This is a genomic window from Streptomyces sp. NPDC088246, from assembly GCF_044741025.1.
GTDB lineage: Bacteria > Actinomycetota > Actinomycetes > Streptomycetales > Streptomycetaceae > Streptomyces.
Window position 1 is genome coordinate 56,681 of the sequence record NZ_JBIURV010000018.1, and the last position, 55,422, is coordinate 112,102.

At 69.7% G+C, this 55,422-nt stretch carries 51 protein-coding genes and 6 pseudogenes (2 of these 57 only partly in view); 29 read left to right on the top strand and 28 right to left on the bottom strand.

Annotated features, from left to right (window positions below):
* Positions 1-437 carry the 3' portion of a M64 family metallopeptidase gene (locus ACIPEK_RS24315; protein WP_401999632.1) on the top strand. It extends 979 nt beyond the left edge of the window, so 437 of the gene's 1,416 nt are visible here — the last part of the coding sequence; its start codon lies off the left edge, out of view; its stop codon occupies positions 435-437.
* Positions 438-444: 7 nt separating this feature from the next.
* Here ACIPEK_RS24315 and ACIPEK_RS24320 read toward each other — a convergent pair whose 3' ends face one another.
* Together ACIPEK_RS24320 and ACIPEK_RS24325 are read right to left on the bottom strand one after the other, a co-directional pair.
* Entirely contained in the window at positions 445-1,242 is a 798-nt protein-coding gene (locus ACIPEK_RS24320) for a family 1 encapsulin nanocompartment shell protein (RefSeq protein WP_383077206.1), read from the bottom strand.
* Complete coding sequence (locus tag ACIPEK_RS24325) at positions 1,242-2,315, bottom strand: Dyp-type peroxidase (protein WP_401999635.1); 1,074 nt, start codon at positions 2,313-2,315, stop codon at positions 1,242-1,244. Before ACIPEK_RS24325 ends, ACIPEK_RS24320 begins: the two co-directional genes overlap by 1 nt.
* Positions 2,316-2,644: 329 nt before the next feature.
* Here ACIPEK_RS24325 and ACIPEK_RS24330 point away from each other — a divergent pair.
* Positions 2,645-2,859, top strand: a pseudogene (locus ACIPEK_RS24330) (type 1 glutamine amidotransferase domain-containing protein); the annotation flags it as partial.
* A gap of 136 nt (positions 2,860-2,995) precedes the next feature.
* On the opposite strand, the gene gndA reads toward ACIPEK_RS24330, so the two are convergent.
* A complete protein-coding gene (gndA, locus tag ACIPEK_RS24335) occupies positions 2,996-4,438 on the bottom strand; it encodes an NADP-dependent phosphogluconate dehydrogenase (protein WP_401999638.1) in 1,443 nt (480 codons plus the stop codon).
* 143 nt (positions 4,439-4,581) lie between these two features.
* Complete coding sequence (locus tag ACIPEK_RS24340) at positions 4,582-4,899, bottom strand: hypothetical protein (RefSeq protein WP_401999641.1); 318 nt, start codon at positions 4,897-4,899, stop codon at positions 4,582-4,584.
* Positions 4,900-4,934: 35 nt separating this feature from the next.
* On the opposite strand from ACIPEK_RS24340, the gene ACIPEK_RS24345 reads away from it, so the two are divergent.
* The 5 genes from ACIPEK_RS24345 to ACIPEK_RS24365 all read left to right on the top strand — a co-directional run bounded on the left by ACIPEK_RS24345 (position 4,935) and on the right by ACIPEK_RS24365 (position 9,784).
* Positions 4,935-5,816 (top strand): sigma-70 family RNA polymerase sigma factor, encoded by an 882-nt coding sequence (locus ACIPEK_RS24345; protein ID WP_401999644.1) that lies wholly within the window; start codon positions 4,935-4,937, stop codon positions 5,814-5,816.
* 186 nt (positions 5,817-6,002) lie between these two features.
* The gene (locus ACIPEK_RS24350) at positions 6,003-6,614 is read left to right on the top strand and encodes a TetR/AcrR family transcriptional regulator (protein WP_401999647.1); all 612 of its coding nucleotides are present in this window, start codon (positions 6,003-6,005) and stop codon (positions 6,612-6,614) included.
* Positions 6,611-7,477 carry an alpha/beta fold hydrolase gene (locus ACIPEK_RS24355; RefSeq protein ID WP_401999650.1) on the top strand — a complete coding sequence of 289 codons (867 nt, stop codon included), beginning with the start codon at positions 6,611-6,613 and terminating at the stop codon, positions 7,475-7,477. The genes ACIPEK_RS24350 and ACIPEK_RS24355 overlap by 4 nt, the downstream gene beginning before the upstream one ends.
* A 219-nt stretch (positions 7,478-7,696) precedes the next feature.
* The gene (locus tag ACIPEK_RS24360) at positions 7,697-8,149 is read left to right on the top strand and encodes an ABC transporter permease (protein WP_401999653.1); all 453 of its coding nucleotides are present in this window, start codon (positions 7,697-7,699) and stop codon (positions 8,147-8,149) included.
* Between the two features lie 339 nt (positions 8,150-8,488).
* Complete coding sequence (locus tag ACIPEK_RS24365) at positions 8,489-9,784, top strand: transglycosylase family protein (RefSeq protein WP_401999656.1); 1,296 nt, start codon at positions 8,489-8,491, stop codon at positions 9,782-9,784.
* Here the strand turns inward: ACIPEK_RS24365 and ACIPEK_RS24370 are convergent.
* The gene (locus ACIPEK_RS24370; RefSeq protein WP_401999659.1) at positions 9,754-10,983 is read right to left on the bottom strand and encodes a DMT family transporter; all 1,230 of its coding nucleotides are present in this window, start codon (positions 10,981-10,983) and stop codon (positions 9,754-9,756) included. The genes ACIPEK_RS24365 and ACIPEK_RS24370 overlap by 31 nt on opposite strands.
* Positions 10,984-11,207: 224 nt before the next feature.
* Between ACIPEK_RS24370 and ACIPEK_RS24375 the strand changes: the two genes are divergently transcribed.
* Complete coding sequence (locus ACIPEK_RS24375; RefSeq protein WP_401999662.1) at positions 11,208-11,888, top strand: (2Fe-2S)-binding protein; 681 nt, start codon at positions 11,208-11,210, stop codon at positions 11,886-11,888.
* Positions 11,889-11,922: 34 nt separating this feature from the next.
* Here ACIPEK_RS24375 and ACIPEK_RS24380 read toward each other — a convergent pair whose 3' ends face one another.
* Positions 11,923-13,569, bottom strand: a complete 1,647-nt coding sequence (locus ACIPEK_RS24380) for an APC family permease (protein ID WP_401999665.1) — start codon at positions 13,567-13,569, stop codon at positions 11,923-11,925.
* Positions 13,570-13,752: 183 nt separating this feature from the next.
* Positions 13,753-14,145, bottom strand: a complete 393-nt coding sequence (locus ACIPEK_RS24385) for a hypothetical protein (protein ID WP_401999668.1) — start codon at positions 14,143-14,145, stop codon at positions 13,753-13,755.
* Here ACIPEK_RS24385 and ACIPEK_RS24390 point away from each other — a divergent pair.
* Both ACIPEK_RS24390 and ACIPEK_RS24395 read left to right on the top strand, forming a co-directional pair.
* Positions 14,078-14,696, top strand: a pseudogene (locus ACIPEK_RS24390) (glycoside hydrolase family 2 TIM barrel-domain containing protein); the annotation flags it as partial. The gene ACIPEK_RS24385 and the pseudogene ACIPEK_RS24390 overlap by 68 nt on opposite strands.
* Positions 14,697-14,906: 210 nt before the next feature.
* A pseudogene (locus ACIPEK_RS24395) lies at positions 14,907-15,116 on the top strand (hypothetical protein); the annotation flags it as partial.
* Between the two features lie 41 nt (positions 15,117-15,157).
* Here the strand turns inward: ACIPEK_RS24395 and ACIPEK_RS24400 are convergent.
* The 3 genes from ACIPEK_RS24400 to ACIPEK_RS24410 form a co-directional block, all read right to left on the bottom strand.
* Positions 15,158-15,613, bottom strand: a complete 456-nt coding sequence (locus tag ACIPEK_RS24400) for an ATP-binding protein (protein ID WP_383077184.1) — start codon at positions 15,611-15,613, stop codon at positions 15,158-15,160.
* A 99-nt stretch (positions 15,614-15,712) separates the two neighbouring features.
* Positions 15,713-17,338: an ATP-binding protein gene (locus ACIPEK_RS24405; protein WP_401999671.1), complete on the bottom strand. Its 1,626-nt coding sequence runs from the start codon at positions 17,336-17,338 to the stop codon at positions 15,713-15,715.
* The gene (locus ACIPEK_RS24410; RefSeq protein ID WP_401999674.1) at positions 17,335-18,615 is read right to left on the bottom strand and encodes a PP2C family protein-serine/threonine phosphatase; all 1,281 of its coding nucleotides are present in this window, start codon (positions 18,613-18,615) and stop codon (positions 17,335-17,337) included. The genes ACIPEK_RS24405 and ACIPEK_RS24410 overlap by 4 nt, the downstream gene beginning before the upstream one ends.
* A 258-nt stretch (positions 18,616-18,873) precedes the next feature.
* Between ACIPEK_RS24410 and ACIPEK_RS24415 the strand changes: the two genes are divergently transcribed.
* A complete protein-coding gene (locus tag ACIPEK_RS24415; RefSeq protein ID WP_401999677.1) occupies positions 18,874-20,358 on the top strand; it encodes an SDR family NAD(P)-dependent oxidoreductase in 1,485 nt (494 codons plus the stop codon).
* A gap of 349 nt (positions 20,359-20,707) precedes the next feature.
* Complete coding sequence (locus ACIPEK_RS24420; protein WP_383077176.1) at positions 20,708-20,884, top strand: hypothetical protein; 177 nt, start codon at positions 20,708-20,710, stop codon at positions 20,882-20,884.
* A gap of 82 nt (positions 20,885-20,966) precedes the next feature.
* Here ACIPEK_RS24420 and ACIPEK_RS24425 read toward each other — a convergent pair whose 3' ends face one another.
* Both ACIPEK_RS24425 and ACIPEK_RS24430 read right to left on the bottom strand, forming a co-directional pair.
* Complete coding sequence (locus ACIPEK_RS24425) at positions 20,967-21,485, bottom strand: CrcB family protein (protein ID WP_401999680.1); 519 nt, start codon at positions 21,483-21,485, stop codon at positions 20,967-20,969.
* A gap of 9 nt (positions 21,486-21,494) precedes the next feature.
* On the bottom strand, positions 21,495-22,241 hold the full coding sequence (locus ACIPEK_RS24430) for a nucleotidyltransferase domain-containing protein (protein WP_401999683.1): 747 nt from the start codon (positions 22,239-22,241) through the stop codon (positions 21,495-21,497).
* A 44-nt stretch (positions 22,242-22,285) separates the two neighbouring features.
* Here ACIPEK_RS24430 and ACIPEK_RS24435 point away from each other — a divergent pair.
* Positions 22,286-22,505, top strand: a pseudogene (locus tag ACIPEK_RS24435) (alpha-L-fucosidase); the annotation flags it as partial.
* A gap of 284 nt (positions 22,506-22,789) precedes the next feature.
* On the opposite strand, the gene ACIPEK_RS24440 reads toward ACIPEK_RS24435, so the two are convergent.
* The 7 genes from ACIPEK_RS24440 to ACIPEK_RS24470 form a co-directional block, all read right to left on the bottom strand.
* Positions 22,790-24,226, bottom strand: a complete 1,437-nt coding sequence (locus tag ACIPEK_RS24440) for a lipase maturation factor family protein (RefSeq protein ID WP_401999686.1) — start codon at positions 24,224-24,226, stop codon at positions 22,790-22,792.
* Between the two features lie 37 nt (positions 24,227-24,263).
* Positions 24,264-24,788 (bottom strand): DUF1990 family protein, encoded by a 525-nt coding sequence (locus ACIPEK_RS24445; RefSeq protein WP_401999689.1) that lies wholly within the window; start codon positions 24,786-24,788, stop codon positions 24,264-24,266.
* A complete protein-coding gene (locus ACIPEK_RS24450) occupies positions 24,785-25,639 on the bottom strand; it encodes a YndJ family protein (protein WP_401999692.1) in 855 nt (284 codons plus the stop codon). Before ACIPEK_RS24450 ends, ACIPEK_RS24445 begins: the two co-directional genes overlap by 4 nt.
* A gap of 279 nt (positions 25,640-25,918) precedes the next feature.
* The gene (locus ACIPEK_RS24455) at positions 25,919-26,983 is read right to left on the bottom strand and encodes a FecCD family ABC transporter permease (RefSeq protein ID WP_401999695.1); all 1,065 of its coding nucleotides are present in this window, start codon (positions 26,981-26,983) and stop codon (positions 25,919-25,921) included.
* The gene (locus tag ACIPEK_RS24460; RefSeq protein WP_401999698.1) at positions 26,980-28,017 is read right to left on the bottom strand and encodes a FecCD family ABC transporter permease; all 1,038 of its coding nucleotides are present in this window, start codon (positions 28,015-28,017) and stop codon (positions 26,980-26,982) included. Before ACIPEK_RS24460 ends, ACIPEK_RS24455 begins: the two co-directional genes overlap by 4 nt.
* A gap of 17 nt (positions 28,018-28,034) precedes the next feature.
* The gene (locus tag ACIPEK_RS24465; protein ID WP_401999701.1) at positions 28,035-29,084 is read right to left on the bottom strand and encodes an iron-siderophore ABC transporter substrate-binding protein; all 1,050 of its coding nucleotides are present in this window, start codon (positions 29,082-29,084) and stop codon (positions 28,035-28,037) included.
* A 326-nt stretch (positions 29,085-29,410) separates the two neighbouring features.
* The gene (locus ACIPEK_RS24470; protein WP_401999704.1) at positions 29,411-30,778 is read right to left on the bottom strand and encodes an FAD-dependent oxidoreductase; all 1,368 of its coding nucleotides are present in this window, start codon (positions 30,776-30,778) and stop codon (positions 29,411-29,413) included.
* Between the two features lie 259 nt (positions 30,779-31,037).
* Between ACIPEK_RS24470 and ACIPEK_RS24475 the strand changes: the two genes are divergently transcribed.
* The 6 genes from ACIPEK_RS24475 to ACIPEK_RS24500 all read left to right on the top strand — a co-directional run bounded on the left by ACIPEK_RS24475 (position 31,038) and on the right by ACIPEK_RS24500 (position 37,825).
* Positions 31,038-33,104, top strand: a complete 2,067-nt coding sequence (locus ACIPEK_RS24475; protein ID WP_401999707.1) for a SpoIIE family protein phosphatase — start codon at positions 31,038-31,040, stop codon at positions 33,102-33,104.
* A gap of 121 nt (positions 33,105-33,225) precedes the next feature.
* Positions 33,226-34,617, top strand: coding sequence for a wax ester/triacylglycerol synthase family O-acyltransferase (locus tag ACIPEK_RS24480; RefSeq protein WP_401999710.1), 1,392 nt, complete (start codon positions 33,226-33,228; stop codon positions 34,615-34,617).
* A gap of 146 nt (positions 34,618-34,763) precedes the next feature.
* Positions 34,764-35,759 carry an aldo/keto reductase gene (locus ACIPEK_RS24485; RefSeq protein ID WP_401999713.1) on the top strand — a complete coding sequence of 332 codons (996 nt, stop codon included), beginning with the start codon at positions 34,764-34,766 and terminating at the stop codon, positions 35,757-35,759.
* Between the two features lies 1 nt (position 35,760).
* Positions 35,761-36,072 carry an L-rhamnose mutarotase gene (locus ACIPEK_RS24490; protein WP_401999716.1) on the top strand — a complete coding sequence of 104 codons (312 nt, stop codon included), beginning with the start codon at positions 35,761-35,763 and terminating at the stop codon, positions 36,070-36,072.
* Position 36,073: 1 nt separating this feature from the next.
* On the top strand, positions 36,074-36,928 hold the full coding sequence (locus ACIPEK_RS24495; RefSeq protein WP_401999719.1) for an amidohydrolase family protein: 855 nt from the start codon (positions 36,074-36,076) through the stop codon (positions 36,926-36,928).
* Between the two features lie 36 nt (positions 36,929-36,964).
* Complete coding sequence (locus ACIPEK_RS24500) at positions 36,965-37,825, top strand: Fpg/Nei family DNA glycosylase (protein ID WP_401999722.1); 861 nt, start codon at positions 36,965-36,967, stop codon at positions 37,823-37,825.
* Positions 37,826-37,901: 76 nt separating this feature from the next.
* Here the strand turns inward: ACIPEK_RS24500 and ACIPEK_RS24505 are convergent.
* Positions 37,902-38,009: pseudogene (locus ACIPEK_RS24505) on the bottom strand (zf-HC2 domain-containing protein); the annotation flags it as partial.
* A gap of 71 nt (positions 38,010-38,080) precedes the next feature.
* Here ACIPEK_RS24505 and ACIPEK_RS24510 point away from each other — a divergent pair.
* The 4 genes from ACIPEK_RS24510 (at position 38,081) to ACIPEK_RS24525 (ending at position 42,167) form a co-directional block, all read left to right on the top strand.
* On the top strand, positions 38,081-38,833 hold the full coding sequence (locus tag ACIPEK_RS24510; RefSeq protein WP_383077142.1) for a LytR/AlgR family response regulator transcription factor: 753 nt from the start codon (positions 38,081-38,083) through the stop codon (positions 38,831-38,833).
* Between the two features lie 64 nt (positions 38,834-38,897).
* Positions 38,898-39,260: a hypothetical protein gene (locus ACIPEK_RS24515; RefSeq protein WP_401999725.1), complete on the top strand. Its 363-nt coding sequence runs from the start codon at positions 38,898-38,900 to the stop codon at positions 39,258-39,260.
* Positions 39,257-40,720 (top strand): cation acetate symporter, encoded by a 1,464-nt coding sequence (locus tag ACIPEK_RS24520; RefSeq protein ID WP_383077140.1) that lies wholly within the window; start codon positions 39,257-39,259, stop codon positions 40,718-40,720. Before ACIPEK_RS24515 ends, ACIPEK_RS24520 begins: the two co-directional genes overlap by 4 nt.
* A gap of 217 nt (positions 40,721-40,937) precedes the next feature.
* On the top strand, positions 40,938-42,167 hold the full coding sequence (locus ACIPEK_RS24525) for a sensor histidine kinase (RefSeq protein ID WP_401999728.1): 1,230 nt from the start codon (positions 40,938-40,940) through the stop codon (positions 42,165-42,167).
* Between the two features lie 19 nt (positions 42,168-42,186).
* On the opposite strand, the gene ACIPEK_RS24530 is transcribed toward ACIPEK_RS24525, so the two are convergent.
* Positions 42,187-42,705, bottom strand: coding sequence for a hypothetical protein (locus ACIPEK_RS24530; RefSeq protein WP_401999731.1), 519 nt, complete (start codon positions 42,703-42,705; stop codon positions 42,187-42,189).
* Between the two features lie 125 nt (positions 42,706-42,830).
* Here ACIPEK_RS24530 and ACIPEK_RS24535 point away from each other — a divergent pair, with 125 nt between their 5' ends.
* The gene (locus tag ACIPEK_RS24535) at positions 42,831-43,028 is read left to right on the top strand and encodes a zf-HC2 domain-containing protein (RefSeq protein WP_093894392.1); all 198 of its coding nucleotides are present in this window, start codon (positions 42,831-42,833) and stop codon (positions 43,026-43,028) included.
* Here the strand turns inward: ACIPEK_RS24535 and ACIPEK_RS24540 are convergent.
* From ACIPEK_RS24540 to ACIPEK_RS24565, 6 genes are all read right to left on the bottom strand, one after another.
* A complete protein-coding gene (locus tag ACIPEK_RS24540) occupies positions 42,962-43,531 on the bottom strand; it encodes a sigma-70 family RNA polymerase sigma factor (protein WP_383077134.1) in 570 nt (189 codons plus the stop codon). The two genes, ACIPEK_RS24535 and ACIPEK_RS24540, sit on opposite strands and share 67 nt — an antisense overlap.
* Positions 43,532-43,712: 181 nt before the next feature.
* Positions 43,713-45,167 (bottom strand): amino acid permease, encoded by a 1,455-nt coding sequence (locus tag ACIPEK_RS24545; RefSeq protein WP_401999735.1) that lies wholly within the window; start codon positions 45,165-45,167, stop codon positions 43,713-43,715.
* A gap of 109 nt (positions 45,168-45,276) precedes the next feature.
* Positions 45,277-45,738, bottom strand: coding sequence for a universal stress protein (locus ACIPEK_RS24550; protein ID WP_401999738.1), 462 nt, complete (start codon positions 45,736-45,738; stop codon positions 45,277-45,279).
* A 409-nt stretch (positions 45,739-46,147) separates the two neighbouring features.
* The gene (locus tag ACIPEK_RS24555; RefSeq protein WP_401999741.1) at positions 46,148-46,681 is read right to left on the bottom strand and encodes a hypothetical protein; all 534 of its coding nucleotides are present in this window, start codon (positions 46,679-46,681) and stop codon (positions 46,148-46,150) included.
* A gap of 175 nt (positions 46,682-46,856) precedes the next feature.
* Positions 46,857-47,624: a hypothetical protein gene (locus tag ACIPEK_RS24560; protein WP_401999744.1), complete on the bottom strand. Its 768-nt coding sequence runs from the start codon at positions 47,622-47,624 to the stop codon at positions 46,857-46,859.
* Between the two features lie 15 nt (positions 47,625-47,639).
* Positions 47,640-47,771, bottom strand: a complete 132-nt coding sequence (locus tag ACIPEK_RS24565) for a hypothetical protein (protein ID WP_376036430.1) — start codon at positions 47,769-47,771, stop codon at positions 47,640-47,642.
* Positions 47,772-48,367: 596 nt separating this feature from the next.
* On the opposite strand from ACIPEK_RS24565, the pseudogene ACIPEK_RS24570 reads away from it, so the two are divergent.
* The 3 genes and pseudogenes from ACIPEK_RS24570 to ACIPEK_RS24580 all read left to right on the top strand — a co-directional run bounded on the left by ACIPEK_RS24570 (position 48,368) and on the right by ACIPEK_RS24580 (position 52,489).
* Positions 48,368-49,253 (top strand): annotated as a pseudogene (locus ACIPEK_RS24570) (SCO0930 family lipoprotein).
* Between the two features lie 246 nt (positions 49,254-49,499).
* A complete protein-coding gene (locus ACIPEK_RS24575) occupies positions 49,500-50,318 on the top strand; it encodes an SAM-dependent methyltransferase (RefSeq protein ID WP_401999747.1) in 819 nt (272 codons plus the stop codon).
* On the top strand, positions 50,315-52,489 hold the full coding sequence (locus tag ACIPEK_RS24580; protein ID WP_401999750.1) for a putative bifunctional diguanylate cyclase/phosphodiesterase: 2,175 nt from the start codon (positions 50,315-50,317) through the stop codon (positions 52,487-52,489). Before ACIPEK_RS24575 ends, ACIPEK_RS24580 begins: the two co-directional genes overlap by 4 nt.
* Positions 52,490-52,618: 129 nt before the next feature.
* Here the strand turns inward: ACIPEK_RS24580 and ACIPEK_RS24585 are convergent, their stop codons facing one another.
* Positions 52,619-53,509, bottom strand: coding sequence for a LysR family transcriptional regulator (locus ACIPEK_RS24585; RefSeq protein ID WP_401999753.1), 891 nt, complete (start codon positions 53,507-53,509; stop codon positions 52,619-52,621).
* Positions 53,510-53,604: 95 nt separating this feature from the next.
* Here ACIPEK_RS24585 and ACIPEK_RS24590 point away from each other — a divergent pair, with 95 nt between their 5' ends.
* Positions 53,605-54,312, top strand: a complete 708-nt coding sequence (locus ACIPEK_RS24590) for a succinate dehydrogenase (RefSeq protein ID WP_401999756.1) — start codon at positions 53,605-53,607, stop codon at positions 54,310-54,312.
* A gap of 1 nt (position 54,313) precedes the next feature.
* Positions 54,314-55,422 carry the 5' portion of a fumarate reductase/succinate dehydrogenase flavoprotein subunit gene (locus ACIPEK_RS24595; RefSeq protein ID WP_401999759.1) on the top strand. The gene runs 841 nt beyond the window's last position, so the window shows 1,109 of its 1,950 coding nt (coding positions 1-1,109); the start codon lies at positions 54,314-54,316; its stop codon lies off the right edge, out of view.

Below are 55,422 nucleotides of genomic sequence, written 5' to 3' on the forward strand. Positions count from 1 at the left end.
CGATCATGCGCGAGCTGAGCAACACCGAGTTCAACCTGCCGGGACGCGAGGCGATGATCGCCGGGTTCTACCGTGGGGGCAACGCACTGAGCAGCACCGTCGACACGGACGACACCGTCGGACCCGGCCGCCGTATCGCGGTGACTTTGGCGGACCTCACCACCGTCGGCGCCGAGCCCCACACGCACGGGCGGCCCGGTGCCACCACCGGTCTCGCCAGGACCGATCTGCGCTGGTACGTCGACGGCGTCGAGAAAGCCGCAGCCCGGGGACGTACTTCTGTCACCCCGGCCTCGCTCGGAGTCCACGCGGACGGTCGCAGCCACAAGGTGACCGCCGAGGCCGTGGACCGTACGGACGCCATCCGCGACCCCGCCGTCCGTGCCCTGGCCACCGACACCCTCACCTGGAGCGTCAGGCCGACCGGACACCGGTAGCGGTTCCTCAGGCGATGATCGGGACGACGGCCTCGGGCGTCAGCATCCGGAACGTGAACGCCTGGTGGAAGTAGAGCCGGATGCTGGTCGCGTCGTGGTCCTGATAGCCGATCGACAGATCCTGGCCCAGGCACAGTTCGAAGTCGCCGCCACGGGTGGACAGAAGTACACCACCCGCGACGGCGGGCGCCCAGAGGATCTGGTCGTCGAGCAGCCGGGCCAGATGGGTGGCCACCGGATATCCGTGGTCGGAGGTCTCGGTCGCCTCGGTGAAGGCGTCGGCACCGAGCAGCAGCCGGTACGGCCCGTCGACACCGGCCAGCCGCAGTCGGGTCAGTGCCTGGCTGACGGTGGCCGGGTAGTCGCGGGCGTCGGCCGGCAGCGGCAGCGGGGAGTGCGAGGAGCCGTCCCGAAGTCCGGTGATGCCGGCCGACGCGTACCCGTCGATGATCGCCATGTCCTCGGCGAACGCACAGGTGCGGGCCGCTTCCTTGACGGGCTGCCAGTCGCTGTCGTCGGAACCGCGCTCGACGTCGTCCACGGCCGACCGGGTCACCGTGAACGGCACCCGCCAGTCGATGACGGGCACCGAGGTGCGGGCCCGGGCGATCACGTCCGGCGTGGGGGGATCGATGTCGCGCAGATGACCGTCGCCGATGGCCGCCAGCTCGGGGCCGTCCGGGCCGGTCACATCGACGACACGGCGGCCCGCCACATGGCGGCTGAAGGTGCGCCGGGCCTCTTCTTCGATCTGGTCCCAGGCGGCTTCCGTGACAGGGGCGAGTTCGCGGTGGAGGTTGTTCATCACTGGGCGCTTTCTTGCAGGCTGCCGATGTGCAGCGAACCGTCGTCCGAACGGACCGGGGCCGGGGCGTGCGCCACTGCCGGCGCGGACGCCGGCTCCGGCAGGGCCTCGGTCGCGGTCATCGCGGGCGACGGCGGCGGGGCGTCGAAGAAGTCGGCGCTGGGGACGTAGAAGAGCGTGCCGGTGACCGCCGTCGAGAAGTCGAGGATGCGGTCGTACGTGCCGGTCGGATTGCCGAGGAACATATTGCGGAGCATCTGCTCGGTCACGCCCGGGTCGGCGGCGTATCCGATGAAGTACGTGCCGAACTCGCCCTGTTCGAAGCTGCCGAACGGCATGTTGGCCCGCAGAATCTCGCGTTCCGTGCCGTCCGGGTCGGTGATCGTATTGAGGGCGACATGCGAGTCGGCGGGCTTGACGTCATCGGGGAGCTCGATGTCGGCGAACTTCGTACGGCCGATGACCCGCTCCTGCGCCTCGGTGCTCAGCGTGTTCCAGGACGCGAGGTCATGCAGATACTTCTGCACGATGACATAACTGCCACCCGCGAACTCCGGATCCTCGGCGCCGACCAGGGCCGCCGACCGTGCACCCGCCCCCACCGGGTTCTCGGTGCCGTCCACGAAGCCGAGCAGATCCCGGTGGTCGAAGTAGCGGAACCCCTGTGTCTCGTCGACGACCTTCACCGCGCCGCCGAGCCGGTCGAGGAACTGGGCCGCCCACTCGTAACACACGTCCATCCGCTCGGCCCGGATGTGGAGCAGCAGGTCCCCCGGAGTGGCGGGGGCATGGTGTCGGGCACCGTGCAGTTCCTGGAACGGGTGGAGCCCCGCAGGGCGCGGCCCCGCGAACAGCCGGTCCCAGGCGTTGGAACCGAAGCCGGTCACGGAGACCAGGCCGGTGCCCGGGAACCGGAATCCGATGGAGCGGGCGATCGCCGCGAGATCGGGCAGCACCTCGCGTACGACGGGCTCGCCCCCGGGCTCGATCGTGGCGACCAGGATCAGGGCGGCGCTGGTCAGCGGCGCGACGACGGGCTGTGCCGCGACAGGTTCCGGCGTGGCGTCGGGCATACGTGGGGCTCCATGGGTCGGCAGCGGTACGGAACGGCAACGGGCTCGCGGGTGCGGGGGACAAGTGGGCCCGCTGCTACTTACGCATACCTACGACGACGCCGCACCCCGGGTCACCTGACCGGGCGACCGTGCGCGGAGACCTGAGATCCCCCTGGCCTCCGCCGCGCTTCTGGCCGTCACACAGGCGGCTGTCAGGTGCGACCGGCGTGCAGGAGGTGATCGTGGACCAGATCGACATGGGGATGGGGAGCGGAGCCCGGTCGGCGTACGAGACAGGCCGTGTTGATCGACGGGTCGTCCGGGGCCTGCAGGAGGGTCAGGGGTGCCGCCCGCCCGGCTCCACCAACGCCGAGGAGCGCCGGGCCCGTTTCGCCGACAAGGCGAAGTGGCTGCTCCAGGACCGTCTGTGGAGATCGGCACAGATTTTCAGGAGGGCGAGCCATGGGCCCCGCACGTGGTCCTCGACCGCAACCCGGTCACCGGCCGGAACCCGTCCTCCTCGGCTCCGCTCGCGGCGGAACTGCTGAAGGAGTCGGCCTGACGAGGGGCGCCTGCACCCTCGGGGTGGACGGCGGTGCAGCCGGGGCACGGGGGCCGGCCAACCCGGACCTGGGCGAGGCCATCTCGAAGGCCGTCCGCGAGCCGAGGTCGTGGAGCGCGCACCGGCGCCCCTCGCGTCAGCCTGCTTCGACCTCGGAGCGGTCGCCGCCCCAGAGTGTGTGGAAGGAGCCCTCGCGGTCGGTCCGCCGATAGGTGTGCGCGCCGAAGAAGTCGCGCTGCCCCTGGGTGAGCGCCGCGGGCAGCCGGTCCGCGCGCAGCCCGTCGTAGTACGAGAGCGCGGCCGCGAACCCGGGCGTCGGCACCCCCTGCCGCACCGCCTCGGCGACGACCGTGCGCCAGTCGTCCTGCGCCGCACCGATCTCCTCGGCGAACTGCTCGTCCGAGAGCAGGCTCAGCAGGTCGGGGCGGGTGTCGTAGGCCGCCCGGATCCGGTCCAGGAACGCGGCCCGGATGATGCACCCGGCCCGCCAGATCGCCGCCACCGCGCCGAGGTCGATGTTCCAGTCGTACGCCTCGCTGCCCGCCCGGATCTGGTGGAACCCCTGCGTGTACGAGACGATCTTGGACGCGTACAGCGCCTGCTCCACCTGGTCGGCGAAGGCAGCGGCCTCCGTCTTGCCGAGCGCCGTGGCCGACGGGCCCGCCAGACCCTTCGCCGCCTGGCGCAGATCCGCGTGGCCGGACAGCGAGCGGGCGAAGACGGCCTCCGCGATACCGGAGACGGGCACCCCCAGATCCAGCGCGATCTGCACCGTCCAGCGGCCCGTGCCCTTCTGCTCCGCCCGGTCCTGCACGATGTCGACGAAGGGCTTTGAGGTGGCCGCGTCGGTATGGGCGAGGACCTCCGCCGTGATCTCGATCAGATACGAGTCGAGACGGCCGGTGTTCCAGCTGCGGAAGGTCTCGGCGATCTTCGCGGGGGAGTAGCCCGCCACGGTACGCAGCAGGTCGTACGCCTCCGCGATCAGCTGCATGTCCGCGTACTCGATGCCGTTGTGGACCATCTTCACGAAGTGCCCGGCACCGTCGGGACCGATGTGGGTGGTGCACGGGGTGCCGTCCTTCGCCTTGGCAGCGATCTTCTCCAGCAGCGGCCCCAGCGATTCGTACGACTGGGTCGAGCCGCCCGGCATGATGCTCGGCCCGTTCAGCGCGCCCTCCTCGCCGCCCGAGATGCCGACGCCCACGAAGTGAAGCCCGCGCTCGCGCAGTTCCTTCTCGCGGCGACGGGTGTCCTCGAAGTGTGCGTTGCCGCCGTCGATGATGACGTCGCCCTGTTCCAGGAGCGGGGCGAACTCCTGGATCACGGCGTCCGTCGGATCGCCCGCCTTCACCATGATGACCAGCCGGCGCGGACGTTCCAACGCCGCGACGAACTCCTCCGGCGTGTGCGCGGCAACGAAGGAACCCTCGTCGCCGAACCCCTTGACCAGGGCGTCCGTCTTCGCGGTCGTGCGGTTGTGCAGGGCGACCGTGAAGCCGTTGCGGGCGAAGTTACGAGCGAGATTGCGGCCCATGACCGCGAGTCCTGTGACGCCGATCTGCGCAGTGCCGCTCATCTGTGTGCTCTGCAATCTGTGTGGGGGATGCCGGGTTCTTCAGTATGGATACGGGGCGCGGGGACGGCCTGTTCGAGATGGGCCGTATGGGCGCCAGGCGGGGCTCGCGGGGTGACGGTTGCCCGTCGCCCCGCGAGCCCGCGTCACCGGGTGGAACGGGGAACCACGTTGATGTTGAACACGTGGGTGCCGAGGGCGCCGGCCACGCCGAGGAAGAGCGGGGCGAAGTGCACCTGCCCGCGCGCGGTGGCGATACCGCCCAGATACATCCGCGACGACGCCGGCCAGCCGAGGTCATCCGGCAGCCGGCCGATGGTGCGCTCGGCCTCGGCGTCGTCGCCGGACAGGAACACCGTGCTCGGCCCGTCCGGCCCGTCCGGCCCGTCCGGCCCGTCCGGCCCGTCCGGCCCGTCCGGCCCGTCCAGACCGACCGTCCAGACCGACCGGGTTGCGTTCGTCATGAGAGCTGACGGGGCGGGACGGAGAAAGGTGACCGGTGGACGAGCGCGATGGACTGGCGGAACGATTCGAGACGCAGCGCGGCCGACTGCGGGCCGTCGCCTACCGGGTGCTTGGCTCACTCGACGAGGCCGATGACGCCGTGCAGGAGGCATGGCTCCGCCTCGGCCGGGTCGATGCCGACGATGTGGACAACCTGGCCGGCTGGCTTCGCACCGTGGTGACCCGTACCTGCCTCGACATGCTGCGCTCCCGCAGAACGCGGCGGGAGGACCTGACCGAGCAGGAAGTGCTCGACCAGCTCTCGAACCCTTCGCAGGGGAGCCCCCCGGAGGACGAGGCGCTGCTGGCCGAATCGGTGGGCCGCGCCCTGCTCGTGGTGCTGGATACGCTGAGCCCCGCCGAACGGGTCGCGTTCGTTCTCCACGATATGTACGCCGTGCCGTTCGACCGGATCGCGCCCATCGTGGAGCGCACGCCCGTCGCCACGAAGAAGCTCGCCAGCCGCGCGCGCCACAAGGTACAGGGCAGCCCGGTGGTCTCGGCGGCCGAGCTCGCCCGGCACCGGCAGGTCGTCTCGGCGTTCCTGGCCGCCGCGCGGGTCGGCGACTTCACTGCGATCCTTGCCGTGCTGGCCCCCGATGTGATGCGCCGCGCCGACCCTGCGGCCCTGCCGCCGGGCGGAGCGACCGAGGTCCGCGGCGCGCGGGCCGTGGCGGAGGGGACAGCTGCCCTTGCCCGCCGGTCGCGGCTCGCCGAACTGGCCCTGGTCGACGGCGCGGTGGGAGTCGTCGTGGCCCCGTACGGCCGGCTGCTGTTCGCGCTCACCTTCTCCATCGAGGACGACAGGATCGCCGAGTACGACGTGATCGCCGACCCCGCACGCCTCCGGCGACTTCACCTCGCCGTCCTCGACTGACAAGGGGAGCCTTGGCTGCCGAGACCTCGGCTGCGCCCTGTTCAGCTTCGGGTCCGGCTCCGGGTCCGCGTTCGTCGACGCGCCGATCGATCACACGGCTGTCCCCGGCGGGCCGGTCCCGCGCGTGCCTATGTATATTAAGAAAATGCCTAGGAGGTCTAGGTATCGCTCCGGTGGAGGTGGCGGATGGTCCGCGCGGGTCTCACGGCCGAACGTGTGGTGGAAGCGGCGGCCGATCTGGCCGATTCCATCGGCTTCGACAAGGTCACGATCTCCGCACTGGCCCGCGGCTTCGGGGTCAAGGACGCCAGCCTGTACTCCCACGTCAGGAATCTGAACGATCTGCGGACCCGGGTCGCGCTGCTGGCCGCGGGTGAGTTCATCGACCGGATCGGCGCCGCGGTGGCGGGCCGGGCCGGGAAGGACGCCCTGGTCGCGTTCGCCGGCGCCTACCGGAGCTTCGTTCTGGAGCGGCCCGGACGGTACGAGGCGACGCAGATGCGGATGGACCCCGCCGTCGCCGCCCGGTCGTCCGCGTATCACCGCACCATCGAGACCACGGGCGCGATGCTGCGCGCCTACGGCCTGGCCGAGCCCGATCTCACGGACGCGGTACGGCTGCTGCGCAGCACCTTCCACGGCTATTGCGCCCTGGAGGCGAGCGGAGGCTTCGGCGCACCCCGCGATGTACAGACGTCCTGGGAGCGGTCCGTCGAGGCCCTGCACTTCCTGCTGGAGCACTGGCCAACTGCGACTGACAAGAACAAGGACGAACAACAACAAGGGGGAGAACGATGACTGACCGCATGGCGCCGGCCCGCACCGGCCGACTGAAGGTGCCCGGGGCGACGCTGTACTACGAGGTGCGCGGCGAAGGGCCGCTGCTGCTGATGATGTCCGGCGGGAGCGCCGACGCGGGGATCTACGACCGGTTGGCGGTGCGGCTGGCCGACCGGTGGACCGTCGTCGCCTTCGACCCGCGCGGATACTCGCGCAGCCTGCTCGACGGCGAGACCGGCGACCAGCGGGTGGAGGCGCAGAGCGAGGACGCCCTTCGGCTGATCGAGCTGCTGTCGCCGGACGGCGGCCCCGTGGCCGTCTTCGGTTCCAGTTCGAGTGCCGTCGTCGCCCTGGACCTGCTCAGCCGCCACCCGGAGCGGCTGGACCGGGTCATCGCGCACGAGCCGCCGATGGTGGAGCTGCTGCCCGATCCGGAACAGGGGCGGAAGCTCTTCGCCGCCGTACGCGACTCCAACCGCAGGGACGGGGTGGAAGCGGCTCTGGCCACCATGACCGAGGGCCTCATGGGTCCGGAGGCGGACCGTCCGGCCGAGGGTGGGCCTCGGGCGGTTGCGGCCGAGCCGTCCCCGCGGGAAGCCGAGGCGTTCCGGCGGATGCGCGCCAACCTCCCGGTCTTCCTGGAACACGTGCTGTGCCCGTTCAGCAGTTACGTACCGGACTTGGAGGCCCTTGGGCGCGGCGCCCAGAAGCTGACCATCGGGGTCGGGCAGGACTCCCGCAGCCTGCTCACGGCGATTCCGGGTGCCCGGCTGGTGGACCAGGTCGGCGGCAGGCTCGTGGAGTTCCCCGGTGGACACACCGGTTCCACCGAGGATCCTGATGCGTTCGCTGCGCGGTTGCGGGAGGCGCTGCTCGACTGAAGCGGGCAGGTCGGTGGTGGTGACGGGCTCGTTCCAGGTCTCGTTCCGAGCCCCGGAGCAACCGCCTGAGCCATCGCGGCGCCAAAATGGCGCCGCGATGGACTTCACGCCGTATGTCGACAACCTCCGGTACGAGCTGGCCGCGGACGCGGACGCGGCCGCGGACGCGGGCGGGGGCGAAGCCCGTGCCCTGGCCGAGCGACTCACCGCGCCCCTGGAATGGCCGCCCGCCTCGGCGCCCTGTCCACCGCGACCGGCGTCTGTATCGACATGACCGAGGGCATCGTCAACCCGTTCCGTACGATGGCGATCTCCCGCGCCTCGTTCCTGACCGGACATGTCGTCGGCAGCGTGATCCAGTCCCGGGTCAGCACCACGCTCGTCATGGGTGCCGCGCTGCTCATGGGCTTCAGGCCCGACGCCACGCCCGTCGAGTGGCTCCTGGCCGTCGCCGTCCTCGCTCTGCTCGCACGGGCGCTCACCTGGCCGGCCGCAGCGATCGGGCTGGTGGCCAAGAACCCCGAGACCGCCGGCAACATCCCCATGCCGCTGACGTTCCTCCCCTTCCTCGGCGGCGCCATCGTCCCACCGGAGTTCATGCCACCGGGCTGCGCTGGTTCGCCGAGCACCAGCCCTTCACAGCGGTCACCGAGACGCTGCGCGGCCTGCTGATGGGCACCGAGACCGGCAACAGCGCGATCATCGCGCTCGCCTGGTGCGTCGGGATGAGCCCGGTCGGCTGTCCGTGGGCGCGATCGGTCTTCAGCCGCGATGCCACACGCCAGGCAACTCTCTTCCGGAGAAGGCCGGATGACCGGCGCAGTCGTCAACCCTCGTACCCGGCAGCACGGTACGAGGGCTGACGAGTGCACCGGCCACAAACCTCGGGCGGCGGTGTCCCCTGGGCCGCCCGTGACGGATGAGTCGCTATCGCTCCCTTGTCATCGGCCTTTGTCTGCCCATAAGTTGGGCGCTTGCGACGTGTCCTACTGTCAGTGGGGGAGCCAAGTCATGGCCGCAAACGGACGGCACCGCAGATATCAGCCCAGCCGGCTCAACCGTGCCTCGCTCACGGTCACCGCCGGCGGTGCGGGCATCGCGCTTCCGCTCATCGCAGCCGCCTCGGCAGGCGCCGCCTCGACGGATGTCTGGGAGAAGGTAGCCACCTGCGAGTCCACCGGCAGCTGGCACATCAACAGTGGCAACGGCTACTTCGGTGGCCTTCAGTTCACCCGGTCGACGTGGGCGGCCTACGGCGGCACGGTCTACGCCCCGCGCGCCGATCTGGCCACCAAGGACCAGCAGATAGCCATCGCCGAGAAGGTGCTCGAAGGGCAGGGACCCGGCGCCTGGCCGGGCTGCTCGACACGGGCGGGGCTGACCAGTGGCGGGGAAGCCCCCGGCATCAACCCGCAGTCGGAGCGGACCGGCCACTTACAGGCGCCCGGGAAGGCTGCCGCCGGGAAGCCGGAGACGAAGCGGACGACCACGCCCGCCAAGCCGACCACGGTGCCCGGCAAGCGCGAGTCGTACACCGTGGCCGGCGGCGACTCGCTCTCCGCGATCGCGGCGGGTGAGCATGTCCGTGGCGGCTGGCAGCACCTGTACGCGGCGAACCGCACGGTCGTGGGGGACGATCCGGATCTCATCTTTCCCGGACAGCGCCTGAGCCTGGATGTGGCCCAGGCACCGAAGGCGGGTTCCAGGACGGACTCGACACCGGCCGGGGAGCCGAAGACCGCACCGCACCAGAGGGCGAAGCCGCAGCACCGGACCACCGAGCCGAAGCAACAACCAGCCACGTCGCAACACCAGGCCGCGAAGCCGCAGCACCGGACCACCAAGCCGAAGCAACACCCGAAGCAGGCCGAGAGCCACAAGCCGCAGCGGGCGGAGAAGCACTCCGATGGTCTCGTCGCGCCCGTTGCGGCGGGTATCGGAACCCCGTACCAGCAGGCCGGTTCCTGGGCCAGTGGCTATCACACCGGTGTCGACTTTCCCGTCCCGACCGGCACTTCGGTGAAGGCGGTCGGCTCCGGCACGGTCGTCTCGGCGGGCTGGGCGGGGGCGTACGGATACCAGATCGTCATCCGGCACGGCGACGGAAAGTACAGCCAGTACGCGCATCTGTCCGCGCTTCATGTGCGTGAGGGCCGGCATGTCTCCGCAGGCCAGCGGATTGCGCGCTCGGGCTCCACCGGAAACGTCACCGGTCCGCACCTGCACTTCGAGATCCGTACCGGCCCCGGTTACGGCTCGGACGTCGACCCGCTGGCCTACCTGAGGGCGGGCGGCGTCAGCGTCTGAACGACCCCCTGGGTCCCGGCTGTGTCAGCCGGCGCGGCAGGCTTCCCGGACACGCCGCCCCGCCGTGCTGCGGTGCCGGTGTGCGACGATCGCCCGGGCTCGAACTCCACCTGCCCGAGGCGATGCTCCAGCGGCGCCATCAGAGGCATCACAGGGGCTGCCGAGAACGTTTCCGCGATCGTCTCGACGGCCGCGGCGGGCGTCGGCGGTACGGGCTCGGGAAGAATGACGACCTTCTGCGTCGCAGCCGGCCGGGCCGGATCCACCGCCGGTTCCGCAATACCCCCGGCGCCGGGCTCCGCGTCCGCCCCGTCCCCCAGAGCGTCCGGGTACTCGCTCGCGGCCGGCTGCCCGGCGCGGTGCTCCGCGCCCAGCCGCTCCGTCGTGAGAAGTATCAGCCCGCCCGCGGCGACCACCCCGCAGGTCAGCGCGAGCATGGTGCCCGCCGTACCGTGCCGGAACTGCTCATCGAACATGGTGATGCCGACAGCCGCTGCTATCACCGGGTTCACCACGGTCACCGTGGCCAGCGGCACGGTCAGCCCGGCTCCCCGGTACGCGGCCTGGGAGAGCAGCAGCCCGGCGGCCGCGAACGTGCCTATCGCCAGCAGCGCCGGCACTCCGGCCCCTGCCGCACCGGAGGTCCACTGCACGGCCACGGTCTTCGTGAACACCGAGGCGATACCGAAAGCGACGCCCGCGGCCCCGGCCAGGATCACACTCCGTACCACCGGCCGGTGCAAGCCCTTGGAGATCAGGAAGAGCGCTGCGACCGCACCGAGCGTCACGCCGGCGAGCGTCAGCTGATCCGGGCCGCTCAGGGTGTGCGACTCGGCGTTCCCGGTGAGCGCGAGCAGGCCCGCCAGACCGACGGTCGCCATGATCGCGCCGCGCCATGCGATGGCACCCGCCCGGCGGCGTACGAAGAGTGCCGCCATCGGCAGGGCGAAGACGATGGTCAGCGCACCGAGCGGCTGGACGAGACTGAGCGGACCGTAGGCCAGCGCCATGACATGCAGCACCGCGCCCACGCCGTTCATTGTCACGGCGGCCCACCAGACACGGTTGCGCAAGGGTGCGAGCGAGCGGCCGTCTCCAGCCGTGGCCACGTGCTCCTGGACGATCGCCCCGGCCGCGTAGGCGACCGCGGAGACCAGTGACAGAAGCACGGACAGCGCAAGGGAACTCATGTACACCACGATGTCCCTTCAAAGCCGCTGCGTCGTCGTCCTTGAGGCGGCAATCCTGCGTACTGCCTTGGTAGTACGTGACTACTCCCAGTGTCCTCCTCCCGACGGTAGTCCTCCCCCCGGAGGGCCCCGGAGCGATCACCCCGAGGGGTTACGGTGAACGGCGGGTCGCGGTGCTCCAGGTGCCCGCGATGTCACCAGTGGCGGCCGCGGAGCCGAGAAGGAGCAGCACGATGGACGAGCCGGCAGCGGCCTCGGTGGGCGGTTTCTTCACACTGCGTACCGCTTCACCGTCCGACGGGGCGCATCGCCCGCTGGCATTGCTGTACGCGGGGGAGGTCGCACCACTCACGGCCCGTATCGACACGGTCGCCACCCGGCTCCGTACCCCTGAGCGCAGGGTCGCCGCCTCCGTCGCACACCTGGGGCTGGCCTCCCGCCTCTGGTCGATCGCACTCGGCCCGGCGGCCCTGACCGGCCGTTTCCCCGATCTCTCGCCCGGTGCCCTGCACTGGGACCCACAGCACACCGCCCCCGACGACCTGTGGCTGAGCACCGCCGAATCGCTGCCCGCTACCGCCGCCCGGATTCGGGAAGCCGTGCAGTACGCCCATCTCGTGCCCCTCGCCGAGGCGATCCACCGCGACGGCCCCCTGTCGAACGGGCTGCTGTGGGGCAACGTGGGGTCGGCGCTGGCGGGAGCCCTGCGCGAACTGGTCACCTGGGCCCGCGTCCACCGCCGCCCCGACATGTCAGGCCGGGCCCGCGCCCTGGCCGCCGAACTCCTCGACCACCCGGACCTCCGGAACACCGGCGCCCCGCACGACCCGGCGTTCCGCCGTCGCAGTTGTTGCCTGTACTACCGCTGCCCGGGCGGCGGTCTGTGCGGAGACTGCGTCTTCGACAACGTCTGACACCCGGACGCGCCGGAACCGGGCGGGAGGCCGGTCACCCGCCGGGCACCACCTCGACGGAGCCGATGTACTCCTGGGTCTCCTCGTCGGGGAGCCGCACGGCCTGGGCCCAGAAGTAGATCACCAGGCTGAACGCGGCGATGAGCACGATGTCCCACCACAGCGGCACGGCATCGGTCGCACCGCAGGACGCCGACGACGCCGGGCCGGTGCTGCAGAAGCCGCCCTGCCAGGAGATCAGCCCCATGCCCACGAGGTACACCGGCAGCCACTGCGCGGACCGCCAGTCCATGTGCGGAACCTTTGGGTTGAGCTTGAGCAGCGCGGAGCCGCCCAGCAGTAGATAGCCGAGCACGATGGCCACGCCGAGCCGCCACAGGGTGTCCCATCCCGCCCAGTAGATGATCAGGTTCGAGACGATGAAGGCCACGGGCGCCCAGAACATCCCGCCGGGCAGCCGGTACGGGCGAGGCCGGTCCGGGTCCTGCTTGCGCAGGCATCCGAAGGCGAGCGGCGCCCCCGCGTACATCAGCACACTCGCGGACGTGACGAAGCCGACCAGCTTCTGCCACGTGGGGAACGGCAGGAACACGATGAGGCCGGTCACGAACGCGAAGAGCAGGCTGAACCACGGGACGCCGCGCTTGGTGGTGCGCTCGAAGACCGCGGGGACGTAGCCGTTGCGGGACAGGCCGTAGGAGACCCGAGAGGTGGCGGTGGTGTAGATCAGGCCCGTACCGGACGGTGACACGACCGCGTCGATGTACAACAGCGTGGCGAGCCAGCCGAGTCCGACGGAGGTGGCGAGCCCGGCGAACGGGCCCGCCTTTCCGCTGAAGGAGAGATTGGCCCAGCCGTGGGCGAACGCGCTGTGCGGCAGGGCGGCGATGAAGACGACCTGAAGCGCCACATAGACGAGGACGCCGATGAGGATGGAGCCGATCACCGCCCGCGGGATGTCCCTGGCCGGGTCACGGCTCTCGCCCGCGAGCTGGTCGGCCTGCTCGAAGCCGAGGAGCGCGAAGATGATGCCGCTGGTGCTGATGGCGGAGAGCACGCCCCTGGCGCCGAAGGGGGCGAAGCCCTGGTAGCCGAAGTTGCCGCTGTGAAAGGTGGTGGCGGCCAGCACGATGATGGTGAAGACGGGGACGGCCACTTTCCACCACGTCGCCACGCTGTTGGTGTGGGCGAGCCATTTGACGCCGAGGAAGTTGACGACGACGAAGAACGCCATGAACGCGACAGCCAGCCCGTACCCCGCGGGTGTCAGGTGATTCTTGCCGGTCTGCACCCAGGTGGCGTGGACGCTGAGATAGTTCAGCGACGCCATGACCTCGATCGGCGCCACGGTGACAGCCTGCAGCCACGAGAACCATCCGAAGGACGCACCGGCGGCACTGCCGAAGGCATAGTGCGGGAATCGGGCGGTGCCGCCCGCCACCGGGTACATGGCCCCCAGTTCGGCGTGGACGAACGCCAGCACAATGATGGCGAGTGCCCCGATTCCCCAGGAAATGAGCGCCGCCGTGCCGGCTGCCTGCGCGGCGAACAGGGCGCCGAACAGCCAGCCGGACCCGATGATGGACCCCTCCGAGGCCCAGATGAGACCGATCAGCCCGATTTCCCGCTTGAGGCCCGGATTCGTGGGAGCCGCGGGTACGACCGGCTTGGACATCCGCATGCTGCATGCACCCCTTGTTCCGGTGGGGATGAGGCGTGGGGTGTAGGTCTGCGTCCAGGGGGACCTCAATAGGATGCCCCGATCTTCGTGAATCGTTCCCGGAGCGCGCGGAAGTTGCGCCAGTCGGTTCGCACCTGAGGTCGTCGCCCGATGGTGGATCCGAACGACCCGGAGGGGGATGTGTCAGTCGTTGTGCGGCGTGGACAGCACCGATCCGTCGATGCGGCCGGTCTGGATGACCGGCCCGTGCTGGACGCCACCGCTGATCGCGTTGTGCACGGCGGGTGACGCCTGGTTCCGGGGCGGTTCAGCGAGTGAGTCGAGCAGTGAGAGGAGTTCCGCGCGCGCCGATGGATCGGCGCGCAGGAGGGTGTGGAGCCTGTCCCGCCACTCAGCGGCGACGGCGTGCGTCTCCGACTCGTCCTGGGTCTCACGGCCTCTGAGGAGCCTTCCGTGGTGCGGGTGACCGGGGCCGTGTTCGAGGAGGTGTGCCGCTGCCCGCGCCGCCCGCGCCGAGTACGAGCGCGAGATGAAGGAGATGATCGACGAACACTCCAGCCACCCGTCCGTCGTCATGTGGGTCACCTTCAACGAGGGCTGGGGCCAGTACGACCAGGCCCGCATCGGCGACCAGGCCAAGTCCTGGGACCCGGCCCGGCCGGTCAACAACATGAGCGGCCTCAACTGCTGCGGCGCGGTGGACGGCGGTAACGGTGGCATCGCCGACGCGCACGGCTACCCGAGCCCCGGGCTTCCGCAGCCCGACGGGAAACGCGCCCTGGTCAGCGGGGAGTACGGGGGGCTCGGACTGGCCGTGCCGGGACACGCCTGGGCCGTACAGCAGTCGTACATCGCGGTCGACCCGGCCACGTACACCGACGATTGTCTGGCCCGGCTCGACGAGGTGCGCAAGCTTGCCCGCAAGGGCGGCAACGGCGCCGTCTACCCCCAGATCTCGGACGTCGAGGGGGAGTTGAACGGGCTCCTCACGTACGACCGCCGGATCGTGAAGCCCGACGTCGAACGGATCAAGGTGGCGCAGGACGCGCTCGTCCGATGCGTCGAACCCGGTTGTGGCGGGGTGTCCCACCGCCTGGACGGCCCCAAGCCCCTGCACATCCGCGTAGGGACCTGCGGGGCCTGCGGGACTGTCCTCGACCGGGACATCAACGCGGCGGTCAACGTCGCCAAGGCCGCCGGACTGGCGGTGTCAGCCTGTGGAGCGAAGGTAAGACCGGTGCTCGTACCGGCACAGCGCGGTGAAGCAGGAACCCACCGAGACGGTCGGACGACCGTGGTGGGAATCCCCGCCCCCCAGGGCGGGGAGCGGAAGTCAATACCCGCGCGGATCGCTCACGGTCAGCGCACCCGGCACCTCCGACACCGACCGCTACATCCAGTCGGCCCGGCTCGACGGGACGGTGCAGTCCCGCACCTACCTCACCACCGACGACATCCGCTCGACCCGTTCGCTCTCCTTCACGGTGGGCAGCGAGCCGTCGGCCTGGGGCACTTCGGCCGTGGACGCCCCGCCCGCACCGGGCTGACCGTGGTCGTGGGGCGGGCGGCGTCCCGCCCGCCCCACAGCTCAGCTGCTCAGCTCGAACTCGGCCCGGATGCGCTTGCCCACGGGCACGCGCTCGGCGGTCAGCCGGTCGCACAGCGCCACCACGATCTCCATGCCGTGGCCGCCGGGGCGCGTCGGGTCGGGTGAGTAGAACAGTGGCAAGGCCGTGCTGCTGTCGTACACCGTGACGCTGACGCGCTCCGCGGTGCCCTCCAGCTCCAGCAGATACGGGCCCTGGCTGTAGCGGTCCGCGTTGGTGACCAGCTCGCTCACGGCCAGCATGAGATCGCTGCGGGTGTGCTCGCCGAACACCGCGAGCCACTCCGCGGCCAGCCGGACCAGAAAGCGGTCGGCCAGTGCCCGGGCCTGCGCGATGCAGCCGGGCTCGCCGTCGAACACCTCGGCGCTGTGCAGAACGTCCGTGAGCGGGTCTCCGCCGGGGCGGCCGTCCGGTCGCGAGGTGACCTGTTCGTTCATGTGCTCCAGCCAGGGCGACGCAGGGGTGTTCGATGACAGCTGTTCGACGTTCGCCTACCCGCGACGAACGGTCCCACTCCGCGGAGAACCCGGCAGATCTCAGCCATGGCCGGGCCGCCCGACGAGGGATTCCGCGACGAGCGGCTCAGCAGTGGTGCGCGCGGGTACGGCGGGAGTGACCGGCAGCGTGAAGCGGATACAGGCGCCTTCGGCGGCCTCCGGCTCCAGCCAGATCCTGCCTCCGTGGAACTCCACGATCTTCCGGCACAGGGCCAGACCGATGCCCGTTCCCTCGTACTGCTCCCTGCCGTGCAGACGCTGGAAGATGACGAACACCTTCTGCGAGAACTCCGGCGGGATACCGATGCCGTTGTCCGCGACGGAGAAGTGCCAGTCGTCGCCGTCCCGTACACAGCCGACCGTGATCCGGCACGGTACGTCGGGACGGCGGAACTTCACCGCGTTGCCGATCAGGTTCTGCCAGACCATGGAGAGCGCCGTCGCGTCACCGGTCGGTTCGGGCAGCGGGCCCTCCCGTACGACCGTGGTACCGGACTCCTCGACGACCAGCGCGAGATTGGCCAGCGCACGGTCGAGGGAGCGGTCGAGGTCGACCGGCTTCCACCTGTCGTGCACCCGCCCCATACGGGAGAAGGTGAGCAGATCGTTGATCAGCACCTGCATCCGCTTGGCGCCGTCGACCGCGTAGTCGATGTACTGCCGCGCCCGGTCGTCGAGCTCCGCGGCATACCGCTTCTCCAGAAGCCGGCAGAACGAGGCGACCTTGCGCAGCGGTTCCTGCAGATCGTGCGAGGCGACATAGGCGAACTGCTCCAGTTCGGCATTGGACCGGCGCAGCTCCTGTGCCTGTTCCGCCAGCAGCGTCCCGCGCTCCTGGGATTCGGCGAGCTCCTCGACGATGCGGCGGCGCATGTCCTCCACGGCCGCCGCCACCGCCCGCACATCGGACGGTCCGTCGACCTCGATCCGGTTATGGAACGCCCCCGAGCTGACTGTGTCCGAGGCGGCGGTCAGCCGGCGCAGCGGCCGGCCCACCATCCGGTTCAGCAGCAGACTCAGCGAGACAACCGCGAGCAGAAAGCCCACGATCAGCGAGATGAGCACCTGGTCACGGGTGGTGCGGGCGGTGCTCAGATCGGCGCGGGCCCGGTCACGCGCCACGTCGAGATGCGCCTGCTGTGTCGCGTACAGCCGCCGCAGAGTGTCGAATTCGCCCTTGCTCCGCCGGATCGGGGCCGAGGACTCGGACGCCGGGCCGTCCCGGCGGACCGCGTCGACCAGCGGCTCGGCATGCCGGCTGCGCCACTCCCGCGCGGCTGCGGCGATCCGGTCGAGATCGCGGGCGAAGGGCTGCTCGTCCCCGACGAGGGCACGCACCTTGGCAAGCCGCAGCCTCTCGTCCCGCATCCCCGCCTCGTACGGCCGCAGGAAGGTCGAGTCACCGGTGAGCGCGTATCCGCGGACCCCGGTCTCCTGGTCCAGCAGGGCGTTCTGCAACTGGAAGGACGACGAGCGGGCGGGCTGGATGCGGTCCACCAGCTCGGTGGTGCGGTCGGATATCCGGGACAGCACCAGGCCACCGACGGTCAGCCCGGCGCAGACGACCAGTACGAAGACGGCGAGAATCAGATGAACCCGGTTCTGGACCGACAGGCGTGAGGCGAAGCCGCGCCGGCGGGCCGGCGATGTGTCCCGGCCGCTCATCGCGGCTCCCCCCGTCCCCAGCCCAGATGGAGCACGGCCACGTCGTCGGCGAGACCGCCGTACGGGGACGCGGCCCCGGCGGCCTCGTCGACCAGAGTGTCCACAAAGGCGCGGGCCGCCAGCGCCCCGTGTCTGCGGGCTACGGCGAGCAGTCCGTCCTCGCCCAGCCGGGAACCGGGCCCCGTGCGCCCCTCGAAGAGGCCGTCCGTGAAGAGGACGATCCGGCCGCCCCCGGGCAGGGACAGCTCCGAGACGCTCCACCGTCCCGCACCCGGGAGCAGCCCCAGGGCCATCCCGGGCTCGGGCTCGACCCAGCTCACCCGTGCACCGCTGCGCAGCAGCAGCCCGGGGTGACCGGCCCGCACCACGCGCACCCGACGGCGGTCCGGCGCGAAGGACAGTGAGGTGACGGTGGCGAAGACATGTGGGTCGGAGCGTTCGGCGACCAGGATCTCCTCCAGCAGCCGGACCTGTTCGAGCTGGCCGGTGGCGCACAGCACCGCGGTTCGCCAGGCCACCCTCAGACAGACACCCAGCGCCGCCTCCGCCGCCCCGTGCCCCGACACATCGCCGATCACTGCGTGCACTGTGCCGTCGGACGTCTGCACCACGTCGTAGAAGTCACCACTGAGCAGGGCGTGCGCCCGGCCCGGTGCGTACCGCGCCACCGCTTCGAAGGAGTCCTCGCGCAGCAGGGGCACGGGCAGCAGCCCGCGTTCGAGGCGGGCGTTCTCCTGCGCCATCAGCCGGTTGGCACGCAGCGCCGCGGCGGCCCGCTCGACCTGCTTGCGCTGGAGGGCGTACCGGACCGAGCGGCCCAGCGCCTCCGGATCGAGTCGCCCCTTGACGAGGTAGTCCTGGGCGCCGGTCGCAACGGCCGACAGGCCCGTATCGGCCTCGGCCCTGCCGGTCAGCACCACAATGGCCGCATCGGGCGCCGACTCGACGATCTGGGTGACGGCGTCCAGGCCGTACACATCGGACAGGTGCAGATCGAGCAGTACGCAGCACGGGGTCCGGCAGCCGGCCAGGAACCGGCGCGCCTCCGCGAGCGTCCGGCACCAGGTCAGCGCGGAGCCCAGCTCGCTGTCCGCGAGCATCTCCTCGACGAGGAGCGCATCACCGGCGTCGTCCTCGACCAGCAGGATCACGGCATCGACGTCCCACACCGAACCGTTGCCGAGACTGTTGCCGACCGGCACAAGTCCGTTCTGTACGGGGATGGCGGCCGGGCGCACCGGCTGCGCGGGAGAGCCGCCCGCGGGGAGTTCGGTCACTCTCCACCCCCTTGTACGGACGGCACAGCTCAACCCTGGCCGTATCGCAGGGAAGCATATGTGACCGAGCCGTGGAGGAGCCGTCGGGGCGCAGGGGCGCAGCCATGCACACGCGCGCCCGCGAACTGAGGGGAACCCCTGTGCAGTCACGCGAACGGAGCAGCATCCGGTGCATGGCAGACTTGATCGGGGCGTTCGGCCCGGCAGGACCATGTATGACGGTCGGCGCCACGAGTGACAAACGACAGAGGAACGGCAATGACGGTGACACAGGACAGCCCGGAGCTCGCTCCCGGTACTGAGGAGTTCGGTCCCGGTATCGACCCGGAGCGGTTGGCCGTCTGCCTGAGCGTGATCGACGAACTCGACAACATCGAGGTCGACCACCCCGACGCCATCGCCGTGCGCCGCGCCACGGCCGGGATCTACCGGACCGTGAAGCAGCGCCGTCGTCAGGAGCGCCGCGCCGCCAAGACCGCGCACGACAAGGCCGTCACCGAGGCCACCGCGACCGGCTCGGCCGACCGCATCGACGACGAGACCCAGGGGGTCCTGCCGTCGTCCTCGGCCCGTGCCGAGATCGCGGGCGTCCTCCAGCGGCCCCGGTCCTGCTACATCTGCAAGACCAGGTATGTCGAGGTGGACGCGTTCTACCACCAGCTCTGCCAGCAGTGCGCCAAGGAGAACCGCTCGCGCCGCGACGCACGGACCGACCTCACCGGCCGGCGCGCGCTCCTCACCGGCGGCCGCGCGAAGATCGGCATGTACATCGCGCTGCGGCTGCTGCGCGACGGTGCGCACACCACCATCACCACCCGTTTCCCCAACGACGCGATCCGCCGCTTCAAGGCGATGCCGGACAGCGACGAGTGGATCCACCGGCTGAAGATCGTCGGCATCGATCTGCGCGACCCCGCCCAGGTCGTCGCGCTCGCCGACTCGGTCGCGGCCGAGGGCCCGCTGGACATTCTGATCAACAACGCGGCGCAGACCGTGCGCCGCTCCGCGAACGCGTACAGCGAACTGGTCAACGCCGAGTCCGCCCCGCTCCCGGCGGGCGAGCTGCCCGCCGCCGAGGTCATCGGCACCTTCGGCAGCGGCACCGTCGACCGTGTCGCGGCCCTCCCGGCCGCCCGCAAGGAAGGCCTGAGCGCGCAGGACGTCACCGAGCTCGCCCTGGTCACCGGGTCCGCCTCCCTGGAGCGGATCGCCGCCGGAACGGCGATCGACGCGGGCGGTCTCGTACCCGACCTGCATGACACCAACAGCTGGATCCAGACCGTCGAAGAGGTCGAACCGATCGAGCTGCTGGAAGTCCAGCTCTGCAACTCCACCGCGCCCTTCATCCTGATCAGCCGGCTCCGCCCGGCGATGGCGGCGACCGCCGCCAAGCGCGCCTATGTGGTCAACGTCTCCGCGATGGAGGGCGTGTTCAGCCGTGGCTACAAGGGCGCAGGTCACCCGCACACCAACATGGCCAAGGCCGCGCTGAACATGCTCACCCGCACCAGTGCCCAGGAGATGTTCGAGAAGGACGGCATCCTGATGACCGCCGTCGACACCGGCTGGATCACCGACGAGCGCCCGCACCCCGACAAGATCCGCCTTGCCGAAGAGGGCTTCCACGCCCCGCTCGACCTGGTCGACGGCGCCGCCCGTGTCTACGACCCGATCGTGCGCGGCGAGGAGGGCGAGGACCTGTACGGCTGCTTCCTCAAGGACTACGCGCCCGCCAACTGGTAGTCGATCGATCACGCGGCGTTTGCGCGGAGCAGTGGACCCGGCCCCGGACTCGTTCCCGGCCGGGTCTTTTCCGTGCTCGATGGCCGAAAGTGAGCCAGTGCGCACATTCCATCGAGCGTGAACGCGCTCATTTGGTTACTCTGATGCGAACGGACGTCATCGAGGAGTCCACAAAACCTCCTCGACCGTCCTGGGACAGGCTTGTCAACCAAGTCGCCGTCCCGCCCCGTACCCGGCGCCACCGCGACCGAATTGTTCTTGCCCCTGCCCCTCGCGGGTGGTCGACCCCCGGATATGAGGCCGGAGCGTCGGCGACGCCCCGGGGTTACGCGACACGAAGGAGTGCGCGGTGACGACACCAGAACTGGCGAAGCGCGAGAAGCGACCGACCGAACGGCACGGAGAGCGGACCCGCAAGACCGAGAAGCTCCTGAACATCGAGGTCTGGGCGAGGTCCGCGCCGATCCGGCTGGCCGGCTACGAGGACGACCTCGCCGAGCCGCACATCCTGCCCAGCGTCGACTGACCGCTTCATAGCTGCACACCCGAGCTCCGGCCCGAACCCCGCGAGGGGGGCCGGAGTTCGGCCGCTTCGGGGCATCCGCCGGTCAGTGGACCGCGCCCGCCACAGCGGCCCCGGCGAACGAGAGCCCGACCCCCGCGCCGATACTGAGCAGCAGATAGCCGGCCACGATGCCCAGGTGGCGGGCCGACGTCAGGGTCAGCAACTCGTACGAGAACGTCGACCACGTCGACAGGGCGCCGCAGAAGCCGGTGGCGAGCAGAAGCTGGAACAGGGGCCCGAAGTCCCCGTCGGTCACCGCCTCGGAGAGGAAGCCGAGGAGCAGCGCCGCACCGGCATCGGCCGCGAAGGTGCCCCACGGAAAGACGCTGCGGAGGCGGAACTTGGCATCCACCCCATGTGCACCCTGCTGATGGCGGCACTGACCACCCTGCTCGCCCCTTATGCACCTGGCACGCGGATAAGTACGCCACCCGGCGCCCGGCACAGGCATTCCTGCGATGGTGCATGGATAGCCGCCGGATGCGGCGGCTGACCATTCCGAACCGTCCGGGTGACGGGCTGGGCGAACAGCAGGACCATGCAGGCGGCGACTCGCGGTCATGAACTTCCGTCAACGCCCGGATGTCGCAGCGACCGATTCAATGACACCGCGCCAAGTCCTGCGATAGCCCTCGCGAAGAGGCCCGCCGACAAGGTCGAGGATCTGTGATGCAGCGTCGATCACGGGTATGGGGTCTCCCGACGTGCACAGCCGCAGGTGTCCTTCGAGCAGGGCGGCTCCACGTTCTCCGTCCGCCTCCAGAAGGCGCCGCGGCAGCCACTTCCCGCCACCGATCCACGCGTGGTGGTAGTCGCAGAGCAGGTCGGCCGCTGTGTTGAGAACGAACCCGGCCACCGCCAGACGCTCGATGGGGTCGCTCGCGTCGGTGAGATCGTCCAGTGCGTCCGTCAGCCCGTACCTCTTCGTCTCGACCGTCGCCGGTTCCAGCGCCGGCGGACCCTTTCGGAGGTCGGCTTCGGCCAGGGCACAGGCACGTCCGGCCTCACCATTCGTATCGACCAGGACGAGACCGGCGGCATACATGCTCTGAAGGACTGCACGACGTGCAGCAACGTCCGCAGCGAAGAGCTCCACGCGACCGGCACGGGTGTGGACGAAGAGCTCCACGACACGTCCCTCGAACCGGATCGTCTCCCGGCCGGTCTCGCCGCCGTCCCTGATGAGCACTGCGATGTCCAAGTCGCTGCGGGCAGTTGCCCGCCCGGCAGCCGTCGACCCGGCAAGGATCACCGCGAGCGCATCGGGGAATCGGTCACAAGCGAGACGTCGCGCCTGGTCGACGAGATCCGTGTTCATGCCGGAATGGTTCCAGGAACCTTGATCAACGGCGACTGGGTTTCAAGAACGGCAACTTCCTGCTCGACATCGGGCCGAAGGCCGACGGCACGATCCCCGACATCATGCAGCGCAGACTGCGCGAGACGGGGGAGCGCCTGAAGACCAACGGGGAGGCGATCTGCTTCACTCCCTGGCGCAGCCGGGCGCGAGCCTCACCGTCGAGGCCCCGTGCCGGTCCGCAGCGGTGACCGGGTCACCCTGCTCGGCCACGACCGGCCGCTCAGAGCCTGTCGGATGACCTCTGACCGGGCAGCCACGCCCTGGCACGCACGCTTCCCGCGTTGCCGAAATGCCCTAGTAGCTCCTTCCCCAAGCTCTCAACTTCGTTCGAGCAGGGGAGGCCCCATCCGAGGACATCCCGGCGCCTTGGAATCGCACGCACCAGACCGCGTCCGCTATCCGATCGAAGGTCACCCGACAGGCTCTCAGCCGGCGCAGCACGGGCGGCTCGCTGGTGATCGACGTACCGGCGGCGGCCCTCAGGGCCGGGAAGCGCCCCTGGGTGTTCAAGATCGCCTGGTCGGGCTGAGCCAGGAGGGAGCGAGCGAGACGGGGGGCATGAAGTCCCGCACATAGGTGCGGTGCCACCAGCGTCCCGTGGCCCGCAGTTCGCGCCAGGTCGTGTACCGGTAGTGGTACAGCCTGGCGCGGACGTGCGTGGGCGGGGCCTGAGGGAACGGGTTGTGACGCAGCAGCCGCAGTGTGTCCCGGTCGTTCTCCAGCAGCCGCTCCACGAACTGGCCGAACCAGGGGCCCGCGTACGCGGGGGAGAGTGCCGCGAACCACATCAGCCAGTCGAGCCGCAGATGGTACGGGGCGAACTGGCGGGGCAGCCGGCGCGGATCGCCCGGCTTGCCGCGGAAGCCGTACTCCTGCCAGACCGTTCCGTCGTGGAGCTCCTGCTCGTCGGTGCCCTCGACCACCACCTCCAGCCGGACCCGGCTGATGCTGCCGAACGCGCCGTAGGTATTGACCAGATGCAGTGGGTCGAACGAGCGGTTCATGACCTGGCGGCGGGAGACCAGATTGCGTGCCGGGCGGTAGCTGAGGAACACGACCAGCGCGGTGACCGCGATGACGACGATCTCGTACCAGAGCGGCGGCGCGGACTGCGCGGGCGGTTCGGTGAACAGGGACCAGTCGACGGCGGACAGGGCGAGAGTGATCGTCACCCAGTTCAGCCAGGCGAAGTTCCCCGAGACGACCAGCCACAGCTGGGTGACGATCATCAGCCCCGCAGCCGCACTCGCCACCGGCTGCGGAGTGAAGAGGAGTACCGGCACCAGCAGTTGAGTGACATGGTTGGCCGCCACCTCGGCCCGGTGGACGGGTCTCGGCAGCCGGTGGAAGAACCAGCTCAGCGGTCCCGGCATCGGCTGGGTCTCGTGGTGGAAGTACAGACACGTCAGGTTGCGCCAGCACTCGTCGCCGCGGATCTTGATCAGCCCTGCGCCGAACTCCACCCGGAACAGCACCCAGCGCAGCAGCCACAGCACCAGCACGGGCGGCGCCGTGTCCGCGTTGCCGAGAAAGACGGCGAGGAAGCCGGTCTCCAGCAGCAGGGACTCCCAGCCGAAGCCGTACCAGGTCTGGCCGACCTGGACGATCGACAGATAGAGCGCCCACGGCAGTGCCCAGAGAACCATCGCCGCCCAGAGCGGAACATACGCGTCCACGCCCGCGATCAGTGCGACGGCGAGCGCGCAGCCGGTCCAGCAGACGAGGGCGAAGAAGCGGTCGGAGTAGTGGAGCCGGAAGAGGCCGGGCGCGCCGCGCCAGTCCGTACGCCGCAGGAAATCCGGCACGGGCAGCATGCCGCGTTCGCCGATCAGCGCCCGGAACTGGAGCGCGGCGGTGAGAAACGCGACCAGGTAGATGCTGGCCAGAGCCCGCTGGAAGATCAGCCGGCTGAGCCAGTACCCGTCTGCGGTGAACCACTCCATCGTTTCCAGTATCGGTCCGGTGACGCGGCTCGGCCCTTCAGACCCGCGATCGCCGGTCCTCGGTGACGATCCGGCGCAGCGTGGTGCCGAGCCGGCGGGCGTACCACCGCTGAATCACCGGTACGACGGGCCCCGCGAGCCGGGTGTGCCAGGCGGCCGGGCGGCTGAACGCCATGACGGTGAACCACACCGTTCCGTCGTCCGCGAGCTCCACCATGAAGCACTCCTCGCCGCACTCGGGGTGCCGGACCAGTGTTCCGTAGGCGAATCCGATGCGGTCCTTCTCGTACTCGGCCCAGACGACCCGGCAGGGTGCGGTGAACCGGAACGGGCCGATGCCCAGCGACACCCGAACCGAGCCCCCGGCCTCGGCGCGGGCCGCCGACGCGCGGACCGCGGCTCCGCTGGTGCGATGCATGCGCCAGTCGGTGACCGCCGCGCCCGCTGCCTCGAAGTCGGCCCGCCCGCGCCCGACCCGGGTCCGGTGGTGGAGGTGGTTGTAGCCGTCGGGGAGTGGGCCGACGCGAGTGGCTCCGACCTCGGGGTAGGTGAAGGTGCTCATGCGGTCCTGCCTTCGTGATCGGTGTGGTTCCGGATCCTGTGACAGGCAAGCACGGAGCAGAGTGCGAAGCCGAGTGCGTTGCCGAGACCGTGGGTGGCGGCCATCCACGTCAGCGTGGGGTGAGGGAGCCCGGTGGCCTCGCCCAGTGCCCAGCTCGGCGCGAGCACCATGGTGACCACGAGCACGGCGGACGAGGTGGCGAGCAGCAGCCGGGTGATCCGGTCCCGTTGCCTGCCGCGGATCGATCGCCAGGTGAGCAGGGCGACGGTCCACATGCCTGCTGTCAGAACGACTGCCCCGGCCAGCTCGGCCCGGTCCCCGGTGAAATATCCGATCAGGACGAGCAGGGTGCCCAGCGGAACGCTCAGCGCAGCGAACCTTCCTGCGGCGCTCTCGGCGATCCGGCAGACGAGCCCCGAGACCGGCGCGGCGGCGAATCCGGCGAAGTGGAAGTGCGGCACGGTCAGTGCCAGGATGCCGAGCCCGAAGCCGAAGAGTGTGTGCCCCGAGCGTTCGGCGACCAGCGCGATGGCGGCGATCGAAGGGGTGACCAGGGCGGTGAGCAGGGCGATCTCGGCGGGTGCCACGGCGTGGGTTTCGGACGCTGCGAGGTTACGGAGCAGCCGTGGCGGGGCGTGCATGGCGAGGAGTACGGCACCGAGCGCGTAGCAGGCCGCCAGGATGGTGGCGGGCCCGCCGCGCGGCAGCCAGAGTGCGACAGCGCCTGGCACGGCGAAGAGCGGCCACAGACGGCGCACCCGGTCCAGTTCGGGCGCACCGGTCAGCCGCAGCCCCGCCGGAACCACCACCAGCATGCCCAGCATCACGATCAGACCGACCAGTACTGACATGACCACCCCCAGACTTGAACGCGTTCAAGTGGTGTTGACTCTACGGCCTCTCTTGAACGTGTTCAAGAGAGGCCGCGGGGTGGGTCGGGGGAGGCGGGGTCCGGTCACGGTGGCAGGACGCCCGGCATGCGGATCACCCCCGGATGCGGCGTCGGCCTCATCACGATCGGGTGACCCGGACCGGGCGGCCGGAGAGGACGACGAACGGGCCGTCCATGAGGGCGTGTCAGTGGCGCCGTACGACTGACTTCAGCGGCGAGTGAAAGCCCCCGAAGAGCCTCACAGCACTCCCCGGCGCCACTCCCGTGCCAGCAGCCAGCCGAGGTACACACCCCCGATGGCCATCGTGTAGATACCGACGGGCAGGTTCTCGAACAGCGGCAGTTGCTGGGCGCAGAGATCCGCGATCACCAGCAGCAGTGCGCCGGTCAGCGCCGAGAGCGACAGGTGCGGGCCGGAGACCCGGGTGATCCGCTTGGCGATCTGCGGAGCCGTCAGTGAGATGAACGCGATGGGTCCGGCGACGCTGACGGCGCCCGCCGAGAGCACGATCGCCAGCACGATGGCGATCGTCTTCGTGCTGCGGGGCTCGGATCCGAGTGCGCCCGCGATGTCGTCGCCCATCTCCCCGATGTCCAGCCGGCGTGCGATCAGGGCGGTGAGCGGGGCCACGATCAGTAGCACCAGCCAGATCGTGGTGGCGTCGTCCCAGGACCGCGCCGACAGGCTGCCGTTGACGTAGGCGGTGAGGACGGCGGCCCGGTCCCGCTCCATGGCGTAGACGACGTACTGGGTCACCGCCGTGCCGATCGCGGCGACACCGATCCCGGCGACGACGAGCCGTGCGGGGTTACGGAACCCGGTGCCGGTCGACATATGGACCAGCACCATGGCGAGGACGGCGCCGAGCAGTGCGCCGAGGGCCACCGGCACGGTGTCCGGGAACATCAGCGCGGTGATCGCGGCGCCGGCGCCCGCGCCGGACGCCAGCCCGATCACATCCGGGCTGCCGAGCGGATTGCGGGTGACTGACTGGAAGAGCGCCCCGGAGAGACCGAGGGCTCCGCCGGTGCCGATGGCGACCACCAGACGAGGGCCGCGCAGGCGTTCCAGGACGAACGCGTGTCTGCCCTCGGCCCCGCCCGTCACCGCCCCGGTGAGATCGGCGAGCGGAATGCCCAGCCGCCCGAGCGACAGCGTGGCGACGGCGGCCACCACGAGCAGCACGAACAGCACGAGTGCCGTCAGCACGGACACTCGCCGCAACGGCAACGCCACCGTCCTGCCGATCGTCAGGAACCCCCTGGGCGAGGCGGTACGGAATCCGGCCTGATGCGACGTCATGCGTTGCCCCTCATCCTGCGTACGGCAATGAGCAGTGCGGGCGCTCCGATGAACGCTGTCACGACACCGACCATCAGTTCCTGCGGGCGCATGACCACCCGCCCCACGACATCCGCGAGGAGCAGCAGCGCGGGACCGGCCAGCGCCGAGAATAGGATCTGCACACGGAAGTCGACACCGACCAGGGCCCGCACCACATGCGGAACGGCCAGGCCGACGAAGGCGATCGGGCCGACCGCCGCAGTTGCCGCGGCGCTCAGCAGCGTGGCCGAGAGCAGCCCGCCCGCCCGGACCAGGGCCGGATTCGCCCCGAGGGACGCCGCGGTCGAGTCACCGAGTGCGAGTGTGTTGAGGCCGGGCCCCAGCACCACGGCTATCACCAGGCCGACCACAGCGAACGGCAGAACCGACAGGAAGACGTCGAAGTCCCTGCCGCCGAGCGCGCCGACGACCCAGTACCGGTAGCTGTCGAACACCTGCGGCCGGCTCAGGGTCACCGCCTGGATGAATGCCATCAGCACGGCGGAGAGCACCGCACCGGCAAGCACGAGCCGCACCAGTCCGCCGCCCGAACCCGCCGACCCGATCGCATGGACGAGCAGACCGGCCATCAGCGCACCGGGCAGCGCCCACCACATGGTGTCCGTACTGCCCGACGCCCCCAGGAAGGCCGTCGCGGCGACGATGCTTGCCGAGGCGCCCGCGTTGATCCCCAGGAGACCGGGATCGGCCAGCGGATTGCGGGTCACGCCCTGCATGAGTGTGCCCGCGACGGCAAGGCAGAGACCGGCGAGTACACCGAGCGCGGTCCTCGGATAGCGGCTTTCGATGATGGTGGTGACATTCGGATCGGCGGTGCCGGACAGGACGTGCAGCACATCGCTGAACGAGGTGGTCCGGCTGCCGAACATGACGCTCGCGAACACGGCGAGCACGAGAACGACGACTGCGATGACGAGGGAATACACCCGCCGAGCGGTGCCGGTCCGTGAGGTGCTGGCACCGCTCGGCGGTGCGTGCGTGGTGGTGGCCATGTGGGTGGTGGCCGGCCTCAGCCGTTGTCGGCGGCCTTGATGGCCTTGTCGATCAGCGGCAGGTAACGGTCGATCACCCACGGCACGGTGAGCGGGTTGATGATGGAGGAGGCCGTGACGAAGGAGTTGTCCTTGCTGTACACCATGGCGCCGCTCTTGACCGCGGGCATCGCCGCGTACAGCGGCTGAGCCTCGATCTCCTTGCGGGACTTGTCATCCATGTAGAAGGTGAAGAGCAGATCGCTGTTCTTCAACTTCTCGGCGTTCTCCAGGCCGATGAGCGCCGAGTCGGTGCCCTTGGTCTCCTTGAAGGTGTTCACCACCGGGTCGACGGTGAGACCGAGCGAGGAGAGCATCTTGACGCGCTGCTCTTCGGGCTTGAACACGCCGAGGGTGCCGGGACCGGTGTTGTAGATGTACGAGAACGTGTAGTTCTTGTAGTTCGGCCGGGTCGCCGCCGCGTCGGACAGCTGCTTCTCGATCTTCGAGACGAGGCCCTTCGCCTCGTCCGTCTGTCCCAGCGCCTTGCCGATGATGTCGATCTGCTGGTCCCAGTCCGTGCTCCACGCCAGATCGGGGTAGGCGACGGTGGGGGCGATGTCCTTGAGGATGTCGTAGTCCTTCTGCGTGATCCCGGACCACGGCGCGAGGATGACATCCGGCTCCAGCTCGGTGATGGCCTCGAAGTCGATGTCCTCACCCCCCGTGAACTGGGTCGGCAGCTTGTCGCCGGACTTCTTCACCGCCTCGTGGATCCAGGGCAGATAGCCGGTCTTGTCGCTGCCCCACTCGTACTTCTCGATGCCCACCGGGGTGTGGCCGAGCGCGATGGCGGTCTCGGCCGAGCCCTGGCCGAGGGTGACGATCCGTTCGGGCTGTTCTTTGATCTCGGCCGTGCCGAGCGCGCTCTTGATCGAGACGGGGAACGCTCCGTTGCTCTTCCCGGATGCGCCGGCGGTCTCCTTGCCGTCGTCGCTCGACGCACAACCACCGAGGACGAGAACGAACGCTGCGGCGGTGGCAGTTGCGGCGAGCGTCCGGCGACGCACGCGGGTGAACCGGGACATGGGTGTTCCTCATGGGTAGGTGGACGGAGCGGGCGAACCCCACACGGAGTGCGCTGATTTAGGTAAGCCTAAGCTAAGCAGACTTCCGCCTACAACCGGCCTCCGGGTGTCGGATTCCTCCTTTGGTTCGGACCGTTGACGAAAGGTGTGGAAAAAAATTTGTCAGGATCATGACAGTCATGCTCGGGGGCAATGTCCGGGCGCTGCAGGGCCGTTGAGTGAAATCGCGGGCCGGGCAGCTCCGCCGAGGTGGACGGAGCTGCCCTTCCAGCCGAACGGTCCGTACGGTCAGGAACGGTCCGTACGGTCAGGAACGGTCCGTATCGTCAGGAGCGGGGCTCGGAAGCGTCCAGCATGGCGTCGCGCTCCACGACCTTGATCCTCTCGCGTCCCTGCTCCGCGCCCAGGGCCTGCTCGTGCGCGTCCAGGCGGTACCAGCCCTCACGGGTGGTGTAGCGGACGCCGCGCTCCTCCAGGAAGGCGGTGACGGCCTCCGGCTCGGGCTGTGCCGGGGTGGCAAGCCGGCCGGTGGTGTGGTCGTCCAGGAGGCAGGCGACCGTCTCGTTGGCATCGCCCTTGGTGTGGCCGATCAGACCGATCGGGCCGCGCTTGATCCACCCCGTGACGTACACCGACGGCATGGGCTCCTCGCCGTCGACGACACGCCCTGCGGTGTGCGGGACGGTGCCGGAGGCCACGTCGAACGGGAGCTTCGGGAGCTCCTGCGAGTAGTAGCCGACCGCGCGGTAGACGCTCTGTACGTCCCAGTCGGTGAAGCGTCCGGTGCCCTTGACGTTCCCGGTGCCGTCCAGCTCGGTCCGCTCGGTACGCAGACCGACGACCCGGCCGTCCTCGCCGAGTATCTCTGCCGGGGACTCGAAGAAGTGCAGGAACAGCTTGTGCGGCCGGTCGCCCACGTCGCGGATGGCCCAGTTCTCCAGCGTGGAGGCGACCATGTTGGCCTGCTTGTTGCCGCGCCGGGTCTCGATCGACCCCGCGTCGTACTCGATGTCCTCGGGGTTGACGATGACCTCGATGTTCGGTGAGTGGTCCAGCTCCCGGAGCTCCATCGGGCTGAACTTGGCCTGCGCGGGACCGCGACGTCCGAAGACATGTACTTCCAGGGCCTTGTTGGCCTTGAGGCCTTCGTGGACGTTCGCGGGTATCTCGGTCGCCAGTAGTTCGTCCGCCGTCTTGGCGAGCATGCGTGCCACGTCCAGCGCCACATTGCCCACCCCGAGCACGGCGACCTTCTCCGCGTCCAGGGGCCAGGTGCGGGCCACATCGGGGTGTCCGTCGTACCAGGAGACGAAGTCGGCCGCGCCGTGGGAACCGTCCAGGGAGCCGCCGGGGATGTCGAGCGCGCGGTCCGCGTCGGCGCCGGTGGAGAAGATCACCGCGTCGTAGAAGGACCGCAGATCGTCCAGGTCGATGTCGGCGGGGTAGTCGACGTTGCCGAACAGTCGCAACTGCGGCTTGTCGAGCACCTGGTGCAGCGCCTGGACGATGCCCTTGATCCGCGGGTGGTCAGGGGCCACTCCGTAGCGGATCAGGCCGAAGGGGGCGGGCATCCGCTCGAACAGGTCGATCGAAACACCCGGGTCCTGAGCGGCCTCGGATTTCAGCAGTGCGTCCGCTGCGTAGATTCCGGCGGGGCCGGCTCCGACTATGGCGACGCGGACGGGGCGGGTCATGGAGTGCAGGTCCTTAGAACGGGCTGACGCGGGCAGTGCGGCGCAGGGTAGAAGTAAGGATGGGCTTACCGTGCTCCACGGGACACGGTATCCGCTGCTGACCTGGGGCCTCTGGGCGGGCGGCTTCCGGGGCGGTCCAGGGATGCTGCAGCCCGGTGCCGCTGAGGGTCGGGGAGGTGCTCCGACTGTGCGACACCGGAGTCCCCGTCGGCGCGGGCTTCGCTCGAAGAATCGGACAAATGATGGCAGAGTGACCCGCATGGATGATCGGGTAGCGGGTGCCCTGTCACTCCCTGACGACTGGCCCGCCCACCCGGATCTCAGTCTCGCCCTGAACCGTATGGGCAGCTTCGACTGGGACCTCGACAGTGGCCTCATGCACATGGACCGGCCCGCACTCGATGTGTTCGACCTGCGGGCCGAGGAATACGACGACCGGCCGGAGTCGCTCGCGCCGCGGGTGCCGCCGGATGAGGGTGTCCGGCTCGACGCGATGGTCGCGCAGGCCCTCAAGGGCGGGGAGAGAAATTACGGCGCGTATTTCAGGATCCTGAGGCGCGACGGCACTCTGCGCTGGACCCATACCCAGGGCTTCATCCAGCGCGACGAGACCGGCCGCCCCCATCGCATCATCGGCATCGTCCGCGACGCCACCCAGGAGCTGGCCGACTCCACCGCCCGCCGCGAACTGGACATGGAGCGGCAGCGCCGCACCAGCCTGGTGGAGGGCGCCACGGCCGCGCTGGCCCACGCCCGGACGGTCCGGGACGTCATCGACGTGCTGAAGAACTCGCAGGGCCTGGCGCATCTCGGCGCGACCAGCCTGGTCGTGGGCCTGATCGAGGCGGGACGCATCCATCTGGTGGCGGACGGCCCGGACGGCTCCTTCGTACCCGGTACTCGTTACACCCGGACGGACGAGCCGTACCCGATGAGCGAAGTGGTGACCACGCTCTCGCCCCGGTTCATCGAGTCCGCCACGGATTTCGCCACCTCGTACCCGATTCTGTGGCCCCACATCAGCCACCTCGGCATCACGTCCGCCGCCTATATGCCGCTGATCGCCCAGGCCCGGCCCATCGGCGCACTCGGACTGCTCTACAGCGAGAAGGACGGCTTCACCGGCGACGAACGCAACCTGCTCGTCGCGCTCGGCAGCTCCATCGCCCAGAGTCTGCAGCGGGCCATGCTGTACGAGCAGGAGCACGATCTCGCCGAGGGCCTCCAGCAGGCCATGCTGCCGCGCCGGATCCCGGACGTGCCGGGCGCGCAGGTCGCCGTTCGGTACCGGTCGGCCCGGCTGGGCCGGGACATCGGGGGCGACTGGTACGACGTCATCCCACTGCCCGGCGGCCGGGTCGGGGCCGTCATCGGGGACGTACAAGGCCATGACACGCATGCCGCGGCTGTCATGGGGCAGCTGCGCATCGTGCTGCGCGCCTACGCGGCGGAGGGGCACAGCCCCGCCACGGTGATGGCCCGGGCCTCGGTGTTCCTCCATGAGCTGGACACCGACCGCTTCGCGACGTGCTCCTACGCCGAGGCCGACCTGACGACGGGAGTGGTGCAGCTGGTCCGGGCCGGCCATGTCGATCCGCTGGTGCGCGACACCGACGGCAGCTGCCGCAGGCTGCCCGTGGAGGGCGGGCTGCCGCTGGGGCTGTCGGCCGAGTTCGAGCGGCTCGAATACCCGGTCAGCACGGTCGAGCTGGACCCCGGTCAGACACTGGTGCTGTTCACCGACGGTCTGGTGGAGCTGCCCGGAGCCGATCTCGATGAGGGTATGCAGCTGCTGGCGTCCATGGTGCGCAACGGTCCGCAGGACCTCCAGCGGCTGGCCGACCAGCTCTGCGAGGAGGTCGACGAGCGTGGCGGCGAGGACGATGTGGCGGTCCTGCTGCTGCGCCGACAGGCCGCTCACGCACCCCGGCCGGGCGGCCGGCTCCAGCAGCATGTCGCACAGGGTGACCCGGAGGCGCTGAGCTCCGCGCGGCACATGATCCGTGCCGCGGTGCGGGCCTGGGGCGCCAAGACGCGGGCCGACGAGGTCGAGCTGGCCGCCGACGAACTGGTCACCAACGCGCTGATGCACACCGACGGCGGGGCGATCGTCACGATCCGGGTGCTCACCGGGCCCGAGCGGCGGCTGCGGGTCGACGTCGAGGACCGTTCCAGCGCGCTGCCCCGGCACCGGGACCCGGGGCAGGCCGGGGTGTCCGGGCGAGGGCTGATGCTGGTGGACCGGCTGGCGGACCTGTGGGGTGTCGAGCCGCGGGGCAGCGGCAAGTGCGTGTGGTGCGAATTCGTCATTCCGGAACGCGAATGACGGCGATGTTGAGTACTACCCGACAGTAACAGAACGTAACATGTCTGTGCTTGACCGTAACCGACCACGAACGATTGACTGCGACTCCGTCAGTCTTTGCCTTCGATGACATGAGGACCCGTTGGGCACTGAGCTACTGGCACCTCTCGATCTGGCCTTCTGGCACCTCGAATCCGATGCCCACCCCATGCACCTCGGCGCGCTCGCCGTCTTCTCCCCGCCGCCCGACCCGGAGCACGGCGCCGGTCCGGAGACCGTGCTGGAGCTGCTGGGCACCCGCGCCGCCGCGATTCCCCGGCTGCGGATGCGGGTCAGGGACGTGCTGCTGCCGGTCGGCGGTGCGGCCTGGTTCGTGGACAAGGACTTCGATGTGCACCGGCACATCGAGCGGGTGCAGCTGACCGAGGCCGAGTCTCGTGGCGGGGACGGCGGATTCATGGCGGGCGCCACCCGGCTCGCCGGTGAACTGATGGAGCGGCCGCTCGAACGGGGTCTGCCGCCCTGGCAGATGTATGTGATCGGCGGCGCCGAGGGCGGCCCCTTCGCGGTGCTCGTCAAGCTCCATCATGCGCTCGCCGACGGAATGCGCGCGGTCGCCATCGGAGCCGGGATCTTCGACGAGATCGCCTCCGCCGCCGGACGTGCCCACAGCGGCATGCCCGCCCGCCGGGCGCGCACGGTCCCGCCCCGCTCCTGGATGCCGGGCCCGCGCCGGGTCGCCGGCCTCGCGCTGGGCCGGATCGAGGATCTCGGACGGGCGTTCGGGGTCGGTGCCTCCATGGTGCGGGCCAGTCGCCTCGATCTGCGCGGCGCGCCCGCACTCACCGCGAGTTCCAGCGGCACCCGGCGGCTGGTCACCGCGGACCTGGACCTCGACGCCGTCCAGCGCATCAGGCGGGCCGTCGGAGGCACCACCAACGATGTCCTGCTCGCAGTCGTCGCCGGGGCGCTGCGCCGCTGGATGCTGGGGCGCGGCGAACCGCTGCCCGCCGAGGACCCGCGCGCCCTGGTGCCGGTCTCCCGCCGCAGACCGGGTCAGGCCGCCGCGAGCGGGAACAAGCTCTCCGCCTATCTGCTCGGGCTGCCCGTCTCGGAGTCCGACCCGTGGAAGCGGCTCCGTACCGTCCGCGCGGCCATGGACCGCAACAAGGCTGCCGGACCCTTCCGCGGCGCCGGCGCGGTGGCCGTACTCGCCGATCAACTGCCCTCGCTGGCCCACCGCTTCGGCGCACCGATCGCCGGGAACGCGGCCAGGATGCTCTTCGACGTCCTGGTCACCAGCGTGCCCCTGCCGCGTTCGGCGCTCTCGCTCGGCGGTTGCCCGCTGCGCGCCGTCTACCCCATGGCGCCGCTGGCCCGCGGGCAGTCCCTGGCCATCGCCCTGTCCACATACGGCGGCCGGGTGCAGGTCGGGCTGGTGGCCGACGGCAAGGCGCTGCCCGATCTGGAGCGGCTGGCGGGCTGCGCCGACGACGAGGTGGCGCAGCTGCTCACCTTGCTGCCCGATTGGTGAACGGGCTGCGCCCCGATCGGCCATAGATCGGACAGATTTCTAGGAATGTGCCGCTGTTCATGGCGTCTGAGGTGTTGACGTGCCCAAGTGATCCGATGAATATTCGCTGTGTGCAGGAAGCGATCAACGGGGAGGGCGGCGGAAGCATGCGGCGCAACAGGCTGGGAAGCAGCGCAGTCGAGATCACCGAGCTGTCCTTCGGAGCGGCTGCCATCGGCAATCTCTTCACCGCCGTCGACCCCGTGCAGGCGGCGGCCGCAGTCGACGCCGCATGGGACGAGGGCGTCCGCTACTTCGACACCGCGCCGCACTACGGACTCGGCCTTTCCGAACGACGGCTCGGCGAGGCCCTGCGCGCCAGACCCCGCGACTCGTATGTGCTGTCCACCAAGGTGGGACGGGTGCTCGACCCGCTGCCCGCCGACACCGGTACGGCCTGCGAGCACATGTCCGACGGTCTCTCCGAGGGATTCGCCGTAAGGGCCACGCACCGCCGCCGCTGGGACTTCAGCGCCGAAGGCGTACGCCGCAGCATCGAGGACAGCCTGGAACGGCTCGGCCTCGACCGCCTCGACATCGCGTATCTGCACGACCCGGACGACCACGCGGAGACCGCGTTCCACGAGGCATACCCCGAACTGGAAAAGCTGCGTGCACAGGGTGTCATCGGCGCGATCGGCGCGGGCATGAACCAGACCGCGATGCTCACCCGCTTCGTGCGCGACACCGATGTCGACGTCGTGCTCTGCGCGGGCCGATACACCCTCCTCGACCAGTCCGCCCTGACCGAACTGCTGCCCGAGGCAGCCGCCCGCGGCCGCAGCGTCGTCGTCGGCGGGGTCTTCAACTCCGGGCTGCTCGCCGACCCGCGCCCCGGTGCCACATACGACTACACGGCCGCGCCCCTGGCCCTCCTGGACCGGGCGCTACGCATCAAGGCCGTCACCGAAGGCCACGGCGTCCCGCTGCGGGCCGCGGCCCTCCACTACCCGCTCAGGCACCCGGCCGTCGCCGGAGTGCTCGTCGGCACCCGCTCCCCGGACGAGGTTCGCGACGCCGCCGCCCTGCTCCGCCGCGAGATCCCGGACGCCCTCTGGGAAGACCTGCGCGCCGAGAGCCTGCTGACCGAGGACGGACACTGACATGAGAATCGCCCTGCACACCAAGGTCCGCGCGGACCGCATCGAGGAGTACGAGGCCGCGCACCGCGAAGTCCCCGCGGAGCTGACCGCCGCGATCCGGGCAGCGGGCGCCACGTCCTGGACGATCTGGCGCAGCGGCACCGATCTCTTCCACGTCATCGACTGCGAGGACTACGCCGCACTCCTCGCCGAACTGGAGAAACTCCCCGTCAACGTCGCCTGGCAGGCGAGGATGGACGAGCTCCTCGACATCGCGCACGACTACTCGTCGGACGGCGCCGAAGCCGGTCTCCCGGTCGCCTGGGAGCTGTGACATGGCCGGTCAGCAACGGATCATCGACGCCCACCACCATGTGTGGGACCTGTCGGTGCGCGACCAGGACTGGATCACCGGCGACGAACTCGCCCCGCTCCGGCGTACGTTCACCCTCGCCGACCTGGAGCCCGAGGCGCGCGCCGTCGGAGTGTGCGCCACCGTCCTCGTCCAGACCGTCACCGTCCCCGAGGAGACGCCCGAGTTCCTGGCCCTCGCCCACGACAACGACCTCGTCGCGGGCGTCGTCGGCTGGTGCGACCTCACGGCGCCGGACGTCGCCGACACCCTTGCCGCGCTGCGTGAACTCCCGGGCGGCGACCGGCTCGTCGGTATCCGCCATCAGGTCCAGGGCGAACCCGATCCCGAGTGGCTGCTGCGCCCCGACGTCCGGCGCGGACTGCGTGCCGTCGCCGACGCAGGGCTCGTCTACGACCTCGTCGTCCAGGCCCACCAGCTGCCCGCCACCGTCGAGGCCGCCGCCCTGCTGCCCGGGCTGACCTTCGTACTCGACCATGCCGGCAAGCCGCCCGTCGCCACCGGTGAACTGCACCCCTGGGCCGACGACCTCCGGGCCCTGGCCGCCCGCCCCAACACCGTGTGCAAACTCTCCGGCCTGGTCACCGAGGCCGATGTGCACTCCTGGACCGTGAGTGATCTGCGCCCCTATGCCGACACCGTCCTGGACGCCTTCGGACCGGGCCGGCTGATGTTCGGCTCCGACTGGCCGGTGTGCCGGCTCGCCGCGACGTACGAGGATGTCGTCGAAGCGGCACACACTCTGACCGATGCCCTCACCGAGGACGAGCGAACGCGCGTCCTCGCCACCACTGCCGAGCGCGTGTACAGCCTCTGACAGGCATCCGGGCGATGGCTTTGGCAGTCTGGAACCATGCCCGAACTGCCGGAAGTCGAAGCCCTGCGTGTCTTCCTCGACGACCATCTGGTCGGCAAGGAGATCGATCGCGTCCTGCCGCTCACCGTCAGCGTCCTCAAGACGTACGACCCACCGCTGACCGCCCTGCACGGCTCCACGGTCACGGGCATCGCCCGGTACGGAAAGTTCCTGGACATCGGCGTCGGCCCGCTGCACCTGATCACCCATCTCGCCCGGGCCGGCTGGCTGCGCTGGAAGGACGGTTTCCCCGCCGCGCCGCCGCGCCCCGGCAAGGGGCCCCTGGCGCTGCGTACCGTACTCACCGGTGGCGACGGCTTCGACCTCACCGAGGCGGGCACCACCAAACGCCTCTCCGTATACCTCGTGCACGACCCGGCCGAGGTCCCGGGCATCGCCCGCCTGGGCCCCGACCCCCTCGACAACTCCTTCGACCGTGACACCTTCGCCGCACTGCTCGCCGGGGAACGCCGCCGGATCAAGGGCGCCCTGCGCGACCAGTCCCTGATCGCCGGCATCGGCAACGCCTACAGCGACGAGATCCTGCACGCGGCGAAGATGTCTCCGTATCTGCTCACCGCGAACCTCACCGACGACGAGATCACCCGGCTCCACACCGCGCTGCTCACCACGCTCCGCGACGCGGTCGCACGCTCCAGCGGACTGGCGGCCGGAAAGCTCAAGGCCGAGAAGAAGAGCGGGATGCGCGTCCACGGACGCACCGGCGAAGCTTGCCCCGTCTGCGGGGACACCATCCGCGAGGTGTCGTTCAGCGACTCTTCGCTCCAGTACTGCCCGACCTGCCAGACCGGCGGCAAACCGCTGGCCGACCGACGGCTTTCCAGGCTGCTCAAGTAGCGCCGTTCAGCGAGTGATCCGCAACAGCCGTCGCCCGGCCGCCGTCCCCGCACCTCGAAGTGGTCGACCCCCTCCGGCACCGGGCACACTCCGCCAGATGCTCCTCGAATCGGAAGGCATCGGCGGCGCCGAGCACACCCAGTGCACGGGCGCCGACATCTCGATGAGGCTCCAGGGTGCGCATGCTGTCCGGTACGGAAAGAAGCGGTGAATCACTCAGCGCGGAGCCCCCGTGTACGCCCTAAACTCCGCCCCATGCTGCGCGTACTCGCCGTCGACGACGAAGAACCCGCCCTGGAGGAACTCCTCTACCTCCTGCGCGCCGATCCCCGCATCCGTAGCGCCGAGGGCGCCACCGGGGCCACCGAGGCGCTGCGCCGTATCGGCAGCGCCGTCGAGGCGGGCCCCGACGACCCGTCCGCCATCGACGTCGTTTTCCTCGACATCCACATGGCGGGCCTCACCGGTCTCGACGTCGCCCAGCTGCTGGCCGGATTCGCCGCGCCCCCGCTCATCGTCTTCGTCACCGCACACGAGGGCTTCGCCGTCCATGCCTTCGACCTGAAAGCCGTCGACTACGTCCTCAAGCCGGTACGCCGCGAACGCCTCGCCGAAGCGGTACGACGCGTGGCCGAACAGGTCGGCGACCGCTCCGCACCCGCACTCGACACCGCGAACGACCAGATACCGGTGGAGCTCGGCGGAGTGATCCGGTTCATCCTGATCGACGACATCGCCTACGCCGAGGCCCAGGGCGACTACGCCCGGCTGCACACCGACAACGGCAGCCACCTCGTCCGCGTCCCCCTCACCACCCTGGAGGAACGCTGGCGCTCGCGCGGCTTCGTACGCATCCACCGCCGCCATCTCGTCGCGCTGGGGCGGATCGACGAACTCCGACTCGACGCGGGCAGCATGAGCGTGCGCATCGGCACTGCGGAGCTCGCCGTGAGCCGTCGCCACGCCCGCGCGCTGCGCGATCTGCTGATGCGCCAGACCGGCCGCTGACCAGGCCCTGCCCGGGCTCGAACCCCTTCCCACGACCGTCCGGTGCTGCGTACACTCCGGGCCCATGTCCGCAGAGCCAACGCCCCGGCGTGAAGTGGTGACGGGGGAGCCCCGGCGGGTGCGCCCGCTGCCGCGCTACCGCACCCAGTCGGAGATCGACGAGCAGACCGCACTCGGCGGCGCCTACGTCCGTTCGCTGATGCGCAGCCAACTGCGGGCCGGACTCACCGCGTTCACCGCCCTCGCCGTCGTCGTCGGCACACTGCCGCTCGTCTTCGAAGCCCTGCACAGCGCCGCGCTCGTCTGGGCCGTCCTGGGGTTCGCCGCCTACCCACCACTGACCCTGGCCGCCTGGTGGTACGTGCGACGGGCCGAGCGCAACGAACGCGACTTCGCCCGGCTCGTGGAAGGCCGCCCCGCACAGTGAGCCGTACGTACGCGGTGGCGGCCGTCGCCGTCGTCGTCGTCGCGACCGTCCTCGTCGGCGGTTTCGGGCTGCGCATCTCCCGGACCACCTCCGACTTCTACGTCGCCTCACGCACCGTACGGCCCCGGCTCAACGCCGCAGCGATCAGCGGCGAATACCTCTCCGCCGCCTCCTTCCTCGGCATCGCCGGCCTGGTGCTCGTGCACGGCCCGGACATGCTCTGGTACCCGGTCGGATACACCGCGGGCTATCTGGTGCTGCTGGTGTTCGTCGCCGCACCGCTGCGCCGCTCGGGGGCGTACACCCTGCCCGACTTCGCCGAGGGGCGGCTGGAATCGCGGCAGGTGCGCAGGCTGGTGAGCGTCTTCGTCGTCGCGGCGGGGTGGCTCTACCTCGTACCGCAGCTCCAGGGCGCGGGACTGACGCTCAAGATCCTGACCGGGGCGCCCGGCTGGCTCGGCGATGTGCTCGTGGCGTCCGTCGTCGTCATCGCCGTCGCCGCGGGCGGCATGCGGTCCATCACCTTCGTACAGGTCTTCCAGTACTGGCTGAAGCTGACCGCACTCCTCGTCCCCGCGATCTTCCTGGTGCTCGCCTGGCAGGGCGACGGGCAGCCCCGCGTCCACTTCGACGAGCAGCTCTCCGTCTTTCGCGCCGACCATCCGCTGTACGCCACCTACGGGCTGATCGTCGCGACGTTCCTCGGCACCATGGGCCTCCCGCATGTCGTCGTCCGCTTCTACACCAGCCCCAACGGCCGCGACGCCCGCCGTACGACAGTCGCCGTCCTCGCCCTCATCGGCGTGTTCTACCTGCTGCCGCCGGTCTACGGCGCACTGGGCAGGCTGTACGCCCCCGAGCTGATCCACGGCGGGGACGCGGACGCCGCCGTGCTGCTGCTGCCCGAACGCGTCATCGGCGGGCTCGGCGGGGATCTGCTCGGCGCGCTCATCGCGGGCGGCGCCTTCGCCGCGTTCCTGTCGACCGCCTCCGGCCTCACGATGGCCGTCGCCGGAGTCATCACCCAGGACGTGCTCCCGTCGCGCGGGGTACGGCACTTCCGGCTGGCCACCGTCCTCGCCATGTGCGTACCGCTGGCCGGTTCACTGATGGTGAGCCGGGTGCCGGTGGCCGACTCGGTGGGGATGGCGTTCGCCGTCTCCGCGTCCTCCTTCTGCCCGCTGCTGGTCCTCGGCATCTGGTGGCGGCGGCTCACCCCGCCCGGCGCGATCGCCGGGCTGCTGCTCGGCGGCGGCTCCGCGTTCCTGTCCGTCGCCATCACCGTCAGCGGCGCGGTACGCCCGCCCGGCTGGCCGCACGCACTGCTCGCCTGGCCCGCCGTCTGGTCGGTGCCGGTCGGCTTCCTCGCCATGGTCCTGGTGTCCCTCGCCACGCCCGGCTCCATACCTCCCGGTACGAACGCCGCCATGACCCGCTTCCACCTGCCGGAAGCACTGTGAGGGCCCGGCAGCGGGCTTCGCGGCGTCGCGGGGCTGGGGCACGCACCTCGCGGCGTTGTCGTCAATCACCAACGCTCCTTCCCCAAGCTCTCAGCTGCGTTCGAGCAGGGGAGACCCCATCTGCCTCAATCGCCCGCCTTGCGATGCACGTACCCCAGCCCCGCTCCTTCACCCGCGCTGCCCACTGCCGGGCCCTCCTGACCTCGGGGAGACACCGATGACCGGGGCCGGATACGCCGTACTCGTCCTGCTCGTCCTCCTGCTGCTCGGCGCGGGCTTCCTGCTCGGCCGCCGCACCGCCCGCCCGGTCCGTACCAGCGACGTCGGAACCCCCGTCGAGCACGCCACGTTCGAGACCCTGCACACCGCCTCGCTCGCCGCGCCCCCACTGCGCGCCGGACTCACCGAGGAGAGCGCCCGTAAATCCGCCCGCAGGCTCCGCTCCCTGCTCGGCACCGACGCCCTCTGCCTCACCGACCGCGACCGGGTGCTCGTCTGGGACGGCGAGGGCGAACACCACGGCCGGCACGTCATGGACCAGGTGCGAGACCTCCTCGCCAGCGGCCGGGACACCGCCTTCCACAGCGACTGCGACGACCTCGACTGCCCATTGCGCTGGGCCGTCGCCGTGCCGCTCACCGTCGACCACCGGGTCCTGGGCACCCTCATCGCCTACGCCCCGCGCGAATCCGCGGTGCTGGCGAGAGCGGCCGGAGAGGTGGCCCGCTGGGTCTGCGTACAGCTGGAACTCGCCGAACTCGACCGCTCCCGCACCCAGCTCATCGAGGCCGAGATCAGGGCGCTGCGGGCCCAGATCTCCCCGCACTTCATCTTCAACTCGCTGGCAGCCATCGCCTCATTCGTCCGCACCGACCCCGAGCAGGCCCGTGAACTCCTGCTGGAATTCGCCGACTTCACCCGCTACTCGTTCCGCAGCCACGGCGACTTCACCACCCTCGCCGACGAACTCCACTCCATCGACCAGTACCTGGCACTGGTACGGGCCCGCTTCGGAGAGCGGCTTGCGGTCACCCTCCAGGTCGCCCCCGAAGTACTGCCGGTCGCCCTGCCGTTCCTCTGCCTCCAGCCCCTGGTCGAGAACGCCGTCAAACACGGCCTCGAAGGAGCGGTCACCCTTCCCCGAGCTCCCGACTCCGTTCGGGCTGCGGAGACCCCGACCCGCATCACCATCCGCGCACTCGACGCCGGTTCGGAGGCCGAGGTCGTCATCGAGGACGACGGCACCGGCATGGATCCGGAACGCCTGCGCCACATCCTGCGCGGCGAGGGCGGCAAGTCGACCGGAATCGGGCTGCTCAACGTCGACGAGCGGCTGCGCCAGGTGTACGGGGACGACTACGGACTCGTCATCGAGACGGGCATCGGCGCCGGGATGAAGGTCACGGTACGGCTGCCGAAGTACCGTGCGGGGGTGCACGGTTCCTGACCACCCGGTGGGGCGGTGATCAGTGCAGATGGATCGCCAGATGCCCCAGCGGCAGCCCCAGCTGCCAGGCAGGCGTCCACACCTGGGCCGCCTCCTCCGTATCCGCCCCGTCGCTCACCGGTTCCCAGGGCGGCGAACCGATCGTATCGAGGTCGGCCGCGAGCAGTTCGGTCTCCTCCAGCCACCGCCAGGCCGCGCGGGCCAGCGCCAGATCTGGATCCGCGTCGCCGGGCGCGAGCCCCGGGGCCGCGTCAAGTGCGTCGAGCCGCTCACAGACCCAGCCGCGCCAGGCCGCCTCGTACGCCGTCAACAGCCGCAGCTCGTCCATCCGGGCCGCGGGCAGGGCATCGGGCACCCCACCGTCGGAGAGGAAGACGGTGAGCGCGAGCGCGTCCCGCCCCGCGCGGTACTCCAGGGTGGACGGCTCCATCAGATCGCCGGTCCGCAGCAGCTCGTCGGCGATGTACTCGGCGTACATCCAGGCCATCGGGACCAGCAGCCCGCCCCCACTGGTTCCATCCTGACGTTCCGGGCGCATCCCGTCTCGCCTCTTTCTCTTCTCGGCACCGGGCTTCACGGAGCATTGAACCGGGGGAGCGCGCCCTACGTGGCCAGAAAGACAGGATCCGTCATGACCGGATCCGTTCACGACACGAGGATGCGATGACCGCCGATCACGGAGAGGGCGCGCACGTGCGGCAGTCGCTCGGCGCCTATGTTCTCGATGCGCTCACGGCCGGCGAGACCCGAACGGTCTCCCGCCATCTGCAGTCCTGCGACCGCTGCGCCGCCGACTACATGGAGGTCGCGGAGGCCGTGTCGCTGCTCGCCCTCATCACCGTGGAGGATCTGCTGGAGTAGCCCGGCAGGTTACGGGAGAGCTGACGCAGCGCGTAGTGGGACCGGGACTTGACCGTGCCCGCCGGAATACCGAGAGTCCGGGCCGTCTCGCCCACGCTCAGCCCGCGGAAATATATCTGGACGAGGACCGCACGGTGTTCCGGGCTGAGGGTGCGTACCGCATCGCGTACGTCGAGGGCCGAGACCGTGGACTCGGCGGTGTCCTCCCCGCCCGCGGCGGTCTCCAGCACGATGTCGCTCACCTCGGTCGGCCGGGCCTGCCTGGAGCGGCGCGCATCGATCGCGAGGCGCCGGGCCACAGTGAAGAGCCAGGGCCGCATCGAGTCGTACGGAGCGTCGAAGGCCTCCGGGTTCTGCCAGGCCCGCACCAGCGTCTCCTGGAGCAGATCCTCGGCCCGCTGCCGGTCGCCGAAGGTCAGCCCGAGCAGGAAAGTGAGAACGGCGGGGCCGTGGTCCCGCTGGAGATCAGCCAGGGCCCGCTCATCGGTCGTCGTGGTGGTCATCGTGAACGCCCTTCCCCGCAGTGGCCCCTTGCCGCTTCGCTGCCGACTGGCGTATACGAACGCATCGCGGCGCCGAGGAACAGGCGACGGGCGGCTCCGTGCGACGAGCGGTCGCACAGTGCGGCGAATGGTGCGGTGAGCGGTCGGGCGGCGGCCGACCGGGGGGCCTACGGGCGATGGATCAACCCGTGCCCGTACTCGCCCCCGTACCCGTCTCCGGTGTCTTCGCCATCTCCGACTTCCGGTACGAGTAGCCGAAATAGATCACCAGACCGATCAGGAACCACACCGCGAACCGTACCCACGTATGCCACTGCAGAAAGGTGATCAGCCAGATCGAGAACACCACACCCAGGGCCGGCACGAACGGCATGCCGGGGGTGCGGAACGTACGCGGCAGATCGGGCTGCTTGTAACGCAGAACGACCACCGCGACGCACACCACCACGAACGCCAGCAGAATGCCGATGTTCGTCAGCTCGGCAGCCTCGCCGATCGGCAGGAACCCGGCGATCACGGCCGAGGCCGCGCCGACGATCCAGGTCACCCGGGTCGGTACGTGCCGGGTCGGGTGGGTCTTGGCGAACCACTTCGGCAGCAGCCCGTCGCGGCTCATCGAGAACCACACCCGGGTCACGCCGAGCATGAAGGTGAACATCACCGTGAGGATGCCGATGATCGCGCCCACCGCGATCACATCGGCGAGTCCGCTGAGCCCCACCGACTTGAAGGCCGTGGAGAATCCGGACTCCGGGTCGATGTCCTTGTAGCTCTGCATCCCCGTCAGCACCAGACAAGCCGCTACATAGAGCACCATGGAGATCCCGAGGGAGTACAGGATCGCCTTCGGCATGTGCCGCTGGGCGTCCTTGGACTCCTCTGCCGCCGTCGACATGGCGTCGTACCCGAACACCGCGAAGAACACCGTGGCCGCACCGGTGAACGCACCGCTCACCCCGAACGGGAAGAACGGGTTGTAGTTGGCGGTGTTGATGTGGAACACGCCGACGCCGATGACCAGCAGGACGACCAGGACCTTCAGGACCACCACGACCGTTTCGAAGCGGGCCGCGTTCTTGATGCCGAGGGTCAGAAGGTATGCCACGAGCAGGCAGAGCAGCGCGGCGAACAGGTCCACCCTGTGGCCCGACCCGGTGCCGGGCGCGCCCAGCATCCACTTCGGCAGTTCGAGCCCCATCTCCCCGAGCAGAAAGCTGAAGTAGCCGGAGATGCCGATCGCGACCACGGCCACGATCGCCGTGTATTCCAGCAGGAGGTCCCAGCCGATGAACCAGCCCACCAGCTCGCCGAGTACCGCGTATCCGTAGGTGTAGGCGGAGCCGGCCTTCGGGATCAGGCCGGCGAACTCCGCGTAGCTGAAGGCGGCCGCCGCGCTCGCCACACCCGCGATCAGGAAGGAGATCAGGACCGCGGGCCCGGCGGTGCCGTTCGCCACCGTGCCGGCGAGGGTGAAGATGCCCGCGCCGATGATGCCGCCCACACCGATCGCCGTGAGCTGCCACAACCCGAGCGTTCTGGTGAGCTGAGTGGTGGCGTCCCCCGCCGGCCCTTTCTCGTCGATCTGCTCGATCGGCTTGCGGCGCAGTACACCCTCGCCCACTCGGAGCCTTGCCATGAGTCACCTCTCCGCTGACGGCTGTCCCTGACGGGCGCTCATGACGGCCCAGGTGGATCCGGTGCGTAAGACGGCGTGCCGTCCGGCTGAGGTGAGGATTCCGCGACGGTTACGGCACCACCGTGACGGGCCAACGGCCCGCCTTCACCAGCCGGATCGCCACCGATCCGATGAACCGGTGCCCGGCCGACTCCGACGCTCCCACCACGACGGCGTCGGCCTTCAGCTCGTCCGCCGCTGTGACGAGCCCGTTGTAGGGATCACCGCGGAAGGTGTGGAACTCCCAGCGCACATCCCATATGTCCTTCATCCGCTCCGTCGCCTCCCGGATCTCGTTCACCAGCCCCTCCGCGACCTCTCCGGTCGTATCGGCGATCGGTGCACCGAGCGCGGCCCCCGCGGGCAGCACGGGCTGGACATAGACGAGGGCGAGCATGGCCCCCTGACGACGGGCGAGCCCCGCCGCGTACGCCGCGGCATGCATGGAGGTATCGGACCCGTCGAGGCCTGCGACGATCACTCTCGGGCCGTCTGTGCCGCGTTCGAACTGGTGGGGCTGTTGGTCTGTCACGGCAGTGAGGCTATCCGGTCCCGGCACCGGCCCCGGCCCGGGCTGTGGCAACGCCCCGGACAGGGCTGCCACTGGGTACTCCGGGGGCTGCCCGATGAAGGTCGACCGACGTGGCGGCGGCCGGCCGGGGAGGGCCCAGGGAGAAGTCCGCACCGTTCTGCATCAATGCCAGGCCGGTGAGCAGCACCAGGGCGACAGCGCCCCAGGGCGAGTGCCTGGTCCGTTCGACGCGCCAGTTGTCCCGGCCCATGGTTCTCCTTTCGTCGCGACGCTTGGAACGTTAAGCGCGGGACGGCCGGGCGGCGATCAGTGAAGGGCGAACGGGTGGTGCCGGCCCGATACGCCCGTCGCCCCAAGTCCCGCAAGAGGACTCGGGGCGACGGGCGTATCGGGCCGCACTGCCCTGCTCTCAGTGCGGGCGGCTCCCCTTGCGCTCACGTACGACATAGATCGTGCCAGTGGCCGTGACCACCGCAAGCGCCGTTCCGGCGGCGATCTCCGCGGCGTTCACCCTGTCGACGCTGCCACCGAGTCCGCCCTGCACACCGGCCGGCGAGGCCGGGGCACTCGTGGCAGGTGCGTCGGAGTCCGCGCGAACCGTGAGTCCGGCCTTCGCCGTGGACCCGGGTGACGTATTGCAGATGAACGCCACCTCGTAGGCGGCGCCAGGTTTTGCGTCCCAGTTAACCGTGGCCGCGACGGCCGCGCCCCTGGGAATGGTGACCGTGTCGAACACTCCGGAGCCGGCTGTGGCGGTTGTGGAGCACCCCCGGGCGGCCAGGATGACCTGGCTCCCCGGCGCGATCACCGACGGAGTGACGGTGTATCCGGTCGCGGAGGACGCGCCTCCCGACGTCGCGGCGTATGCGGTTGCAGCCGGAGCGGTCAGGGCGAGAGCGGCGGCGCCGAGCAGGGCGACGGGTGCGGCACCTATTGCGCGCATGGATGAATCCTCCGGGTCCCCGAGGAGCAGTTGCGGAACGGATTTCCACATAGCGTCAGAAATGCGCCTCGACGCGCCAAACGCTAGAAGTTGCGCATTTTTTTCGCGATCGGAGTGCGCCGCCCGGGGCACCTGTTTCCCCCGAGCGGCGCACCGCCGGCATTTCGGCGCACCGCTATCCGCCCGCCGCGCCGGGGAACAGATCGAGGAACGGCGCCGCGGTGGCCGAGATGCCCCGGCCGAAGGGGGAGTCGAAGTCCCAGATCAGGAAGAGGAGAAAGGCGATCAGGACGCTGAAGAGGCCGGCCAGCAGCAGTTCGCGGAAGGTTCTGCGGATCTGCAGCGTGAAGATCAGCCCGACGGTCACCAGCGCCCCGATGATCAGGCCGAACCAGACCACTCCCGGCATGGTCGCACCGGCACTCTGTCCGCGTCCGCTGCGTGCGTCGTCGGCTGCGGCGACCTGATCGACCAGTGGCTGATATGCCTGCCCCTCGTGATCGTTCCTCGGCCGGTAGTCGGTGACATCGGTGCGCACCTTGCCGAGGAGCCGGGCCCCGTCGTCGGTGAGAGAGCCGTGCTCGGTCATCGACCGCCACTCGTCGTGGACGACGTGGCGGACGTAGGCGTCGACATCGGCGCGGATGCGCGTACGCACCTCGGCAGGGTAGACGGCGGAGCGGACGTTCACCTCGTGCAGCGCCTGGGCCTCCTGGCGCACGTACTCCTGGGCGGCGCCGCGACCCTCCCAGACTCCCGCGATGGCGAGGCCCAGCACGATCGCGTAGACCACGCCGATCATCATCGTCATGTACTCGATGACGTCAGGGGTCTCGGACGGGTCGTCATCGTCTCCGATCCGGCGGTTGTTGAGTACGGCGATGGTCAGGACGACGGCGCTCGCCGCGACCATCGCGAGGGTGAGAACAAGCCATTCCGACATGGGTTCCTCCGGAGGTCATCGGGAGCGGGGACGCAGCACGGCGACGGCGAACACCGCAGGTGCCGTGATCAGCAGGGTGAGGGTGACCAGGGAGGTGCCGCGCCGCGGGACTTTGCGCGGCGGCTTGCGGTAGGCGGGGAGCGCCACGGGCCGGGGCGCGGGATGCGTGGGGCGTACGGAGGGTGAGGGTGAGGGAGGCGGTGGCACGGGCTCCGGTTTCGGTCGCGGTGGTGCGGGAGGTGGTGGAGAAGGTGGTGGTGGAGAAGGTGGTGGTGGAGGTGGCGGTGGTGGGGCAGGAGCAGGAGCTGGAGCAGGAGCAGGAGCAGGAGCAGGGGAGGGCGGTGGGGTCGGCTTGGGCGCCGGGCCCGCGTGACAGTGACCGTTGCCCGACACGGCGACCGCCGAACTCCCGTCGCCCTCCCCGATGGAGGCGTACGCGCAGCTGTCCGCCACCGCGGGTGCCGGGGCGGTCAGCAGCCAGAGAAGTGCGACGGCTGCTGTGAGCCGTCCTATGAGTGATCCGTACACGATGGGGAGCATGTTCCGGACGGTCGCAGGGCACGCCGGGGTCGGACCGGATTCCCCTGATGGTGGGGACATGGGGCGCCAAGTGTTTGCGGCTCAGAGAAATTCTGTGAACGCGTTGAACAAAGAGAGGGCCGCCGCCCGCACCCAAGGTTATGGACGACGCGAAGGCGCGCCGCAACTCACGCTGCGTGAACGGGAGGTGACATGAGCATCTGATGGACGCCTCGCTCGCAGTGACGGCGGCGGCCCTGTTGGCGCTGACGACGGCGTGCGGTCAGGGAAAGGGAGCCGAGCCCCCGACGGGCAGAACGTGGGCAGCGCCGACCCGGCCGGACAGGAGGCGGGAAGCGGCTGCAGCTCCGGCGGTGCGGAACAGGGCAGCACAGGAAAGCAGGCCGGCCGGCTCGGGGTGTGGAACAGCAAGAAGCTCGGCAAAGTCCTCACGGACAGTGAGGGTTTCACGCTCTGCCGCTTCGGCAAGGACACCGCGAGTCCGCCCAAGTCGAATTGCGAAGGCGAGTGCGCGAAGATCTGGCCGGTGGTGCCCGCGGGCAATGTCACGGCGGCAGCCGGTACCGATCCCGCACTGATCGGCAAAGTCGCCCGCTCCGACGGCACCCAGCAACTCACCATTGCGGGCCGGCCGATGTACCTCTATGCCAGGGACACCGCGTCCGGCGACGCCAACGGGCAGGGTGTGGGCGGCACCTGGTTCGCGTCCGCACCGGACTGCAAGAAGGCCGCTGTGAGCGCCGACAGCTGGCCGGCACCGAACCGGCCGAACTCGCGGGGCTTTCGGTCCGCAAGGATCCGAAACTCGGGGACGTCGTCGTGGACAAGCGCGGCATGACGGTCTATCGGTTCAGAAAGGACGTCGCATGGCCGATGAAGTCGGCCTGCACAGGTGCCTGCTTCTCGAAGTGGCCGGTCGTTGCCCCATTGGCAGAGAAAGACGTCAAAGGCGTCACGACCAAGGGTATTGTCACCTTCGATCGACCTGACGGAATCAAGCAACAAGCCATCGACTGCTGGCCGGTCTATACCTTCTCCGGCGATGCGAAGCCCGGAGACATCAACGGCCGTGGCGTCGGGGGCACATGATACGCGGTGCCCCTCGACGTCAAACTGGTGGGCGCCCCCAAGTAGCCCGACAGCGCCCCTCCAGGGCGGTCTGTCACCGAATGTCACACGCAGCGACGGGCCGGTTGCACATGCCACTGGTGTGTGACCAATAACGGACGGCTAATTTCCGTTTCTGCTCGCTCTCCTGGCGGTCGATCAGTAGCCTCTGGTCAACACTGACCATGAACATGGCCGGATCGCCGTGGCGACTTGTTGGAGACATCGATGGAGCGTCCCGCCTGGGCACCGCAAGGCATAGACATTTCGGTGCCGAGCGTGTCTCGCATGTACGACTTCTATCTGGGCGGATCGCATAATTTCGAGGTGGACCGGGAAGCGGCTCGCAAGGCCATGGAGTTCATGCCGGGACTCCCCAAGATCATGCAGGCGAATCGCGCCTTTATGCGCAGGGCCGTGCGTTATGCGGTGAGTCAGGGCATCACCCAGTTTCTGGACATCGGTTCCGGAATACCGACTTTCGGGAATGTGCACGAAGTCGCACAGGCGGCCGAGCCCGAGGCCCGGGTGGCGTATGTCGATCACGACCCTGTTGCGGTCGCGCACAGCCGGGCCGTACTCGAAGGAAACGACCGGGCGGTGATCGCCGCCGCGGATCTGCGCCGCCCGCAGGAGATCGTGAAAAGCCCGGCGATCTCCGAACTGCTCGACCTGGACCGACCGGTGGCTCTGCTGCTCGTCGCCGTACTTCACTTCATCGAGGACTCCGACGACCCGCACACCGCGGTCGCCGAACTGCGCGAGCAACTCGCCCCCGGCAGCCTCATCGTCATCACCCACGCCTCGTACGAGGGGATTCCGCTCACCCGGGAGGAGGCGGGCGGCGCGGTCGGCGTCTACAACAACATCCGCAACCCTCTGGTCATGCGGTCGCGTGAAGAGATCGCCCGCTTCTTCGAGGGACACGAGATGGTCGAGCCCGGACTTGTGTCCATGCCGAACTGGCGCCCCGACACTCCCCACGCGGTGGAGCACGAGGACCCATTTGCCTTCTCGGGCTTCGCAGGGGTGGGACGCAAGGCGTGAGCATTCCCGCCCAGTCGTCCGGAGCGCCCGACACGGAGCCCGACGGGCCCGAGGACAGGCTCCGGAGATTCGCCACGATCTGGAGCCGGGCCACCTTCCCGGCGACGGCCACCTCCATGACGCGCACGGAGTTCGAACAGCATCTGCTGCCGCTGGCCCGCGGGCTCAGCGACATCCTGCACGCGCGGCCCTTCGACGCGACGCCCGCGAGCGAGGTGGGCGTCGCCCTCGTGGCCGCGCACTGCACGGACCCGGACGCACTCAGCAGCACGCTCGGTGTCATCGACTCCTACCTCGTGCTCTACTGCGGAAGCAACGGCTCGACGGCGCTGTCGACCGAGGACAGCAGAGCCCGCTGCGCACGGATACAGCATGCCCTCGCCGGCGGCTTCACCCAGGCGCTGCGTGAGCGGACCCTCGCCGAACAGGAGGCCATCGCCCGCTCGGCGCTCACCGCCCGCTCGGACGCCGAGCAGACTCTGCACGCCACCGAGGCACGCTTCCGCGCCGTCTTCAAGGACGCGGCCATCGGCATCGGGATCGCCGACCTGGACGGCAATGTGCTGGAGGTCAACGACACGCTCACCCGGATGTTCGGCGGGCTCGAACACCATGTGCGCAGCCACCGGCTCAACGAGTGGGTCCACCCCGAGGACTCGCCGCAGGTATGGAAGTACTACAACGAGCTGGTACGTGGCGAACGCGAGCACTACCGGGTCGAGAAGCCGTACTACCGCAACGACGGCACCGTGCTGTGGACCAATCTGACGGTGTCACTGCTGCGCGACTCCGAGGGCAGGCCGGAGTATCAGCTGGCGCTGCTGGAGGACACCACGGAGCGTCGGCTGCTCAATCTGCGGCTGCGGTACGAGGCCACGCATGACGCGCTCACCGGCCTGCCGAACCGGACGCTGTTCTTCGAACGGCTGGAGAAGGCGCTCTCCGCCGACGACGGCAGCCGCTTCGGCCTGTGCTACCTGGACCTCGACGGCTTCAAGGCGATCAACGACAGCCTCGGCCACGCGTCGGGGGACCGGCTGCTGGTCGAGGTGGCCGACCGGCTGCAGAGCTGTGCGACCGCGCCCGGCGAGATGGTGGCTCGGCTCGGCGGCGACGAGTTCGTGGCCCTGACCACCGGCCCCGACACCCGGACGGAGGTCGACGAGCTGGCCTGCCGCATCCTCGGCGTGCTCGGAACCCCGATCCGGCTGGAGGGCCGTGAGCTGACCGTACGCGGCTCCATCGGGGTCGTCGAAGGGCCGGCCGGTGAACGCAGCGCCGCCGAGGTACTGCGCAGCGCCGACATCACGATGTACCGGGCCAAGTCGGCGGGCGGCAACCGCTTCGAGCTCGCCGACGCCGAGGCGGATGCCCGTGCCATCACCCGGCACGGGCTGACCACCGCGCTGCCCGCCGCCCTGGAGCGCGGTGAGTTCTTCATCGAGTACCAGCCCCTCGTGCACCTCGGCGACGGCACGGTGCACGGTGCGGAGGCACTGGTGCGCTGGTGCCACCCGCAGCACGGGGTGCTCGGTCCCGACCGGTTCATCCCGCTCGCCGAGCACACCGGGCTGATCGTGCCGCTCGGCCGCTGGGTGCTGGAGGAGTCCGTGCGGCAGGCCCACTTCTGGCAGGAGCGGCACAGCGACGGCGGTCCGCTGCGGATAAACGTCAACCTCTCGCCGACCCAGTTGCACCATCCGCGGCTGGTCGCCGAGACGGTAGACGTGCTGGAGCGGTCGGGGCTCGCACCCGGGGCACTGTGCCTGGAGGTCACGGAGTCCGCGCTCATCGGCGCGGACGACGATCTGCTGAAGCCGCTGCGGCAACTGGCGGAAATGGGCGTCGACATAGCTCTCGACGACTTCGGCACCGGGTACTCGAACCTGGCGAACCTGCGCAGGCTTCCGGTGAGCGTCCTCAAGCTGGACCGTTCCTTCACGCAGGGCATGCAGCAGCATCCGGCGGATCCGGTCGATCTGAAGATCGTCGAGGGAATCGTCTCGCTGGCCCACAGCCTGGACCTCGCGGTCACGGTGGAGGGCGTGGAGACCGGGGCCCAGGCGGAGCAGCTGCGGGAGCTGGGGTGCGACACGGCTCAGGGGTGGTACTACGCCCGCCCCGGTGCGCCCGACCGGATCCACTCACTGCTGCTGGCCGACGCGGTGTGAGGGGGCGGGGAGTGAAGGCGCCGAGGCCGTCCGGTCGACGTTTCGTCCTCAATCGCGAAGATCAAGCCCGTCCGGCGATTGAGAACAAGGCGCGGCCATAGGCCGCGTAACCGGCGGCCCGGTGCCGGCTCAGGTCCGTCCGGCTGCGAGTACCACCTTCTGCAGCTCGCGCGCCGCGCGCGGTGGTGCCACATCGCTGCGGTGCGCGAGCGCGATCGTGCGCCGCAGGCCCGGGCGGGCCAGCGGTGTGGTCCGCAGGTCGTGACCGGCCCGGCCGGCGACCATGCTGGGCACCACAGCGATCCCGAGACCTGCCCGGACGAAGCCGAGCACCGCGTCCATCTCCCCGCCCTCCACCGTGAACGACGGCTCGAAGCCCTCCGCCCGGCAGGCGGCGACCGTCAGTTCGCGCAGGTCGTAGCCGTGCCGGAACATCACCAGGGATTCCCCCTGGAGGTCGGCGATCCTCACGCTCCCGCCCCGGCCGGGCCGTGGCGCCCGTGCCGACGACACCACGACCAGATCCTCCTGGAGCAGCTCGACCGTGGTGAGCGCGGGGGACGCCGCCGGCAACGGCAGCACGATCAGGGCCAGATCGAGTGCTCCGCGCGCCAGCTCCCGCACGAGGTCGAGCGAGCCGCCCTCCTCCAGCAGCAGCTGGATTCCCGGATGCCGGTCGTGGAAGGCACGCAGTACGTCGGGGAGCAGGCCCGTGCAGAGACTGGGCGTGGCGCCGAGCCGGACCCGGCCCCGGCGCAACTGAGCCAGCTCCTGCACCTCGTGGCGTGCGGTGTCGGCGTCGGCGAGGATGCGCCGGGCGAGCGGCAGCAGGGCCTCGCCCGCATCGGTCAGGGTGATGTTGCCGCGGGCCCTGCTGAACAGCTCCGCCCCCAGCTCGTTCTCCAGCGCTCTGATCTGCTGGGAGAGCGAGGGCTGTGACACATGCACCTCTTCAGCGGCACGGGTGAAGTGACGGGTCTCGGCCACGGCCACGAAGTACGTCAGCTGCTGGAATTGCATACACTCAGCCTAGCGGCCGCGATAGTCCACGCCTATGAAGATGAGCTGCTCCATGTCTTGGACTGATGGGGCCTTTCGGCCCTAGCGTCGTGTCCATGGCATTGGCAACACGGACGGACCGACGGCCGTCCATGACGCGTACGCTCTGGGACTCGTCCGTCGGCAAGAAGACGATCATGGCCGTGAGTGGCCTGATCATGCTCCTCTACTTGGTTGTCCATATGATCGGCAACCTGAAGATCTTCTTCGGATCCGGCGAGTTCAACCATTACGCACACTGGCTGCGGACCATGGGCGAGCCCTTCCTGCATTACGAGTGGGCCCTGTGGATCGTCCGCGTCGTACTCGTCGCCGCCGTAGTGCTGCATGCCACCTCCGCGTACCAGCTGAGCCGCCGCGACATCAGGGCACGGCCCAGCAAATACGTCCACAAGAAGCCCCGGGCGAGCTACGCCACGCGGACCATGCGCTGGGGCGGAATCATCCTCGCCCTGTTCATCGTCTGGCACATCCTCGACCTGACGACGGGCACCGTGCACTCCGGCGGATTCCAGTCCGGACACCCGTACCAGAACGTCATCGACACCTTCTCCACCTGGTACGGCAACACCATCTACATCGTCGCCATGCTCGCCCTCGGACTCCACGTCCAGCACGGCTTCTGGAGCGCAGCCCAGACCCTCGGCGCGGGTAACGCGACCCGTGACCGCGCCCTCAAGACCATCGCCAACGTCCTCGCACTGGTGCTGACGGTGGGCTTCATCTCCGTACCCGTCGCCGTCATGACCGGAGTCGTGAGCTGACATGACCGACTACTCGCACTACGAGACGGGCGCGCCCGTCGTCGACACCAAGGCTCCCGAAGGCCCCGTCGCCGAACGCTGGGACACCCGCCGTTTCCAGGCGAAGCTGGTCAACCCGGCCAACCGCCGCAAGCACACCGTCATCGTCGTCGGCACCGGCCTCGCAGGCGGTTCGGCCGGGGCGACGCTGGCCGAACAGGGCTACCACGTCGTCCAGTTCTGCTTCCAGGACTCGCCCCGCCGCGCCCACTCCGTCGCCGCCCAGGGCGGCATCAACGCCGCGAAGAACTACCGCAACGACGGCGACTCGATCCACCGGCTCTTCTACGACACGGTCAAGGGCGGCGACTTCCGCGCCCGCGAGTCCAATGTCCACCGACTCGCCCAGATCTCCGTGGAGATCATCGACCAGTGCGTCGCCCAGGGCGTCCCCTTCGCCCGCGAGTACGGCGGCCTCCTCGACAACCGCTCCTTCGGCGGCGTCCAGGTCTCCCGTACCTTCTACGCCCGCGGCCAGACCGGGCAGCAGCTCCTCCTCGGCGCCTACCAGGCACTGTCCCGGCAGATCGCGGCCGGCAACGTCGAACTGCACGCCCGCACCGAGATGCTCGACCTGATCATCGTCGATGGCAAAGCCCGCGGCATCGTCGCCCGTGACCTGGTCACCGGGAAGATCGACACCTACTTCGCCGACGCGGTCGTGCTGGCCAGCGGCGGCTACGGCAACGTCTTCTACCTGTCGACGAACGCCATGAACTCCAACGCCACCGCCATCTGGCGCGCCCACCGCCGCGGCGCGTACTTCGCCAACCCGTGCTTCACCCAGATCCACCCCACCTGCATCCCGCGCACCGGCGACCACCAGTCCAAGCTGACGCTGATGAGCGAGTCGCTGCGCAACGACGGCCGGATCTGGGTGCCGAAGGCCAAGGGCGACAACCGCCCCGCGAACGAGATCCCCGAGGACGAGCGCGACTACTACCTGGAGCGCATCTACCCGGCCTTCGGCAACCTCGTACCGCGTGACATCGCCTCGCGCGCCGCGAAGAACGTCTGCGACGAGGGCCGCGGCGTCGGCCCCGGCGGACAGGGCGTCTACCTCGACTTCGC

What these genes read in the sequence shown, in the direction of transcription:
- ACIPEK_RS24355 (WP_401999650.1), top strand. Translation starts at nt 6,611, where the DNA reads ATGACTGACCGCATGGCGCCGGCCCGCACCGGCCGACTGAAGGTGCCC.
- ACIPEK_RS24460 (WP_401999698.1), bottom strand. Translation starts at nt 28,017, where the DNA reads ATGGCCACCACCACGCACGCACCGCCGAGCGGTGCCAGCACCTCACGG.
- ACIPEK_RS24360 (WP_401999653.1), top strand. Translation starts at nt 7,697, where the DNA reads ATGGCCGCCCGCCTCGGCGCCCTGTCCACCGCGACCGGCGTCTGTATC.
- ACIPEK_RS24445 (WP_401999689.1), bottom strand. Translation starts at nt 24,788, where the DNA reads ATGAGCACCTTCACCTACCCCGAGGTCGGAGCCACTCGCGTCGGCCCA.
- ACIPEK_RS24465 (WP_401999701.1), bottom strand. Translation starts at nt 29,084, where the DNA reads ATGTCCCGGTTCACCCGCGTGCGTCGCCGGACGCTCGCCGCAACTGCC.
- ACIPEK_RS24495 (WP_401999719.1), top strand. Translation starts at nt 36,074, where the DNA reads ATGGCCGGTCAGCAACGGATCATCGACGCCCACCACCATGTGTGGGAC.
- ACIPEK_RS24560 (WP_401999744.1), bottom strand. Translation starts at nt 47,624, where the DNA reads ATGTCGGAATGGCTTGTTCTCACCCTCGCGATGGTCGCGGCGAGCGCC.
- ACIPEK_RS24535 (WP_093894392.1), top strand. Translation starts at nt 42,831, where the DNA reads ATGACCGCCGATCACGGAGAGGGCGCGCACGTGCGGCAGTCGCTCGGC.
- ACIPEK_RS24405 (WP_401999671.1), bottom strand. Translation starts at nt 17,338, where the DNA reads ATGAGCGGCCGGGACACATCGCCGGCCCGCCGGCGCGGCTTCGCCTCA.
- ACIPEK_RS24340 (WP_401999641.1), bottom strand. Translation starts at nt 4,899, where the DNA reads ATGACGAACGCAACCCGGTCGGTCTGGACGGTCGGTCTGGACGGGCCG.
- ACIPEK_RS24455 (WP_401999695.1), bottom strand. Translation starts at nt 26,983, where the DNA reads ATGACGTCGCATCAGGCCGGATTCCGTACCGCCTCGCCCAGGGGGTTC.
- ACIPEK_RS24470 (WP_401999704.1), bottom strand. Translation starts at nt 30,778, where the DNA reads ATGACCCGCCCCGTCCGCGTCGCCATAGTCGGAGCCGGCCCCGCCGGA.
- ACIPEK_RS24530 (WP_401999731.1), bottom strand. Translation starts at nt 42,705, where the DNA reads ATGCGCCCGGAACGTCAGGATGGAACCAGTGGGGGCGGGCTGCTGGTC.
- ACIPEK_RS24380 (WP_401999665.1), bottom strand. Translation starts at nt 13,569, where the DNA reads ATGCGGATGTCCAAGCCGGTCGTACCCGCGGCTCCCACGAATCCGGGC.
- ACIPEK_RS24375 (WP_401999662.1), top strand. Translation starts at nt 11,208, where the DNA reads ATGGACGAGCCGGCAGCGGCCTCGGTGGGCGGTTTCTTCACACTGCGT.
- ACIPEK_RS24590 (WP_401999756.1), top strand. Translation starts at nt 53,605, where the DNA reads ATGGCATTGGCAACACGGACGGACCGACGGCCGTCCATGACGCGTACG.
- ACIPEK_RS24555 (WP_401999741.1), bottom strand. Translation starts at nt 46,681, where the DNA reads ATGCGCGCAATAGGTGCCGCACCCGTCGCCCTGCTCGGCGCCGCCGCT.
- gndA (WP_401999638.1), bottom strand. Translation starts at nt 4,438, where the DNA reads ATGAGCGGCACTGCGCAGATCGGCGTCACAGGACTCGCGGTCATGGGC.
- ACIPEK_RS24525 (WP_401999728.1), top strand. Translation starts at nt 40,938, where the DNA reads ATGACCGGGGCCGGATACGCCGTACTCGTCCTGCTCGTCCTCCTGCTG.
- ACIPEK_RS24440 (WP_401999686.1), bottom strand. Translation starts at nt 24,226, where the DNA reads ATGGAGTGGTTCACCGCAGACGGGTACTGGCTCAGCCGGCTGATCTTC.
- ACIPEK_RS24415 (WP_401999677.1), top strand. Translation starts at nt 18,874, where the DNA reads ATGACGGTGACACAGGACAGCCCGGAGCTCGCTCCCGGTACTGAGGAG.
- ACIPEK_RS24490 (WP_401999716.1), top strand. Translation starts at nt 35,761, where the DNA reads ATGAGAATCGCCCTGCACACCAAGGTCCGCGCGGACCGCATCGAGGAG.
- ACIPEK_RS24320 (WP_383077206.1), bottom strand. Translation starts at nt 1,242, where the DNA reads ATGAACAACCTCCACCGCGAACTCGCCCCTGTCACGGAAGCCGCCTGG.
- ACIPEK_RS24450 (WP_401999692.1), bottom strand. Translation starts at nt 25,639, where the DNA reads ATGTCAGTACTGGTCGGTCTGATCGTGATGCTGGGCATGCTGGTGGTG.
- ACIPEK_RS24500 (WP_401999722.1), top strand. Translation starts at nt 36,965, where the DNA reads ATGCCCGAACTGCCGGAAGTCGAAGCCCTGCGTGTCTTCCTCGACGAC.
- ACIPEK_RS24575 (WP_401999747.1), top strand. Translation starts at nt 49,500, where the DNA reads ATGGAGCGTCCCGCCTGGGCACCGCAAGGCATAGACATTTCGGTGCCG.
- ACIPEK_RS24540 (WP_383077134.1), bottom strand. Translation starts at nt 43,531, where the DNA reads ATGACCACCACGACGACCGATGAGCGGGCCCTGGCTGATCTCCAGCGG.
- ACIPEK_RS24475 (WP_401999707.1), top strand. Translation starts at nt 31,038, where the DNA reads ATGGATGATCGGGTAGCGGGTGCCCTGTCACTCCCTGACGACTGGCCC.
- ACIPEK_RS24385 (WP_401999668.1), bottom strand. Translation starts at nt 14,145, where the DNA reads ATGACGACGGACGGGTGGCTGGAGTGTTCGTCGATCATCTCCTTCATC.
- ACIPEK_RS24325 (WP_401999635.1), bottom strand. Translation starts at nt 2,315, where the DNA reads ATGCCCGACGCCACGCCGGAACCTGTCGCGGCACAGCCCGTCGTCGCG.
- ACIPEK_RS24510 (WP_383077142.1), top strand. Translation starts at nt 38,081, where the DNA reads ATGCTGCGCGTACTCGCCGTCGACGACGAAGAACCCGCCCTGGAGGAA.
- ACIPEK_RS24365 (WP_401999656.1), top strand. Translation starts at nt 8,489, where the DNA reads ATGGCCGCAAACGGACGGCACCGCAGATATCAGCCCAGCCGGCTCAAC.
- ACIPEK_RS24545 (WP_401999735.1), bottom strand. Translation starts at nt 45,167, where the DNA reads ATGGCAAGGCTCCGAGTGGGCGAGGGTGTACTGCGCCGCAAGCCGATC.
- ACIPEK_RS24350 (WP_401999647.1), top strand. Translation starts at nt 6,003, where the DNA reads ATGGTCCGCGCGGGTCTCACGGCCGAACGTGTGGTGGAAGCGGCGGCC.
- ACIPEK_RS24585 (WP_401999753.1), bottom strand. Translation starts at nt 53,509, where the DNA reads ATGCAATTCCAGCAGCTGACGTACTTCGTGGCCGTGGCCGAGACCCGT.
- ACIPEK_RS24515 (WP_401999725.1), top strand. Translation starts at nt 38,898, where the DNA reads ATGTCCGCAGAGCCAACGCCCCGGCGTGAAGTGGTGACGGGGGAGCCC.
- ACIPEK_RS24485 (WP_401999713.1), top strand. Translation starts at nt 34,764, where the DNA reads ATGCGGCGCAACAGGCTGGGAAGCAGCGCAGTCGAGATCACCGAGCTG.
- ACIPEK_RS24430 (WP_401999683.1), bottom strand. Translation starts at nt 22,241, where the DNA reads ATGAACACGGATCTCGTCGACCAGGCGCGACGTCTCGCTTGTGACCGA.
- ACIPEK_RS24400 (WP_383077184.1), bottom strand. Translation starts at nt 15,613, where the DNA reads ATGAACGAACAGGTCACCTCGCGACCGGACGGCCGCCCCGGCGGAGAC.
- ACIPEK_RS24425 (WP_401999680.1), bottom strand. Translation starts at nt 21,485, where the DNA reads ATGACCGCGAGTCGCCGCCTGCATGGTCCTGCTGTTCGCCCAGCCCGT.